The organism is Nocardia elegans NBRC 108235 (assembly GCF_001612845.1).
Taxonomy (GTDB): Bacteria; Actinomycetota; Actinomycetes; order Mycobacteriales; family Mycobacteriaceae; genus Nocardia; species Nocardia nova.
The window spans coordinates 1-57,671 of sequence record NZ_BDBF01000028.1 but is presented as its reverse complement, the minus strand read 5'-3'; the positions used below and the strand labels follow the sequence as shown (position 1 = coordinate 57,671).

Below are 57,671 nucleotides of genomic sequence, written 5' to 3'. Positions count from 1 at the left end.
GGTGGCGTGGTCGAAGGCCTCGATATCACTGCGGCGCACCACATCCAGCAATCCGGTGAACGTCTGGTCGAGGGTGACACGCGTGCGCAGGACCAAGGTATTGACGAACATGCCGACCAGCTCGTCGAGCACCCGATGACCGCGGCCCGCATGCGGTACGCCGACGGTGACGTCGTCACTGCCGGACAGGCGCGACAGCAGTATCGCGAGCGCCGTGTGCACCACCATGAAGGTCGTGGCGCGAGCGCGCTGGGCCAGCGATTCGACCCGGCTCTGCAATTCCGCCGGTATGTCGGTGTGGATCAGCGCGCCGCGATGGCTCTGCTCGACCGGGCGCGGGTGGTCGGCGGGCAGTTCGAGGAGTTCCGGTATGCCGGCGAGTCGCGTTCGCCAGTAGGCGATATCCCGGGCCACCGGTGATTCGGGATCGCCGGGCGAGCCGAGGACCGCACGCTGCCACAGGGCGTAATCGGCGAACTGCACCGGCAGCGGCGGCCGCTCCCACGGATGGCCGCCGGTCCGCGCCCGATACGCCGCAACCAGATCGGCGGCCAGCGGCGCCACCGAATAGCCGTCGCAACTGATGTGGTGCACCGCGATCGCGACCACTCGGACGGTGTCCGACAACTGGTAGAGCGCCACCCGCACCGGCACCGCGTCGGACACGTCGAATCCGGTGGTCGACAGCGCGGCCAACCGGTCGGCCAGCTCCCGCTCGTCGATCCACCGCGGTGTCAGGTCCCACTCCGCGACGACGCCGGCGGCGTCCAGCACCACCTGCGTGGGCACGCCGTCGACCGCCGGGTACACGGTGCGCAGACTCTCGTGCCGTTCCACCACATCGCCGACGGCCGCTGCCAGCGCGTCCGCGTCGAGCGCGCCCTCGAGCCGAACCGCCAGCGGCACAATGTATCCCGGCGCCTGCGGGTCGTACTGGTTGAGGAACCACATCCGGGTCTGCGCCGTCGACAACGGCAGGCGCTCCGGTCTCGGCCCGGGCGCCGGGGCGGGCAGCGCGGGCACGCCGCGCAGCCGGGTGATGCGCTCGGCGAGCTCGGCGACCGTGGGCGCTTCGAAGATCATCCGCACCGGCACGGACGCATCGAGCGTGGCGCCGATCCGGCTCAGGGCCCGGGTGGCGACGAGCGAATTGCCGCCCAGGTCGAAGAAGTCGTCGTCCGCGCCCACGGCCGCCACGCCGAGCAGTTCGGCGAAGACCTCGGCGACCGTCTGCTCCACGATCCCCTGGGGCGCACGGTATTCCGCCTGCCCGATCGCGTCCGGAACCGGCAGCGCCCGGTAGTCGATCTTCCCGTTGGCGGTGAGCGGAACCGCGTCGATCCGGATGATCGCGGCGGGCACCATGTAGGCCGGCAGCCGGTCCAGCAGCAGGCGGCGAAGCTGCCTGGCATCCACGGTCTCCGGTGCGACCACGTAGGCGATCAGGCGTTGCTCGCCGCGGTCGGCGCAGACGCGCGCCACGGCCGCGCTCACCTGTTCGTGCCCGAGCAGCGCCGCCTCGATATCGCCCGGTTCGATGCGCAGCCCGCGAATCTTGACTTGGTCGTCGGCGCGCCCGACGTAGCACAGCACGCCGCCCTTCCCCCACCGCACCAGGTCACCGGTCCGGTACATGCGGGCACCGGGCACACCGGCGAGGGGGTCGGCGACGAAGGTCGCGGCGGTCAGATCGCGGCGGCGGTGATAGCCGCGAGCGAGCTGGACGCCGCCCAGATACAGCTCCCCCGTCACACCGGCGGGTACCGGATGCAGGCGCGAATCCAGGACGTGCACCACGACATTCGGCTCCGGTGTACCGATCGGCACCGTACCGCCGTCGATGCCGTCGACGTGGTAGGCGGTGACGCTGACCGCCGCCTCCGTCGGCCCGTACAGGTTGTCGAGGCGCGCATCGCTGAGTTCCCGGAAGCGACGCACGGTGTCGGCCGGCAGCGTTTCGCCGATGCACAGGACGCGCCGCAGATCCGGGAAGCGACGACGGGCCGCCGTCTCCTCGAACGCGGCGAGCAGCGAGGGCACGAAATCGGCTGTGGTGACGTGATGTTCGGCGATCAACCGCGCCACCGCCTCCGGGTCGGCGCCCGCGCCCGGGCCGGCGATCACCAACTCGGCGCCACAAGTCAAGGCGCAGAACAGTTCCCACACCGACAGGTCGAAGGTGACCGGCGTCCGCAACAGCATGACATCGTCGCCCAGCCGATAGTGCTCGCGCAGCCAGCGCAGCTGATTGACCACCGCGGCATGCGATACCGCCACGCCCTTCGGCACTCCGGTCGAGCCGGAGGTGTAGATGACGTAGGCCAGATTCTCCGGGCGCAGCGGCCCGAGCCGGTCGCGGTCGGTCACCGGCGAGGTGTCGAGTGGCCGGGCGCCGAGTTCGGCGACATCCCAGACCGGGATGTCGCCCGGCAGGTTCGCCTCGTCGGATCGGCGGGTGAGGACCGCCCGGGGCCGTGCCGCGCCGAGCACGGCGCGCACCCGATCGAGTGGGTGTTCCGGATTCACCGGTAGATACGCCCCACCGGCCGCATGGATCGCATAGAGGGCGGTCAGCAGGTCGGCCGACCGGTGCATCGCCACGGCCACAACCGTTTCCGGGCCGACTCCGCGGTCGATCAGCGCCCGCGCGAGCGCGTTCACCCGGGCCGCGAACTCTCCGTAGCCGAGTCGCGTGCCGTCGCCGGTATCCAGGACGGCGGTAGCCCGCGGTGTCGCCGCGGCCTGGGCGGCGAACAGCTCGGCGATCGTCGCCGAGGACGGCGCCATGGATCCGCCGGTCTCCCGCACGGCCAGCTCGCGCGCCTCCTCCTCGGTCAGCAGATCGATATCGCCGATCGCGCGGTCGGGCCGGTCGACGACCGCGCGCAGCAACAGAACGAATCGGTCGATCATCGAGCGGATCGTGGACTCGTCGAACAGATCTGTCGCATAGGAGAATTCGAGAACCATCGCACCGGGCTCACCGTCGCGGCGCGCGGTGTCGACGAGATTGAGGTGCAGATCGTATTTGGCCACGCTCGGGTCCGCGGTCCGGGCATCGACTGTCAGCCCTTCGAACCGCACCGTCGGAATGTCGATGTTGTGGAACGCGAAACCCACCTGGGTCAGCGGCGCGTGCGCCGTGGAGCGAGGCGGATTCAGCACCTCGACGAGACGCTCGAACGGGATGTCGGCATGGCCGAAGGCGGCGAGATCTGTTGCCCGAACCTGCTCCAGAATCCGGCGGAAGGACGCGCCGGGATCGATGCGCGTCCGCAACACCAGCGTGTTGACGAACATGCCGATCAGGCGTTCGAGGCCCGGTTCTCCGCGCCCGGCCACCGGTGTGCCGACCGCGATGTCGTCACCGCCCGAGAGCCGTGCCAGCAGTGCGGCATACGCCGCGTGCAGCACCATGAACACCGTGGTTTCGCACGAGCGGCCCAGCGCGGTCAGCTCACGCCCGAGATCGGCGGGCAGGGTGTACGACACCGTCGCGCCCCGGAAGCTCTGCCGCGCCGGGCGGGGGCGGTCGGTGGGCAGATCGAGCACTTCGGGCAGATCGGCCAGCGCCGCGCGCCAGTAGTCGAGTTGAACGGCGGCCGGAGCGCTCGGGTCGTCCTCGGTGCCGAGCCGCTTGCCCTGCCACAGCGCGTAATCCGCGTACTGCACGGGCAGCGGCTCCCACCGTGGCGCCCGCTGCCCGCGGCGCGCCTCGTAGGCGGTCATCAGGTCGGCGGCCAGCGGTGCCAGCGAGGATCCGTCGAAGCTGATGTGATGAACGACGAGGACCAGTGTGTGTTCCTCGGCGGCGGTGCGCAGCAGGGCGATCCGGAACGGGACGTCGCGGGTGACGTCGAATCCGGCGGCGGCGGTGGCGGCGATCCGCGCCTCGAGCTCCGCCGCGGGAACCGCCTCCGGCTCCAGCGGCGGCAGCGCCTGCCGCGCCGGCACGATCAGCTGGTAGGGCCCGGTATCGCTGTCCGGATGCACGGTACGCAACGCCTCGTGCCGTTCCAGTACATCGGCGACGGTCGCGCGCATGGCCGCCACGTCGAGCGGTCCCGTCATGCCCACCACCAGGGCGATGTTGTACAGCGCGGAGCCGGTGTCGAACTGGTTGAGAAACCACATCCGGGCCTGGGCCGGCGAGAGCGGAATGCGCGCCGGGCGCGGCTGCGGGAGCAGCGGTTCCCGCCCGGGTGCGTCGATGGTGCGCAGCGCCGCGGCCAGCGCCGCGACGGTCGGGGCGTCGAAGACGGTGTGCAGCGACACCTCGGCACCGAACGCCGCACCCAGCCGCGCGGCCAGCCGCGTCGCCGACAGCGAGTTGCCGCCGAGGGCGAAGAAGTTGTCGGCGACGCCGACCCGGTCGATACCCAGCACGGCGCCGCACACATCGGCGACGAGCTGTTCGGCCGCATCGCGCGGCGCGACGAAATCGGCTCGCGCACTGTCGAATACCGGTGCGGGCAAGGCGGCGCGGTCGACCTTGCCCACCGAGGTCAGCGGGAGGGCGTCGAGTACCGTGACCGCCTCGGGAACCATGGGGGCCGGCAGGTGGCGCGCGGCGTGCGCCGTCACGGCGGCCACGTCGATGCCGTCGCCGACGGGCGCGAGGTAGGCGGCGAGCCGCCCTCCGCCGTCGGTCTCGACGGTCACCACGACCGCGGCGGCGACGTCCGGATGGCCGGCGAGGACGGCCTCGATTTCGCCGAGTTCGATGCGCCGACCGCGGATCTTCACCTGGAAGTCGGTGCGCCCGGCGTATTCGAGGGTACGTTCGGGGGTCCAGCGCGCCAGATCGCCGGTGCGATACATCCGTTCCCCCGCGGCGCCGAACGGATCGGACACGAACGCCGCTGCCGTGTCCGCCGGCCGATCGAGATATCCGCGGGCGAGATGGATACCGGAGATGTACAGCTGCCCGGTCACTCCGATCGGCACCGGCCGCAGCCGCTCGTCCAGAATCAGCGCCCGCACACCGCGGATCGGACCGCCGATCGTCACCCGGTCACCGGGGCGGAGGGGATCGCTGATCGCCACCATGATCGTGGTCTCGGTCGGCCCGTAGCCGTTGTGCAACCGGCGGCCGGGACCCCACACCGCGACGGTGTCGGCCGAGACCGCCTCTCCGCCGGCCACCAGCACGCGCAACGACCCGACGTCGGCGGGCGACATCGTCGCCAGCACGCTGGGTGTGATGAACGCGTGCGAGATCCGTTGCGTGCGAATCAGTTCCGCCAGCCGCTCGCCGGCGAAGACATCCGGTGGCGAGATCACCAGCGCCGCACCGTGCGGATGTGCCATCAGCAGTTCCAGCACCAGCGCGTCGAAGCCCGGAGCCGCCACCTGCAGCACCCGCGCCGAACTGCCGATGCGATACCGTTCCCGTTGTTCGGCAGCGAAATTCGCCACCCCGGCATGCGCCACGGCGACACCCTTCGGCTCGCCGGTCGACCCCGAGGTGTACACCACGTACGCCGTATTCGACGCCCGGCACGGGCGAATGCGGTCACCGTCGGTCACCGCGGCCGCGGAACGGCAGGTGATGCGGGCCTCGGTCCGCGGAGCGTCGAGCACCACCGGCTCGGTGGTGTGCGGCACCAGATCCTGCGTGGTCGTCACGGCGATCGCGACCCGGACGTTCGCGAGCATGACCGCGACTCGCTCGGCCGGATTGCGCGGATCCACCGGCACGAACGCCGCGCCCGCCTTCGCCACCGCCCACATCCCGACCACGAGTTCCACCGACCGCGACAGCACCAGCGCCACCTGGTCGTCCGGGCCGATTCCGTACTCGATCAGCACTCGGGCGAGCTGGTTCGACCGGGCGTCCAGCTCCCCGTACGACAGGGTGTGCGCGCCGAACACGATGGCCACGGCGTCCGGATCCCGGATCGTCAGCAGTTCGGCGAGCACGCGCGGCGTCTCGGCCCGGCCGCCGGATGCGGGCACCAGTGCGGCGCGCTCCCCGGCCGACAGCACATCGACGGCACCGACCCGCTGCCCCGGATCACGCACGACCGAATCGAGAATCCGGTGCAGGCGCGCGGCGAATTCCTCGACCGTGCCCCGGTCGAACACGTCGGCGGCGTAATTGATCCGCACCGGGAGATCGCCTTCCGCCCGGGCGTTCTCGGCGACGGTGACGATCAGGTCGACCTTCGCCGGCTGCGGTCCCGGATCCAGGACCTCGGCGGTGACGCCGGCCAGTTCGAGGGTCGGGCGGTCCATGTTGTCGAACGCGAGATACACCCGGCACAGCGGGTCCTGCGCGACCGCCGACATCGGCTCGATCGCGTCGGCGACCCGTTCGTAGGGCAGGTCGCTGTGGGCGAACGCGTCGACATCGATGTCCTGGACTCGCGCCAGGAAGCCGGCGAAGGTTTCGTCGTCACGCACTCGCGTCCGCAGCGGCACGGTGTTGACGAACATGCCGATCAACGGTTCCAGCGCGCGTTCGCCGCGGCCCGCGACCGGAGTGCCGACGGTGATATCGGTCGAATCCGACAGCCGGGCCAGCAGCACGGCCAGCGCGGCGTGCACGACCATGAAGGTGGTGGCCCTCGCCGAGCGAGCCAGCCGCTCGATCCCGGCGTAGGTCTCGGCGGTGATCGCGGTGTCGACGACCTCGGCGAGCAGGGACCGGCCCTCCGGCCGCCGGTGGTCGACCGGCAGTTCCAGCGGTCGCGCCATCCCCGCCAATTGCTCTGTCCAGTAGCGCAATCGACGCGCGGCGAGCGAGTCGGGATCACTGTCGTCACCCAGCAGCATGCGCTGCCGGATGCTGTAGTCGGCGTACTGCACCGGTAGCGGTTCCCAGTCGGGAGCGTGCCCCTGCGCCCGCGCTCGGTAGGCGGCGGCGAAATCGGCCGCCAGGGGCGGCAGCGACGACCCGTCGCAGCAGATGTGGTGCAGCACGACCACCAGGACGTGCCGGTGATCGGTGGTGGCGAGCAGTGCGACGCGGATCGGCGGCCGGTGGCGCACATCGGTTCCGGTCGACACCAGCTCGCCGATCCGGTGGTCGAGTTCGTCGGCGGAGATGCGGCGCGGCGTCACATCCCATTCCGCGGCGACTTCCTCGGACGGCAGAATCACTTGTGTCCCTTGGCCGTTCACGGCCGGATACACGGTGCGCAGGGATTCGTGCCGTTCGATCACGTCGGCCAACGCGGCGTGCAGGGCGGCGGTGTCGAGTTGTCCGGACAGCCGCAGCACCAGCGGAATGTTGTATGCCGCCGATTCGGGCTCGATCTGATTGATCAGCCAGATCCGGGTCTGCGCGGGCGCGAGCGGAAGCGGGTCGACGCGCGGCTGTGGCCGCAGCGCGGGCCGTGCGGACCGCCGGGCGCCGTCGATATGGGCGGCGAGCTCGGCCGCGGTCGGCTTCTCGAACAGCTCGCGCACCGACACCTCGCACCGGGTCAGTTCGGCGATCCGCGCCGCGGCGCCGGTGGCCGTCAGCGAGTTGCCACCGAGCTCGAAGAAGTTGGCCAGCACACCCACCCGGGCGACGCCCAGGACCTCGGCGAAGACATCGGTGATGGTCTCCTCGACGGCCGTGCGCGGCGCCACGTAGGCCGCCGCCGAATCCGGTGCCGGTTCGGGCAGCGCGCGATAGTCCACCTTGCCGTTGACGGTCAGCGGCAGTGCGTCGAGGACGACGACGTGGGCCGGGACCATGTAGTCCGGCAGTATCGAGCGGACGTGGGTGCGCAACTCCTCGGCCGTGCAGTCCGCGCCGGTGGCCGGCACCGCGTAGGCCATCAGCCGGGCCGCGTCGGTGCCGGGCAGATGGACGACGACGACCGCCGCCGACACCGAACCGTGGCTCAGTAGCGCGGCGCGGATCTCGTCGAGTTCGATCCGGAAGCCACGCAGCTGCACCTGCCGATCGGCTCGGCCTCGATATTCCAACTCGCCGTGGATGTTTCGGCGCGCGACATCACCACTGCGATAGAGCCGCGAACCCGGCGCGCCGAACGGGTCGGCGACGAAGCGTCCCGCGGTCAGCCCCGGGCGGCCGATATAGCCGCGGGCGAGTCGCGTTCCGGCGACATAGATTTCACCCCAGGCGCCCAGTGGCGCCGGCCGCAGGCGTTCGTCCAGGACGTACACGCGCAAACCCGGCAGCGGGGGGCCGATGATGCTGGGCGCGCCCGGCACGGCGCGGTCGGGCGCCAGCGGAGTGTAGGTGACGAAGACCGTGGTTTCGGTGATGCCGTAGCTGTTGGCCAGCACTGGCAGGCCGGGATTGCCGGCGTACCAGCCGGACAGGCTCGCGGGGTCCAGCGCTTCCCCCGAGAGGACGACGAGGCGCAGCGCGAGCTCACCGTCCGGTTGCCCGGCGTCGGCGTAGCGCTGTCGCGCGGCCGCGAACTGATGGAACGCCGACGGTGTCTGACTGAAAACACTCACCTTGTTCCGCGCGACGAGACGGACCATCTCGTCCGGTGAGCGCGTGACGGGACCGTCGACCACCACGATCCGGCCGCCGGTGACCAGCGCACCGAAGATCTCCCAGACCGAGTAGTCGAATGCGAACGAATGGAACAGCGTCCACACGTCATCGGCGCCTACACCGATCTCGGCCGTCGCGTCGGTCAGGTAGCCGGCGACCGCGCGATGAGTGACCGACACGCCCTTGGGCCGCCCCGTCGATCCCGAGGTGTAGATGACGTAGGCGACGTTGTCGGGACGCAGCGGACGGGTACGTTCCGCATCCGTGATCGGCTCGCCGCTCTCGGTGATGTCGTCGTCGAACAACACCACGCGGCTCGTGTCAGGCAGGCGGTCGCCCATGCTCCGGTTCGTCACCAGTGCGACCGGTTCGGCGTCGCCGAGCACGTAGTCGAGCCGCTCGAGCGGATGCGCGCGGTCCAGCGGCAGATAGCCGGCGCCGGACTTCACGACCGCCAGTGCGGCGACGATCAGATCGGCATCCCGTGGCAGGGCGATGGCCACCAGCGTTTCCGGCCCGGCTCCGAGTGCGATGAGCCTGCGCGCGAACCGGTTGGAGCGCTCGTCGAGTTGGCGATAGGTCAGCGTGGTCGTCCCGTCGTCGACGGCGACGGCGGAGGCCGACGACGCGGCCTGCCGCGTGAGGAGGTCGACGAGCGTCGCCGACGTGGGCGCCCCGTCGTGGCCCGCGAGTTCGCCCAGCACTCGCCGCTGCTCGGCCGGATCGACCAGCGGAATGTCGATCAGCCGGGCATCGGCGGGCGAGTTCGTGATGCGGTCGAGGAAGTCGGCGAATCGGCCGGCGTGAGCGTCGAGTTCGTCCTGGCCGTACAGGTTGGCATTGCCGTGCAGTTCGACCGACAGCGGTGCGTCGGCGCCGGAGCGGTACATGTTGAGCTGCAGATCGTCCAGCGCGCCGGAGGTCAGTGCGCGGTAGCGCCCGATCGCCTCGCCGAGGCGGATCTCGGAATCGAAGAACAGGATGTTCACGATCGGGCCGAACGAGGTGGCCGCCGCGTCGACGGCATCGGACTCGCGGCGTAGATCCTCGAACCGGTAGAGCTGATGCCGCATGGCCAGGACGAGTTCGGACACCGATTCGCGGATCAGTTCCGCCACCGTCGTCGCCGGGTCCGCGGTGAACCGGATCGGCACCATATTGGCCAGCATCGCGGCGGCATTGCGCAATCGCCTGGTCACCCGCCCGGATACCGGAAGCGACAGGACGACCTCGTCGGTACCGGTCATGCGCGCGAGGAAGGCGGCGAACGCGGCCACCACCACCTGCGCCGCGGAGGCGTTCAGCTCGCCGGCGAACCGGTCGATCCGCTCGGTCAGCGGCGACGGCAATGTGCGTCCGGCGTAGCGGTCGTCCTCACTCCACTTGGCGGAGCGCCCCGCCAGACTCGTGGCCGGCGGCAGGCCGGCCGCCTTGTCCAGCCAGTACGCCCGGTCGGTTTCGAACCGCCGACTCGTCCGATAGTCGTGCTCCGCGGCGATGATCTCGGTCAGCCGGGGTGCGGCCAGCGGCGTCGGCGAGCGGCCCTCGATCAGCGCGTTGTAGTGTTCGGCCGCGCGGTTGAGCAGGTTGAACGCGCCGTAGCCGTCGATCACGAGGTGATGGGCGCGCGCGTACCACAGATACCGGTCCTCGCCGACCCGGATGAGTTTCGTCGCGACGAGGCGGTCCCGGGCCAAGTCGACCGCCTTGGTGCCGTAGTCGCGGCGCATCCAGTCCATCGCCGCCGCGTAGGGGTCGGCGGCCGCGGTCAGATCCAGCAGCGGCTCGTCGTAGACGATGCCGCGGTCCACGTACTGATACGGACGACCGCCGACTTCGACCACCCGGACGACCATTGATTCGGTCTCGTGGCCGGCGTCGTTCATCGCCTTACTGAAGGCGGCGTAGTCGATGTGCCCCTCGATCTCGACGTAGTGGGCGATGTTGACGTTCGGTCCGCCGGGTAGGTTGTCCGCCAGCCACATTCCGTATTGCGCCCTGGAAAGCGGAATCAGATCAGGATTTCGGTCTGAAGGCATGGCTGAATCCGGACTCATCGTCTAACCTCTCCTCGAATTCCGAGACACGGAGCAGCGCACACCCACCTCTGTTTCCCTGCGCGGAATTCCCGGTCGCTGTAGCATTTGATTGCGAATGCAATTACATTTGCGATTCCCCGAGTTGCGGATTCCCGAATCAACATTCGCCGAGTCGGCGCGAGCGCCCGTAACCCGTTTTTACACGCGGTTCAGCGCACGGGACGTCACCCCGATCGGAAACGAAGAAAGGCCACCGTGCGATGGGAGACGTTATCGAGACCGCGTGCCTGCCCTGCGTAGCTGAGTACCCCCTCTCGCCGAGCTTGGCGAGCACTGTGCGACAACTCTTCGCCGTACCGTGACGACGTGCCACCCGACCTCAGGGGCGGCCCGAAAGCCCCACTCGCACAAGGCATACGAAGGCGCCGTCGAATGGGTAGGAACTACGAGCGATTTGTCCGTATTAAAGTGGAAGGCGTTTTGTCGAGCGGGTCGATCCCCCCGCCACGCCACGGTTTCGGAAGCTTGTGTCGGCATTACGTCCGACCCGGGGACGCTGCCCCGGCGAGCATTCTTTCACTCCTGCGCACGACGATGCCACGCGGAGTGACCTGTTACGGCTCACGCTGTGCGGAAAACCGTTGTACCACACCTTGCCGATACTACTGAACAGCGGCTTTGCTGTCCGGCACTCGCCGTGAATTCCGGCAGGCTCCGAGCATAACCTTCCGATGCGACCGATTCCGCGAAGGACACCACGAGCCGCGAAACCGGAGATGTCACGCGCGTAATTCCGATTTACGGTCCGAGGAATAGCCGCTCGTTCGGCAAGCGGGTCTTCGGGAGACGTCCGTCGATCGTGCCGAGCACGAATTCGAGCGTGCACCAGCGCTTGCGCCGCCAGTCCCGGACGATGTTGTCCACCGCCGCGGCGGCGGTCCGGTAATCGAAGGCCGTGCCACCCAGCCAGATACGCACGTGCACATCGTTGTGCGCGGCATCGCCTCCACTGCCGGGCCTCAGCACGGCGCCGGGAGGGCCGAGGTCGCGCTGCCATCGCAGCGCCGCTGCCGATTCTCTGCGTTCATCTTCGTCCCCGAGCGGTAGTGCCGGCCTGACTTCGGTCCAGCCTTCCGTCCACTCGGGCGATCGACGACCGTAGAACTACGTACTTTTCCTACGCAGGCGTTCCTACGTAGTCCCTACCCCTGCGCGGTCACCGCCTCGGCGCCGAAGCCGGAACCCCAACTCCGCAGCGCGCGGTCGAGGATATCGGTGAGTTCCTGATCGGGATGGTCGAGCCAATGCTCGTATCCGGCGATCGCGACGCCGAGGGCACAGTGTCCCGCGACCTGAGCGAGCAGGTCACGAGTGCCGACACCCAGTCGGGCCGCCACGAACTCGGCGACCACGTTTCGCCACTCCTGATAGCGCAGCGTCGAATGCGCCTGCAGCGCGGGCACTTTCAGGATCAGCTCCATGCGCTTGCGGTGCCAGGGCACCTGAGCCGGGTCGAAGCGGTTGAACTCCACCACCACACTGCGGACCGCGTCGGCGACCGGCTGTTCGGGCGGACACCGGTCGAACAGATCGCGCATCGCCTGCAGCTGGTCGCTGAAATTGCCCCACACGACGTCGTTCTTCGATTCGAAGTAGCGGAAGAAGGTCCGCTTACTGACACCGACGGCGGCCGCGATGTCCTCGACGGTGGTGTCGTCGAATCCGCGCTGTTCGAACAACTCGAATGCGACCCGTTCCAACTCGTCCGCGCTGGTAGAGGGCTTGCGCCCCGCCCTGACGCGAGGCGTGACGGGTTTTTCCGGCGTCACCCCTTCCATTTTGTCACTCGGTGACATTATGCTGTGCCTCACACCCGTTACCCCGATCCCATCCCCTAGGAGCGGTCATGAACGAACCCATCACCAGCCAGACAGTAGTCCCCGCCGAGGACGCGCTCGTCGAAGACGACCTGCTCGTCGAGGATGTCTCGATCGATGGCATGTGCGGTGTCTACTGACGGCTTCGATCCGGCCGGCTCCTATCGGCTCGCGCCCTCGATCTCGCTGCGGCCCGAGCCGTTCGGAGCGCTGGTCTACGACTTCACCACGCGGCGGCTGTCGTTTCTGAAAACGAAGCAGCTGGTGGCGGTCGTGCAGGGACTGGCCGAGCAGCCCGACGCGGCCGCCGCGCTGGCGGCCGCGGGGGTGGCCGAGACCGAACGTCCCAGCTATGTGAAGGCGCTCGCCGGTCTGCTGCAGGCGGGCACCATAGTCCCGCGCCCCGCCGGTGCCGACGAACAGGATCACCGATGAAACTGGTCGAACACTTCAAACACGGTCTCGACGCCCCGATCTGCCTGACGTGGGAACTCACCTACGCCTGCAACCTGGCCTGCGAGCACTGCCTGTCGTCGTCGGGCCGCCGCGACCCGCGCGAGCTGTCGACCGAAGAATGCAAGGCGTTCATCGACGACCTCGAACGCATGCAGGTCTTCTACGTCAACATCGGCGGCGGCGAACCCACCGTCCGCAGCGACTTCTGGGAACTACTCGACTACGCGGTCGCCCATCACGTGGGAGTCAAGTTCTCCACCAACGGGATTCGGCTCACCCCCGAACGGGCCCGGCAGCTGGCGGCCACCGACTACGTGGATGTGCAGATCTCCATCGACGGCGCCACCGCCGAGGTCAACGACGCGGTCCGCGGTCCCGGATCCTTCGACACCGCGATGCGGGCCATGCAGAACCTGGCCGACGCCGGGTTCGAGAACTTCAAGATCTCGGTCGTGATGACGCGCCACAACGTGGACCAGCTCGACGAGTTCAAGGCCATCGCCGACCGGTTCGGCGCCCAGCTGCGCATCACCCGGCTGCGCCCGTCCGGACGCGGCGCCGACGTGTGGAACGAGCTGCACCCGACCACCGCCCAGCAGTTGCAGATCTACGACTGGCTCGTCGCCCACGGCGAAGGCGTGCTCACCGGCGACTCGTTCTTCCACCTCAACGCCCTGGGCTCCACTCCGATCGCCGGACTGAACCTGTGCGGCGCGGGCCGCGTGGTGTGCCTGGTCGACCCGGTCGGCGACGTCTACGCCTGCCCGTTCGCCATCCACGACGAATTCCTCGCCGGCAACGTCCGCGACACCGGTGGATTCGAAAGAGTCTGGCGCACATCGGATCTGTTCGAGCGGCTGCGGCAACCACAGACCGGTGGCGCGTGCACGTCGTGTTCGGCCTACGACGCCTGCCAGGGCGGATGCATGGCCGCCAAATTCTTCACCGGACTGCCTTTGGACGGGCCGGATCCCGAATGCGTCAAGGGCAACGCCGAACTCGCTCTGGCCGGCGTCGGCGCGAAACCGCAGCCGGACAAGAACCACTCCCGTAGTGCGCCTCGGCGCACGGTCGCCCTCGGCATCCCCACGCGTAGCCGGACCACCGCGTCCGACCGGGCTTGCGACACCAGCCCGCTCGCCGGGCTCACCTGACCAACCGATCGTCGACCTCCGGGCACACACACCGTCCGGGCGGCGAGATCACTTTCAGCACAAGGATTCTCATGGCAAGCACCCGTGACTGGTTCGAATCGGTCGCCGAGGCCCAGCGCCGCGCGAAGAAGCGCGTCCCCAAGGCCGTCTACCTGGCGCTGCTCGCCGGTTCCGAAGCCGGCGCCACCCTCGACGACAACGCCGCCGCCTTCACCGAACTCGGCCTGCGCCCGCACATCGCCGACCTGCCCGCCACCCGTGACCTGAGCACCACCGTTCTCGGACAAGACATTTCGATGCCGGTGATCTGCTCCCCCACCGGCGTCCAGGCGGTCGACCCCGCGGGAGAGGTCGGCGTCGCACGTGGGGCCGCGATGTCGGGCACCGCGCTCGGCCTGTCGTCGTTCGGCTCCAAACCGATCGAGGAGGTCATCGCCGCCAACGACAAGACCTTCTTCCAAATCTATTGGCTCGGAAGCAAAGACGACATGGTCGCCCGCCTCGACCGCGCCCGCGAAGCCGGCGCGAAGGGCATCATCGTCACCCTGGACTGGGTGTTCGCCACCGCCCGCGACTGGGGCAGCCCCGCGCTGCCCGAACGCGTCGACCTGAAAACGGCCGTACGTTTCGCACCCCAAGTAGTGACCAAGCCCGGCTGGCTGCTGCGCTTCGCCCGCTCCGGCAAGCTTCCCGACCTCACCACCCCGAACCTGGTCCCGCGCGGGCAGCAGGGCCCGACCTTCTTCGGCGCCTACGGCGAATGGATGGGCACCCCACCGGTCACCTGGGACGACCTGGCCTGGTTGCGGCAGCAATGGGACGGCCCGTTCCTCATCAAGGGCATCGGCCGCCCCGACGACGCCAAACGCGCCGTCGACATCGGCGCCACCGCCATCTCCGTCTCCAACCACGGCGGCAACAACCTCGACACCACCCCCGCCGCGATCCGCATGCTGCCCAGCGTGGTTCAGGCCGTCGGCGGACAGGTCGAAATCCTGCTCGACGGCGGAATCCGGCGCGGCAGCGACGTCGTCAAGGCACTCGCCCTCGGCGCCGACGCGGTCATGATCGGCCGCCCCTACCTGTGGGGCATGGCCGCCGCCGGGGACCGCGGCGTCCACAACGTCCTCGAGGTCATCCGCCAAGGCATCGACTCCGCCCTCTACGGACTCGGCCACGCCTCCATCCACGACCTCACCCCCGACGACGTCATAGTCCCCGACGGCTTCACCCGAGGCATGTAGTGGCCCCCGCCCCGGTCGCCATCATCACCGGTGCCGCCCGGGGCATCGGCGCCGCCACGGCGCACCGGCTCGCCACCGCGGGCTGGCGCATCGTGGCCGTCGACATCTGCCGCGACGATCCCGCTCTCGGCTACCGGCTCGGCACCCGCGACCAGCTCGCGGCGGTGGCCGCCGCGCACGCGGGGACGGTCGTCGATGTCGAAGCAGATGTGCGCGACGTCGAAAGCCTCGGCGGCGCAGTCGAAGTCGCGCTGGACAGGTTCGGCCGGCTCGACGCGGCCGTCGCCGCCGCGGCCGTCATGACCGGCGGCCGGCCGTTGTGGGAAACCACCCACTCCGACTGGGAGCCCATGTTCGACATCGGCGTCCACGGCATCGCCAACCTCGCGAGGGTCGCCATCCCCGCGATACTCGCTCGCCCCGACCCTCGCACCGGCCGCTTCATCGCCCTCGCCTCCGCCGCCGCCCATCACGGCATGTGGCACCTCTCCGGGTACAACGCGGCCAAACACGCCGTCGTCGGTCTGATCAAGGGACTCGCTCACGACCTGCGCGGCACCGGCATCACCGCCACCGCCGTCTCCCCCGGCTCCACCCGCACCGCCCTGCTCACCGAAACCGCCCGCCTCTACCACCTCGACACCGTCGAGGAATTCGCCTCCCACCAACTCCTCGACCGCATCCTCGAACCGGACGAGGTCGCCGCCACCATCGCATGGCTGTGCACCCCCGAATCCGCCGCCGTCACCGGAACTGTGGTGCACGCCGACGGCGGATTCCTGGGATGACTGCCGAGTCCCCGGCGGCTCGCCAGCGGTCGTGTCGCTCACATCCATTCCGGCGCAGCGATTTCCAGCAAACCGAGGCCGTGGGCGCGTGTAGTTTCCTGGCATCGGCGATCCGGATACAGGGTGGCATGATCGAACCATGGTCGCCCCTGCCCGTGCTCGGTATGCTGTTCTCGTCGCCGCTGCCACAGCTGCGGTCCTCACCTCATGTTCCGGCACCGACAGCACACCCACCGAGTCTTTATCGGCCACGAGCGCACCGCCGACTTTCACCCCAGCCTCGTCCGAGGTCCCGTCCTACAACGTCGGAATCATCGGCGACGAGATTGATGTGATGACTTCGACCGCGAAACCGGTCGACCTGCTACAGATATATAACAGGGTTACCCAGACCATGCGCCACAGAGTCGACCTGCCCGAGGGCGGATACCGGGTACGGATCAACTGCTACAGCCTGAACCCGGACAAGTTCGGTAAGCGTTTAGCGAACGGGCACATCGCTGTCGGCAAGGATGGCACCGCACCGAACGCCGATCTGGGAGGAACTTACGAAGTCGTTCCTGGCGCGGACTGCCCGTAGCATGACGTGATGGGCGCGTTGCGCCCGACTACCGCCCCGTCGGCCGGTTCGGCGCAAGCGGATTCACCGCGCCATAGTCCGGCGCGTAACCACCGCCCCGCTCGTAGGTGGACCGACTGGAAAGATCGTGAATATCGGTGATCTCCGCCAGTTCCCGCGGGACCCGGCCACGGAGATGTCCGAGGTCGGGCACGATCAGTAGCTCGATCCGATGGGCCGACAGGTGATCGAGCAATGTCTCCGGAACGATCAGGCTGCTGCTTGTGGTCAGCCCGATGTAGACATAGCCGAGCCGTCGGGCGACTGCCCGCATCGGCAGATCGAACCGGTGCGCGGTCTTCACGAGGTCCACACAGACGTAACCCGCTGCGCGTGGCGGCATTTCATCGTCCATTACATCTCCTCGCGATGTCACCGGTCCTCGTTCTCGATCCGGCGGCGAATGACATCCACTTTGCGGTCCTTCGGAATTCGCTGGGGGACAATCAACGTCGCAATCAGAACGCTCAGCGGTAGACCGATGCAGACGACAAGGCCGAGCAAGGCCCATCCGTTCATCACTGCCTTCCCGCGAGCGCGGACCGACCGCGTTCGCTGATCTGCCACCGGGCCCACGAATTGCAGAACACGATGAATCCGCACGCCGATAAGTGCGTGAGCGCGAAGCGTACGCGCCACCAGGGCAATTCAGCATCGCGGCGAATTTGCGCGGTGGTCAGCAGACCACCCGGTGCCAGCACAGCCAGCACCGCAACATCCGAGCTGTTCATTGGCAAGCTTCCCCTTGCATTGTAATGCCGCTAGGGCAGCACTGAAGCGGACCATATCGAGGACTGCAGGAGGGCCGAAGCGCCTGCCGCGGAACTCTTTCGCTGATCGCGAGATCCTCATATACAAGAGTGGTACGAAGACGAGCCGAGCAGTGTGACAATTCGTCACTTTGGGAGAAGGTGGCCGGCTGTCACACCACAGGAGCTGCGGCTCCCGCAGCCCAGGCATCCCGGACGATCGTGCCGATATCGGAATTGCGCGGACACCAATGCATTTCGGCGATGGCTTTGGCGGGATCGCACACCAGCGTCGCCGGTTCCGGCGCCGCCGGGCGATACTCCAGCGGAACCGGGCGGCCGGTAGTCCGCTCGACGGCAGTGACTACGTCCATAACGCTGGTGCCGTGTCCGCTCCCGATGTTGTAGCGGACGACGTTTCCGGCGTCGGGGAGATGCTCAACACAGGCCACGAACGCGGCTGCCGCATCCTGTAGATGCAGGTAGTCGCGAACGGCGGAACCATCACCATTGATCGCCAGGGGGCTTTGCCTCGCGGCAGCCGTCAGAGCTCGGGGAACCAGCCTGGTCGGATCCGGGTCGATTCCGCCTGCAACATTGGATATCCGCGCAATCACCGCCGCGACTTCCCCACCGCTTGCGCGGGCCTCGACCGCGAGCTCGGCCGCACGTTTGCTCATCGCATACGGATGCGGCGGAGCGTCCGGAACTTCCTCGTTCATCGGTTGGCGTTCCGGCGCCCCGTAAATGGCACCGGTCGACGCGAAGACGATGCGGCTCACACCGCTGGCGTCCATTGCTTCGAGCAGCGCGATCGTTCCCCCGGTATTCACACGAACATACTGAAGAGATTCGGTGAACGAATCCCGCGCCCGTGTCAGTCCCGCGAGATGGCAGACCACATCGACGTCGCGGACTGCCCTGCGTAGCGAGTCGATGTCGACGAGATCGGCCCGACGCATCTCCGTCGCCCCTGCGATTTCCGCCCCCTCGACGCGCACCATAGCCACCGGCTCGTGCCCGGCGGCGCTCAATGCCGAGACAACGGCCCGACCGACATAGCCATTCGCCCCGGTGACCATTACGCGCACCAGGCCATCATGGCACTGGCACTACGCCAGTAGTGTCGCTCTGTGCCGCCAGGTCAGGGCCACACACGCCGCTGCGGCTGCTGCCAGCGGTTCCCGGTTCAGCACGCGCCGAACATTCTCCGATGTCCAGCGGATCCCCAGAGTGCCATCCTCCGTGGGATACATCTCGCCCTCGGAATTCCGCGAAACCAACCCCTCGAACGCCGTGTCGAAAACGTCCGAGTCGATGATGACAGCGGTGAGGATTTCACCGGCCGGCGCCAACGGGTCGAGGCCCACACCGAAACACCATGCCCGGACCTTTCCGGCCGCACGCGCTTCGGTCAGCGTACGAAGTGGCTCGATGTCGTAGTCGACCGGCGTGCCACTGCTCCCATCATGTTCCGGCGTGTCCAGAAACTCCTCCGAAAATTCGCGAATCATGTTCCGCCACAGACTGAAATCACGTGCCACGTTCACCTGACCGATCGCAGCCGGCTGGAGCACACCCGCAGGAATGATGTGTGTCAGTCCGGCGGCCAGCGTTACCAGGTTCGAACCGCGACGATGGAGGAAGAAGGTGTCTCCCGCCGGCGCCCGCCGGATGGTCAGGGTGTTGATACTCGGCAGGATCGGCCGACGCCTGGGATCGAACAGGTCGCCGACCCGGTTCCGGAAGGGCAGGTCATCCAGTGTGATGCGAGAAGCTCCGCGATGCGCTGTCCATAAACGGCTGCGGTCTCGTGGGCGATGACCTCGCACACGTCGACCATGTCGAAGTATGTCGTCGATCCGAACGCCATCCGGCCCCCGCACTCGTCGAACGAGACGTCGAGCAAACGATACGACATCCGGTTCTCGAACAGAGTAGGACGTGCGATCGCTCTGACCGCCTGGCTGTACCTCGTGTACCGCGACAGCCCATTCGGACGCATCGGCCTATAAGGCTCCGACTCCACCTCGGTGCCATCGCATATCGGGGGCGGAGCGTCGGCGTCGAATTCGAGCCGGATCAAGTCGAGGTCGAGCGGCATCGGCGCCATCCAATTCGGCCGAGTGATACAGGTGGTGCCCTCGATCGGCACCGAATCCCAGTACAGACGAGCGGCAGTCGCCGTCAGCTCGTGCCGATTCCGGTTCAACGTTCGACGCACGAGCCGCCAATCCGCCACCGTGTCGGCGGGGTCGACAGGCATGGACTGCGCGAGCTCCATCAGCCCGAAAGTCTCCGGAGGAAGATCTCTCGGCAGTCCCGAGCGCCGCTGAGGTACTTCTACACCAACGTCCGGTCCACGCCCAATACACGTGCCATTTCCTCATGCTTGGTCAACCCGTGAGCCCGCATGTAGGCACGGATCACGTCGGGCAACAGTGAAACGTGGACGGAATTCGACGTACGGATGATTCCTCTCCGATCGACCCGCGGCGGCTGGCCCGATGGTACTCGGCGCTCGAACCGGGCCTGGCGCATCACCTCGGGTCATACTCCCCGACCACACGGGAGACTGCGTCGGCGACATGATCGATCAACGGCGAACCTTCTGCCCGACTCACGCCGCCGGAAGGCGCGGCTCATTCGCCCCGCGGACGGGCGAACGATCACCACTCCCGATTGCGCTGACGTAGCCTGTCGATACTTCTGACCAATTGATCGGATTGGAGTGCTGTGACACATCCTCCAGTACTGGTACTCGGAGCTACGGGGGGACAAGGCGGGGCTGTTGCCGACGCATTGCTGTCGCGCGGGGTGGCGGTGCGCGCGATGGTGCGCGATCCGCGCAGCCGTGGGGCGCAGCGGCTCGGTGAGCGCGGCGCGGAACTCGTGAGCGGATCGCTGGACGACCGGGCCGCGCTCGCGGCGGCGATGGCGAATGTCGCGGGCGTGTTCGCCCTGACCACACCGTTCGAGACGGGTGTGGATGCGGAGGTCCGGCAGGGGCGGGCGATCATCGGGGCGGCCGGCGATGCGGGGGTGCCGCATCTGGTGTTCAGTTCTGTGGCGTCGGCGGATCAGAACACGATGATTCCGCATTTCGAGAGCAAAGCGGTGATCGAGCATGAACTCACGGCCAGTGGTCTGCCGGCGACCGTCGTCGCACCGACATATTTCTTCGACAACGCGCTCGGTGGCCGCCGGGAGCTTCTCGACGGCGTGCTGGAGCTACCCATACCTTCCGATCGCCCGCTACAGCAGCTTGCGCGAGAAGATCTCGGGCAGTTCGTCGCTCATGTTCTGCGCGAGCCGGACCGCTATCTCGGCGAGCGCGTCGAACTGGCCGGCGACGCCCCCACACCCGCCGACATGGCCGCCGCCATCGGTGACGCGCTGGGCCGGCCCGTCGTCCATCGGCAGACGTCGCTCGACGCCATCGGCAATCCGGATATGCACGCCATGTGGGCATTCCTCGACGCCGGCGGCTACCGCGTCGACATCGAGGCTCTGCATCGCGCGACGCCCGAGGTCGAGTGGACGTCGTTTCGTAACTGGGCGCTACGGACCCTTCCCGCGGTAGCGGCGGAATCTCCTCGCACTCCGTGACTCGAATCGACATCGGCAACGAAGGGACCATCGATATGTCGGAGACGAATTCCACCGCGTGGCCGCGGTTGCGGGTTGCGGAGTGGGCGGAGACGCGGGAGACCCTGCATATGTGGATGCAGATCGTGGGGAAGGTTCGGCTCGCGCACGCTCCGTTGTTGAATCACTGGTGGCAGGTCACGCTTTTCGTGAGTCCGCGGGGGCTGATGACGCCGGCGATTCCTTACGGTGATCGGCTGTTCGATATCGAATTCGACTTTCTCGCGGATCGGTTGGTGATCCGCGCCGACACCGGCGATATGCGCAGTGTGGCGCTCGCACCGAAAACCGTGGCGCAGTTCTACGCCGAAACCATGCAGGCGCTCGACGAACTCGGGTTGCGGACGCGGATTCAGGGGCGGCCGAACGAGGTCGATCCGTCCATTCCGTTCGCGGAGGATACCCGGCACGCCTCCTACGATCCGGAGTCCGCGCGGGCGTTCTGGCGCCAGCTCGTGCATGCGAATCGCGCGCTCGGCGAATTCCGGTCGGGATATGTCGGCAAGTCCAGTCCGGTGCATTTCTTCTGGGGCGCAATGGATCTCGCCTATACCCGATTTTCGGGGCGAACCGCGCCGGAACACGGCGGCGGTGCGCCGCACTGTGCCGATTGGGTCATGGTGGAGGGTTATTCCCACGAACTCAGCAGTTGTGGATTCTGGCCCGGCGGCGGCGAGGAAGGCGCGTTCTACGCCTACGCATATCCCGAACCCGAGGGCTACCGCGAGCGGCAGCTGCAGGTGCCGGGGGCGGGCTACGACGCCACGCTGGGGGAATTCGTGCTTCCGTATGAAACCGTGCGGACGGCGGATGATCCGAACACCGTGGTGGCGGCATTTCTGCGCGAAACATATGCGGCCGCAGCCGAATTGGGCCGGTGGGATCGCGCCGAGCTCGAATGCGATCCGCATCGGTGGGCCGAGAAGAAGGCGGCCGCGCCCTGGTCGCTGCGCTGACGGACGCGACACAGCGCCGCGGCCGGCTCGCACCGATACGAGCCGGCCGCGGGGTCCGACGCGCTACACCCGCACGGCGAAGCGGAGCTTGCGTCCCATGGTGTGCGGTTGCGCCTGGGAGATGATCATCTCCTGGACCCGTTCCCGGCTGGTGCGGACGAACTCGACCGCCTCCTTCACCGCCACATCGATATCCATGACGGTCGGAATGTCGAGCACCTTCACGATCTGCTCGAGCCGCTGTTCGGGTGTGCCGCGCACGGTCACCACGGGCGCCCCCAGCTCGCTGATGGTGTGCAGCAGTTTGCTGTCGGAGATGGCACGGTAGCGCTCGTCCACCGGACGATGTCCGTCGGGATCCATCGGCACCTCCACCGGAAGGTGGAAGAAGATGTCGTAGCCCTTACGGGCGCGCTGGCGCGCCATCTCGCCGTAGGCGTCCAGGTAGCGCCGGAAGAACGGGCGGCCCGGCAGGGTCACGGTGTTCTTGACGATCTTGTGGAAGCGGGTGGACCCCGGATTCGGGCCGGTGATCAGGCGGGTCGCCCCGTAGACCCATTCGTTGAGCACCGATCCGTCGGCGATGAAACCGTTGCCCTGCGCCTCGAGCAACGTCTCGGCCTCGATGCGCAACTCCAGGCGGCGAAAGCCCAGCGCCATCAGTTCGGTGGTGCTCAGATCCTGGAAGCGCATTCCGGGGAAGAATTCGGTCACCACCTCGCGCGCCGAGGAGGCGTCGACCCGGGGAATGCCGGTGAGCAGTGCCAGCGCGGTGGACGTGGTCGTCTTGCCGGTGGAGTACGTGCCGGAGACGACGATGCGCCGATAATTTGTTCCGGACATGGAAAGCCTTTCGAGAGAGGTTTTTTCGAGGTCAGGCCGGTAGCTGGTGGGCGAGGTCGTAGCGGATCGAGCAGTCGGCGAATTCCGACTCCCAATTCGAGATCCGCCATTTACCCCCGCCGAATCCCAGTACCATCGAGCGCGCCATCCGCGTGGTGGCCGAACCCGGCGTGTACGGCGGCGGGGGCGCCTCCGCGCGCGCGGTCATCCGGCGCATCCACAACGTCTCGCTGTCCTTGCGGGCGATATTGTCCAGCTCGTACAGCACGACCTGCGACAGTTGCGCCAGGATCACCGTGGCGTCGACCAAGGTGATCGAGGGCTGGTAGAAATCGGCGACTCCGGTGCCGGACGCGTCCGAATCACCCAGCGAGAGGGTGAATTCCGCACTCGCGCTCGTCCCCTCGCCGTCGAGGCGGATATCGCGCAGGTACTGGCTGCGCCCGTAGACCGGACCGTGCGAGTAGCCGCCCACCGGCTCGGCCACCGTCCGCGCCGGACCCGGCGCCGGGAACCGGGGTGGGGTGGGCAGCGCGACGACGGCCTCCAATTCCATTGTGCTGCCGAATGATCCGGAAATGGTCATGGTATTCGCCGTGCTGCTCGTGACGGCCGCTTCGATCGGGAACCGGTCCAGGTTCTCGGTGGCGACCGTGCCGCTGCTGAATTGCACGAACGGCATCCAGCACCGGCTGATGTCGGCATCGCTCATACCGCACTCGCGCAGGATCACCGCCAGCAGCCGGTAGCCGAAGATCGAACAGTCGATGCTGCTCAGGTGCGGGGTGAGCACCCGGGTGCTCTTCTGCGACCAGTCCAGCGGGTAGCGCACCCCGGCGACGGCGGTCAGTGTCGGCCCCGCCGGCCGCGGCTCGACGGTGATGTCGAAGATCTCGTGGCCGATGCGCTTGTAGCCTTCACCGAAGAATCGGCCGGTCCGGTCCCCGAGCACCGTATCGATATCGGGATAGGCGATCTGTCCGGTACTCATGCCGCATCCGCCTCGTCCTCGGGATCGTCGGCCGGACCGGCGGCGACGATGGCCACCGGTTCGCTCGCGGAGCTTTCGCCGAACCGCTCGACCACCCGGGCAGCGATGCCGCGCAACGACAGTCCGCGACTGAGCTCCAGCGCGGAGATCTTCACTTCCAGCGACTTCTCGGCACGAGCGCCGAATTCCATGGCCATGAGCGAATCCATTCCCACATTGGTGACCGGTTCGTCGATATCGACCGTCTCGACGGCGACGCCGAGCACCACCGCCAACTGCTCGGCGAGCTGGCGGGCCGCGAAATCGGCGCGCTGCTCGGGCGGCAATGCCATCACCTCGCCGCGCAGACTGCCCTGCCCTTCACCGCCGACGCCGGCATCGGCCAGCAGCTGCCGGAAGCGCCGGGTCTCGACCGAGGGCCGGGCGCCGCTCGCCCACACACCCCAGTCGATATCGGCGACCGCGACCTGCGCGGTGTCCAGCGCGAGGCATTCCGCGAGCAACGCCGTCGCGCGATCCATATCGATCGGGCGAAAGCCCAGCATCTTGACGTACCCGACGAGCGCCTCACTGCCGTCGGCCATACCGCCACCGGCCATGAAGCCCCAGTTCACCGACAGCGCCGCGGCACCACGTCCACGCCGGCTCGCGGCCAGACCGTCGAGTGCGGCGTTGGCCGCCGCATAGCCGACCTGCGGTGTGATGCAGCCCAGCGCGCTGATCGAGGAGTAGAGCACGAACATGTCCGGCTCGATCCCGGTCGCGGTGAGTGCGCGGTCGAGGTTGTAGGCGCCGCGCACCTTGGTGAACAATCCGCTCAGCGAGTCGCGAGTGATCTGCGGAATCGGCAGATTGTCCACGACACCGGCGGCGTGGAAGATGCCCCGCAGCGGCGCCGTGCTCCGAATCCGTTGCAGCAGTGCGACGGTCGCGGCGTAGTCGGCGATGTCCAGGCGTTCCTCGACGACCTCGATGCCCGCCTCGGTGAACGCCGCCACCTGGGCGACGGCCTGCGGCGTGACGGCGCCGTGCCGGCCCACCAGCACCAGCCGGCGCGCTCCCGAACGGGCCAGCCAGCGAGCGGTGGCCAGACCGAATCCACCGAATCCACCGGTGACCAGATACACCCCGTCCGGGTCGATCACCGGATGCCCGAGTGGTGGCCGCACCGCGGGCTCCCGCTCCCGCATATCGATCACCACGCGACCCACATGCTGTGAGCGCGCGACACTTTCGAACGCGGCCGGCAACTCCGACGCCGGATACGCCGTATAAGGCAGGTAGCGGTAGGTGCCGTCGTGCAGCCGCTGCTGCGCGATCCGCAGCGGCGCCCGCAGAATTTCCGGATCGTGGGCCAGCGCCCGGTCCATATCCACCGCGAAGAAGGTCAGGTTGCGGTCGAACGGGGCCAGGTCGATCACACCGCCGCCGTAGATGTCGGCCTTGCCGATATCGACGATCCGGCCGAATTCCGCTGCGACCCGGAAGTTCTGGCGCAGAATCTCACCCGGCGCGGAGCTGTAGACCACATCGACGCCACGGCCACCGGTCAAGGCCGCGATCTCGTCGGCGAACCCCGCGGACCGCGAGTTCAGGACGTCGTCGACGCCCAGCTGCCGCACCTGATCGCGCCGCGATTCGGTACTGGCGGTGCCGATGACGCGGGCGCCGATGTGCTGGGCGACCTGCACCGCGGCCATTCCCATGCCCCCGGCCGCGCCGTGCACCAGCACGGTCTCACCGGGTTGCAGCCGCGCCAGCGTCCGCAGACCGAATTCCGCTGTCAGATACGGCAATCCGGAACCACAGGTGAGCGGATCGTAGCTCTCGCCGGGATCGAGCCGATGCGGGAGCGAGGCGCCCGCGTCGACCGGCATCGTCACATAGCGGCGCAGGATGTCGCCCGCGCACACCATCATCCGGTCACCCACGGCGACCTCGTCGACATCCGCGCCGACCCGGGTCACCACACCCGAGCCCTCCATACCGACGGTCATGCCGAAGTACGTGTCACCGAGTTCCTTCTCGGTCAGCACGCCCAGGACCTTCATCGCGTCCTTGTAGTTGAGACCGACTGCGTCCATCCGCAGTTCGACCTCGCGCGGTCCGGGCGCGCGCCGAGCGGATTCGCGCAACGAGAGATCCGACAGCAGCCGCGAACGCGGAATCTCGGCCTCGAATCCGGCTTCCGGATCGGTGAGCGGCCGGGCGGTATCACGCTGCCGCAGATAATCGTCCAGATTCTGCGCGATCCGCACGGCCCAGGCGGTGCCCGCGCGCACCGCGATCTCGTCACCGATGTCGTCGGCGACAACCAGTGCGCGGCAGTCGTCCCAGCCCGCCTCGTCCAGGTCCAGCAGACGCCATCCGGCCGCCGGCTGCTCGTTGAGCAGCGCCCGTCGCGCCCCGACCAGCGCCCCGTGTTCGGGATGAGTTGCCGTGTCGGACGGCGTGCACAGGGCGTGCTCGGTGATCACCACGCACCGAAGATCGGTCGAATCATCCTCGGCGAGCAGCGCTTCCACTACCGCCGCGATCCGTGCGAGGGCGTAGACGGTGCCGTCGGCGGGCGCATCACCGCAGGCCACCACGGCGACGTGCCGGGGACCGGACGCCGAGGTGAGCGCCGCACGCAGCCGCTCCTCGTCGATCTCGTCCACATCGGCGAGCACCACACTCGTCACCGAGTCCGCGCCGGCCAGGGCGGCCACCCGTTCGGCGGTATCGGCGCCGATGCCGATGACGACCAATCCGGCTGGTGCCGAAGGCAATTCGACGTAGTCGACCTCTTCCCACACCTGCTGGTAGAACACCCCACCCAGTTGGTGGACCACATCGGGCCGCACCGACACCGGGCGGAACTCCACCCCGGTCATCCGCATCGACACCGCGCCGTCCTCGTCGAGGATGGCGATATCGGCGCGCAACGGATCGGTGCCGCGCCGGGTGACGACCACCCGGGGCCGCTGCGGCAGCGGCGCCAGCAGGCGGACGCCGCCGATGGCTGCGGGGACGATCGCGCCCGCGTCGGGACCGCTGTCGGCGGCCAGCGCGGCGACGCACTGCAACGCCGCGTCCACCACCGCGGGATGGGCCAGATGCGGGTGGTCCGGATTCGCGGGCGCATCGCCGGTGACGCTCGCCAGCACGGTATCGCCGCCGATGACCGCGGAGACGATGCGCTGGAACGCCGGGCCGTAGTCGAGACCGCGCGCGGCCAGGCCCGTGTACAGGTCGGCGCCGGCCACCACGGCCGCTCCCTCGGGCGCGCCGAACGGTTCGACCGCCGTGTCGAAATCGGTTTCGACGAGCCGTCCGATCGCGTTGCGGGTCCAGACCTCGGCCGAGGCGGGGCGGGAGTGGACGGTGAAACGCCGCGTGCTCTCCTCCACCGTGACGCGCAGCACGGGGACGTCGTGTTCGTCGATCACCAGCGGCGCGACGAATTCGATGTCCTCGAGCCCGATCCGGCTGCGGCCCGTCCGCTCGGTCGCCGCGCTGAGGGCCGCGTCGAGGTAGGCCGCGCCGGGCAGCACCACATGCCCGTCGACGACATGATCCGGAAGCCACGGCAGTCGCGATACCGACAGCTGCACTTCCCATTCCGATCCGGCGCCGGCCGTGGTCTCGCCCAGCAGCGCGGGGCTGTTCGCGGCGCCGAGTTTGTCGCGCGTCGTGATCGGCTCGTCGTGCCACAGCCGCTTGCGCTGCCACGGGTAGCTCGGCAGCGCGACATACGGCGACCGCGCCGCCTCCGGGTGGCCGGGAATCCGGGTGCCGTCGAGGGAACCGGCGACATACAGGTCCGTCACCGCCTGCAGGATGTGGCGGCGGTCGTCGCGGTCGCGCGAGAGCGTGCTCACCGCCGCGCCGACCACACCGCGGTGGATCAGCAGCTCGCGGATATTGCCGCTGAGCACCGGATGCGGCCCGACCTCGACGAAGACCCGATGTCCGGCGTCGAGCAGGCTCGATATCGCGTCGGCGAAGCGCACGGGTTCGCGTACGTTGCGGCACCAGTAGGCCCCGGTCCAGGCGGTGCCCTCGAGCGCGTCGGCGGTGACCGTCGAATAGCTGGGCACGGTGGCCGCGCCCGGGGTCAGCTCCGCCAGCGCGTCGGACAGATCCGCCAGGATCGGATCCATCAGATGGCTGTGATAAGGCACCTCCACTCGCAGCATGCGCGCGAAAGTTCCTGTCGCCGAGAGCATATCGCGCAGCATCTCCAGGTCGGCGCTGTCGCCGGCGAGAGTGACGGCGCTGGGACTGTTCACCGCCGCGATCGAGATGCCGGGGCTGTCGGCCAGCAAGGTCCGGACATCCGCCTCGGGCATGCCGACCGCGAGCATGCCCCCGGTTCCCGCCGTGGTGGCCTGCAATCGGGACCGGTGATAGCTGACCAGGACCGCGTCGCGCAGCGACAGCGCGCCCGACACGTACGCCGCGGCGACTTCGCCGACACTGTGACCGACGACCACGGCCGGACGCACGCCGTACTCGGCGAGCTCGGCGGTCAACGCCACCTGCAGCAGGAAGTTCGCCGGTTGCGCGACGGCGGTCTGCGCGACCTTCGAATCCTGCTCCTCGGCAAGCATCTCCGCCAGAATCGACCAGCCCGCCACCGCGGTGAATTCCGCGTCGACCTCGCGGGCCACGCGGGCGAAGGTGGTGTCGGCGGTGAGCAGTTCGCGGCCCATCCCCCACCACTGCGGGCCCATACCGCTGTAGACGAACACCGGCTCGACCGAACCGTCGCCGACCGCGCGGGCGGGCGCCTTACCCGCACCGGATGCGAAGTCGTGCAGCTGAGTACGCAAATCCTCGGCATCGCGGTAGACGAATCCGGTGCGCAGCGAATGGTGCGCGCGCCGGGTCCACAGCGCCGCCGTCACCGAGTCGACGGTGTCGTCGCGCAGGGTTCGGACCAGTTCCGCCGCGGTCTCGCGCACCGCGGCCTCGGAGCGGCCCGACAGCGGCGCGATCCGCGGTAGGTCGAGCCGTTCGGGGCTTGCGGCCGGGGCCGGCGCCTCGGTCAGAATCACGTGGGCGTTGGTGCCGCCGTAGCCGAATCCGTTGACCGCGACCGCCCGCTGCCCGGGGATGCCCGGCAGCGGCTCGCTGTCGAGCGGCACCCGCAGGCGCCATTCGTCGAACGCGATCTCCGGGTTGGGATTCGACAGCGAGAAGTGCGGCGCGACCGTGCCGTGGTGGAGGGTCAGCGCGGCCTTGATCAGGCTCGCCACCCCCGCCGCCGCCTCGGTGTGGCCGAAGTTGCTCTTCACCGATCCGACCGGCACCGCCGCGGTCCGGCCGTCGACTGCGCCGTAGACCTGACCGAGCGCCTTCATCTCGATCGGGTCGCCGACCGCGGTGCCGGTGCCGTGTGCCTCCAGATAGCCGATGTCGCGGGCCGCGATGCCGGACTCCTCGCGGACCTGCGCGGCGAGTTGTTGCTGGGCAACCGGATTCGGCACCGGAATCGCCATCGTCCGGCCGTCCTGATTGACGCCGGTCGCGCGGATCACCGCGTAGATCCGGTCCTTGTCGCGTACGGCGACATCGACCGTCTTGAGCACCACCGCGCCGGCCCCTTCGGCCCGGCCGTAGCCGTCGGCGCCGGCCTCGAACGTCTTGCAGCGGCCGTCGACGGACAGGAACCGGCCCTTGCACATGGAGATGAAGGTTTCCGGCTGCAGCATCGCGTTGGCGCCGCCGACGATCGCGGTCTCGCACTCTCCGGCGACGATCGCCCGCACCGCCAGATGAGTGGCCACCAGCGACGACGAGCACGCGGTGTCGACGGTCAGGCTCGGCCCGTGCAGATCCAGCAGATAGGAGATCCGGTTGGACAGCAGCGTGTGCGAGGCGCTCATCGCGGTGTGGTTGTTGATCGCCGCCCGCACCAGCGGCCCGCTGCGCCCGAGGGCGTTGTCGAGGATGAAGCCGCCGACATAGACCCCCACCCGGCCGCCGGACACCCGCCCTGCCATGCCGGCGTCGTCGAGCGCCTCCCAGGTGACCTCCAGCAGCAGCCGCTGCTGCGGATCGAGAATCGCGGCTTCGCGCTGGGCGATGCCGAAGAAGTCGGCGTCGAAGTCCCACAGCGGCTGGGTGAGGAAGCCGCCTCGGCGGGTGTACATCCGGCCGGGTGCGTCCGGATCCGGGTCGTAGTACTTGTCGATGCTCCATCGGTCCGGCGGAATATCCACTATTCCGTCGCCGCGCCCGAGCAGGAAATCCCAATAACCTTTCGGATCGGAAATGCCACCGGGAAAACGGCAGCCGATACCTACTATCGCAATGTCGACCATTGTCACTCCTGGCTGTGAACAGTGCCCGAATTCGTCGGGACGAACCGCGGCGTTGTCCAAATTCCGGACACCTGTACCGGATACGTGCAGCCTATGGTGTGCGATTCGGACCGGTCAACGAATTCCGAACGCACACAAATGCGCGAGGCGCCGGTGCGTACCGGCGCCTCGCGCATTTTTCGGTCGGTCAATTCTGTACGGGAACGGGATCCGGCCCCGGCCGGGCCCGGGAATCCGGATCCGGCCCGCCCTCGAGTCCGGCCGGCAACCGCCGCAGCCATGTCGGCCCCCACCAGTTGGCCGCGCCCAGCAGGCGCATCAGGGCCGGAACGAGGATGCCGCGGATCAGGGTGGCATCGCTGAGCACCGCGAGCGCCAGCCCCAGGCCGAACAGCTGAATGAAGGACACCCGCGAGGTCACCATTCCCGCGAAGGCGATCGTCATGAGCAGTGCGGCGGCGGTGAAAATGCGCGCCGTGCGAGCCACGCCGATCGCGACCGACCGGGTGTTGTCTCCGGTCACAATCCATTCCTCACGAATTCGGGAGAGCAGGAATACTTCGTAATCCATGGAAACGCCGAAGGCCAGACAGAACATGAGAATGGGCATGGTCGGAACCAGAAATCCGGTAGGCGTGAAACCGAATATTGCCGACAAATGACCTTCTTGAAAAATCCATACCATCGCGCCGAATGTCGCCGACAGCGACAGAGTATTCAGCAGCAACGCCTTGACCGGAAGCCACACGCTGCCGGTGAAAGCCAGGAGTACGAGCAGGGTCGACACGGCGATCAGGCCCAGCGCGAGCGGCAACCGAGAGGTCAACGCGTGCACCGAATCCGCGTTCTCGGCGGCGGCGCCGCCGTAGAGCGCCGGGCTCGGCGGAGGCACGTCACGAATCCGGTGCAACAGATCGTTGCCCGCCGGCGACGACGGGTCGGCCTCGGTGCCGACCCGCAGAAAGGTTCCGGCCGGCGTGCTCATCCCGTCCGGCGCCGCCGCGACCCGGGTTCCTTCGGCGAACACTCCCGAGGCGGACAACACCGAGGTCACGCCCTCGGCCCGGGAGAGATTGGCGGCATAGTGCTCCAGCTCGGGTGAGACGAGGCCGTAGCCGGGCAGCGCCACGGTCACCGCCGCCAGCGCATTCTCACGGAAGTCGCCGCGCAACGCGTCACCGACCTCGTGACTGGACGCACCGTGCAGGACACGGTCATCGGCGGAGCCGAATCGCATCGAGAGGGCCGGCGTACCCAGGACCAGCAACAGCGCCACCACCGCGACCGCGGACAGCACCGGCCGGCGCATCACCGCCCGCACCACCCGATACCAGCGGGTGTCGGCCGGCGCCGCGGGCACTCCGCTCGGTGCCGGCCGGCGAGCCCAGCGCCGCAACGGAACTCGCAGATCGAACCGGTGCAGGTGCGGCGCCGTCACCGCCAGCGCGGCCGGTACCAGCAGCAGGGTCGTGACGACGGCGGCGGCCAGTACCGAGAGCCCCGCGAAGGCCAGCGACCGCAGGAAATACAGCGGGAACACCAGCAGCGCGCACAGCGAAAGCCCCACGACCGCACCGGAGAACAGCACCGTGCGCCCCGCGGTCCGCGCGGTGCGCACGACCGCCGCACCGGTGTCGAGACCGGCCGCGCGTTCCTCGCGGAATCTGCTCACCAGGAACAGGCTCGAATCGATCGCCACGGCGAAACCGAGAGCGCTCATCATGTTCAGCGCGAAGATCGACACGTCGCCGAACTCGGCGAGGATGCGCAGCAGCGGCAGCGTGACCGCGATGGTGAACAGACCCACCGCCAGGGGTATCGCGGCGGCGATCACACTGCCGAAAACGATGATCAGCGCCAGCCCGGTCAACGGGACCGCGATCGCCTCGGTGACGATCAGATCCTTCACCACCTGCTCACTCATCTGATTCAACGCCACGGCCTGACCGCCCGCGAGTACGGTGACACCGTCGTAGTCACCGCCGATCCGGTCGACGAGCGCGCCCGCGCGCTGCGGTGCGGTGGTGTCGTCCCCCGCGACGTGCGCGAGCACCAGCGCCTCCCGGCCGTCGCCGCTGCGCAGCGCCGAGCGCAGATCAGGCGCCAGCTGCCAATAGGACTGCACGGCGTCGACCTCGTGGTCGGCGTGCAACTGCGCGACCACGCGTTCACCGGCCGTCCGTGCCGCTGCGGACTCGACTCCCCCGGGGGCGCGCACCAGCAGAACCACATTCGGCGCGGCCGAGGGGAATTCGTCGCCCAGGAAGGACGACACGCGTGCCGATTCGGTATCGGGCGGCGAGAACCCGCCCGTCTTCAGATGCGTCGGCGCGGTGGCGCCGAAGGCGATGCTGACGATGCCCACCAGCAGACATGCCGCGAGGACCGCGCGGGCGTGTCGGGTGGCGAAAGCGGCGACGGTGGACAGCATGTGCCGAACCTCTCGGGAGTGCGACGAATGTGGGGCGTTCAGATGGCGGTGTCGGAGGACTGGATTCGGTCCGCGAACGCACGCCACTCCCGCGCATTGCGGCTGGCCAGCTCCGCGACGGTCGCGGCCAGATGCGGCGGCACCGCTTCGGCCACCCGCGGCCACATCTTGCGGTTCATGGAATGGGAATGCAACCAGCGCAACAGATCTCGCCCCTGCTGACTCGCCCGCATGGCGGGGTCACGGGTAAGTTTCTGCAGCAGTAGGGCATTGGTATCGGGCCCTTCGGCGGTATCGCCGTCCGAGCACAGACGCTCGCGCATCTTCTTCCGGATCGCGTGCGCGGTGCTGACCGATACATCGGCGGCCGCCGCCAGTGCGCGCAGCGGCATATCCGGTGAGGCCGTGAGCAATTCGATCACCTGCTGGCGCCGCCGGGAGGAATCCAGCGGCCGGGAACGGCCGTCGGCGCCGATCCGGATGTTCGACTGCGGAGTTTCCCCGGTCGAACGCAATCTGATGCGCGCCACCGTCTTCGACGACAATCCGGTACTGGTGGCGATGGTACGATCGGACAATTCGGGCATCGATTCCAGGATGCGCTCCGCGGCCGCCTTCCGGTCGGGCAGCGTCAGCGGAAGCCCGTGCACCACATTGGATTCGACGCCGCGCAGGAATGCCTCGGCGGCGCTGCCGTCGAAGAACAACACCTCGATATGGGTCATGCCCTTCATCCGCGCCGCATGGACGCGGTGCATCCCGTCGATCACCCGCATGGTCGCGCGGTGGACCAGGATCGGCGGCCACTGCGACTCGCTTTCGGCCAGCCGCACGATGTGGCGGCGATCCTCCCCGGTGGAACGCGGCGAATCGGCCGGCAGCAGCCGCTGCAATTCGACTCGATAACACGCATCGGATGTCAGCGGCACCACTGCGCCGACGTTCGCTTTACGCTGAGCGGACATTCCAGCCCCCAAAAGAAGTTCGTCCGGAACGGGACCGGTCACCGATGACCGCAACCGGCCGTTCGAAACCCGGTGCCGGGCCGACCGATCGGTCACAGCGTAGGCGCGCCGGTTGATCACGACTAGACTTTCCGAACAGAACGCTCCAGGAGTGCCCTCGCCATGACAGTCGTCGCCGAATCCGGCCGCGCCACCCTGCTCACCGCCGGCATGGTCGTAGCCGAACGCGAAGGACTACAGCGCCTTTCGATCAATGCCGTGGTCGAAGAGGCGGGCATGGCCAAGGGCACCTTCTATCGGCACTTCCCCAACCGCCACACCTACCTGGTGGCGCTGTATCGCCAGTTCTTCACGCTCATCAGCGCGCGAGTGGCGGAGGCGATCCGGGGGATGGCGCCGGGTCCGGACCGGCTCGCGGTCAGCGTCGACGCCTTCCTCGACGCCTGCCTGCACAGCTGCGGCACCGAGGCCTTCATGCTCCAAGCCCAGTCGGATCCCGGCCTGCGCACCGAGATCGCCCAGCGGCGCGAGGGTTTCCTCGCCGCCAGCCGGCCCGATATGGTCGCGGTGGGCTGGTCCGATCCGGATGCCGCGTCGATGTTGAAGGTCGCGATGGTGCGCGAGATCTGCATCGCCGAACTCGACACCCGCGCCCCGCGCGCCGACCTGCGCGCCGCGGCGAAGGCGATGCTCGCCGGTCGCCCGCCGCGCTGACCCGGGCGGCTACGGTGTGATGCCGTCGAACTGCATCACCCAATACGGATTGTTCGTGGTGGTGTTCCATTGGGAGACATACAGAGTGATGTCCGTGAGTGAGCTCGACCGCGGGTGGATGTAGCCGCCGTAGAGTTGCGGGAAGGTACGAACCCAGAACTGCCACCACGGTGCGGAGGCGACGATCTGCCGTTTCGGCGATGTCCAGACGCGATCGATGGCCGGTGCGGTGCGGGTCGAGATGCAGGCGCCGGCGACGTCGAAATAGGACATCACCCACGTCCCGGCGATGTTCTTCACACTCACCTCGCCGATCGGGCCCATACCGCCGAACAGCGGCGTGGGAGTGGGATTGCCCCACTGCCAGGCCGAACCGTTGTAGCCCCAGTATTCGTAATCGGCGCGGACGGCGATCTGCTGCCACGGCACGCGCATCAGGACCGGGCCGTTGCGATTGTGGCTACGCCCCCACTCCTTCGAGACGATGTACAGATAACCGTCGCCGTTGTTGTTCCCGATCCCGGCGAAGGACTGCATCATGAACGGACTCCAGCCGCCGTAGCCGTCGCTGCCGTCGTTGGGCCACACGGCCGCGTAATCGGTCCAGGTCGCGCCGTCGTCGTCGGAGTAGGCCAGGCCACAGAACAGCGCGCCGTATCGATCGTCGGGGATGCTCCAGTCGTGAACGCTGGTGTAGGTCAGCCACGTCCGCCCGTTCGGATCGACGAACGCGTCGTTGGGAATGCGGCTGACCTCCACCCCGTAGCCGTTGTCGGCGTTGTGGGCGTAGGTGAGAGCCTGGCGCGCCTGCGCACCACCGGGGGTCGCGGAAAAGGTGGTGGTCGCGTCCGGGAGGTTAGAGCTGAACAGCATTACCGGAGATCCGAGCCAGGTGCCGGACCCCTGACTGTCACCGGTGAACGTGTCGCCGAAGACGAATCCCGACGCGCGCGGCGCGAAATGATCTCGGTCGTAAGGGATTCCGAGATCGGTGCCGCCTACGCCGAAATGCCTGGCCGTACTTCCGGCGTACCCGGTGAGCGGAGTCCCCCAATGCGTCGCCATCGCCGGCTCATGCCGGGGCGGCGAGCACGAACCGCGTCCATGCCGCGGCTCGGTTGGCGTTCTCGGTACACACCTGCCCGGTGGTCAGGTCGATGGCATAGACACAGCCGTCGGGGACCCCGCCGTTGAAGGTGGCGAACCAGGCTGTCGGCCCGGCCTGCGGTCCGGCACAGGATGCGACGTCGGCGAAAGCCCCTTCCGGGAACGCGATCTCGGCGGCCGTGGCGGTGGTGAGGGTGGCGAGGGTGCCGCCCGCGGCGGCCGCTGTCGCCGCCGCCCGGACCTGGGGCACGCAGTCGGTGATCACGAAGAAGCGGCCGTTCGTACTGGCGATTGTCGGCATGCGAATACTCCGTCGGGGGCTTTACGGATGGGGAGGCTGGAAGCCGGGGATGTCGAGTTTCTGCCCGATGGCCGCGATGGCGTCGACCAGGGACCAGCCGCCCAGTTGCGGCCAGCCGGTGCCCTGCAGTCCGCGCATCTGGATCCACTCGTCGCGGATGCGACCGTCGGAGTCACGCGGCAGCGGCACCTGGGTGGGACCCGGCGGCGCCGCGAAGCCCGGCAGGCCGAGGGTCTGCCCCACGCTGGCGACACCGTCGACGAGCGTATGGCCGGCCAGTTGCGGCCAGCCGTTGCCGCCGATCCCCATGAACTGAATCCACATGTCGGTCACCGGATCCGGTGCCACCGTGCCGACCCCGACCTGATTGGCGAAATCCTCCGGGGAGAAGCCGTCGGCGGAGTTCATATCGCAGTTGCCGAAGGGCGGGGCGCCCTCGGGCAGGCCGCCGCCGTAGCCCTGACCGTCGGTGTACTGGTGCGCGATCTGGCCGGGCAGGTTCGGATTGCTGCCGTAACCCGCGCCGATCATGTTGAGGCCGTCCGGGCGCACCGGCCACATGCTGTCGAAATCCGGGCGGTTGGCGTAGCCGATGACCCGGCGGGTCGAGCCCAGCCAATCGGCCAGCCGCCAATAGGCGCGGTTGATTCCGTCCGACTGATCCCCGCCGGGATTGCCGCCCGATTCCACATCGATCATCGCGATCATCTTCGGATGCGGGCCACCCGCCTGACCGACCATGCCCCGGTGGGTGTCGACGGTATCGAGCCAGTTCGGCCGCCAATAGAAGTAGACGATGAAGCAGGCGATGCGTCCGGAATCGGCGGCCCGGGCCGCCCAGGCATAGTTCTGATAGAAGTTGTGGTCCTGGTAGGTCCCGTCGTTGGAACGGAACGAGAAGAGCTGATACGGGTAAGAGTCGTCGACCGGCACTTGGAACTCGGACACGTCGGCGAAAAGGGAATCGACCATATTCCCCTCCAAGAGTCGACCGGTCCTCGGCAGGACCGGGTTTCGAGTGGGTGGCTATCTCATTGTCCGAGGCTACGCCTGTCCCGTCATCGATAGTGCGGTTCTCGTGACCGCGTCGTAATCGACGGTCTCCCAACGAAACCCGGCGAAGATCGAATTACCGCCCCTCGGCGCCCGGTACGAGGGCGCGCACCCGCAACTGGTGTGTAGTCATTTGTCCGTTACCGCACGCCGTCGCCGCATGGTCGAGATACAGCGATGCGGTGTTGTCGGGCGGGTAGATTCGCAGCCCCGGCACGTCGACGGGCCCGCACTGCTCGGCCGGAATGTTGTGCACGTCGACCGCGAACACCAGCGCCGACGCCTGGCCGCCGGGCGCCAGCGAGACCGGGCCGGACGCGGTTCCCTCGCGGGCGGCCGGAGTGCCGACGGGTGCGCTGTCGGGGCCGGTGGCGTAGGAGACGCCCGGGAAACCTTCGAGGACACACGGGCCGGACCCGTTGTTGGTGAACACGATCGGAAACGCGACAGTTCCGGCAGCGGCGTTCGCGGGCCCGAGCGCGGCCGCGAGATCGGATGTCCGACATTGTGCCGCAACGGCATTCGCGGCGCGGGTGGGCGGGGTACCATCGTCGGAAGGTACCGAACCCACGTGTAAGGCCGGGGCCGCGCTCGTATTCGGAGTGTCCGGCACCGACTGGTCCGACCCGCAGCCGGCAACGATCACAGCCACGGCCGCGGTGAGCGACCACCACGCCATCCGCCTTCTTTTCACAACACCCGACCGTACTCGGTTCGGGGCCTACCGTGGAAGATCCGTCGAAGTTCGTCGCGGGCAAGGAGAACCCGATGATCGACATCATCACGTTGCGAGGAACCGGAGAGCCCCGGAACGCGGACGGCAGCCCCGCGGGCATGCTGGCCGCGGTCACCGATCTGCTCTCGACCGACAGCTTCAGCTTCTTCGAACCCGACTGGCCCGCCTCGGTCGGGCCCGATCCGAATCTGTGGGGACCGTCGCTGGACACCTCGGTCCGGCTGGGTATCGCCGCGGGGGTCGAGGCAATTCAGCAGTCGCCGAATGTCTGTGCGCTGCTGAGCTATTCGCTCGGCGGCATCTGCGCGAGCCGGATACTCGAAGGGGTGGCCGCGGGTGAGTACACCAACACCGACGGCAGCCCGCTCGAGATCGCCTTCGCCGTCTTCATCGCCAACCCCCTGCGTAAGGCCGGCGATTCGGTGAACAACCTGTGCCCGCCCACGACGTACGGCCTGCACGGTCAGCACGGCACCTGGCCAGCGGCGGTCGCCACCCGGGAGTACGCGAACCCGGGCGACATCATCACCGCGTCTCCGGCCGACTCGCCGCTTCGCATCATCGACGTGGGCATCTCGCCGTTCTCGTTCGTCGAGGGCGCGCGTTTCGGCAACGCGAGCTATCTCATCTTCGCGCAGCTGCTGGAGTTCCTGATGTCGAATCCGGTGGCCAACCTGCAACGATTCGCCACCACCGTCAATGGTGTGATCGGTTATCTCACTCCGTATCCCGACGGCCAGCACGTGTTGTATCCGGCACACGACATGCCGGGCACCGATGTGACCTGGACGACCGCGGCGGCGAACTACATCACGGAGAACTTCGCGTAGGGCCGATCACCGCGCCGGCGTGCCGGACCGGCGGGCACACGGGCGTGGATGTCGGCCGGAGGCAGGGGAACCGACCAGACGAGGCGAGCACCCCGCTCGACAGCGCAGTGCCCGCCCAGCAGCCGCGCCCGTGCGGTCGAGCCGAGCAGCGGAGGCAGGAGAATTCCGACCGGGCCGGTGGCTTCGACGACCACCGTCACCGTCGTCGTGACCGACACCGTGACCACGACGGTGTCGGCGCCGGGTTGGGCGACGAGGTGCCGCACGGCCTCGTCGATCACCGCTTCGGCGTGCAGGATCAGATAATCCGGGACCGCGCGCACCGGGCCGGTGACCGCGGTGACGATGCGGAGCAGGGTGTGACCGACGTGGCGGCGCATCACCTCGTCGATGCGCATCAACAGTCCGGGAGCGCCGTCAACGCGCGGGGCGGTGGTGACCGCTGGAGTCTCAGCCATCGATCGGCCCGACCTCTCTCGCCGAGAAAACGAACCGATCCTGCGGTCTAGAATCGGCACGCCCTACCGATCATGGCCGCAGGTCCGGACATTCGGGTACGGAACCGGCAAATTCGATGCCGGCGCGCAGGTCACGCCACCGCGCGCAGATGCCGGGGGCGCGTGGGTTCGGCGAGCGCCTGGTCGCGCAGACCGCTGAGGACCCGGCTGAGGATTCGAGAGACCTGCATCTGCGAGATACCGTGCAGCGCAGCGATCTCGGACTGGGTCTTGTTCTCGTAGAAACGCTGGATCAAGATCTTGCGCTCCTGCTCGGGCAGGGCCTCGATCAGCGGTTTCACCGTGATGGCATCCTCGGTGAGCTCGTAGCGCGGTTCGTCGACCGCCAGCCGGGCGCCCAGCGGCGTGGGGCTGTCGCTCTCGGCGGACTGGGTTTCGTCGAGCGAGTCGCATAGATAGCTGTTGGCCGCGACGGTGGCCTGCACGACCTCCTCGACCGGGACGTCGAGGGCGTGGGCGAGTTCATGGCTGCTGGGCTCGCGGCCGAGTTGCTGTGACAGCACCAGGCTGTGCTGAGAGATGCGGGCCCGCAGTTCCTTCATCCGGCGCGGCACCTTCACTGCCCACCCGCTGTCGCGGAAGTAACGCCGCACCTCCCCCATGATCGTCGGCACGGCGAAGCCCAGGAACGGTGCGCCCCGGGAAACGTCGTACCGGTCCACCGACAGCACCAGTGCGAGATTGGCGACCTGTTGCAGGTCCTCCCGCGACTGGCCGCGGCCCTCGTACCGGCGGGCGATATGGGCGGCCAGCGGCATGCAGTCGGCGATGATCTGCTCCCGCAGCCGGGCCCGGCGCGGGTCGGCGGCATCGAGTTCGGCCAGCGCACGGAAGGAATCTTCGATTCCGTCATAGGAATTGCGGCCACCGTCGTCGCGAGCGGTCGCGGAACGGGGCGAGGCAGCAGTGGTATCGGTGCTCATGATCGTCTCCGCAGCTTCCGTATGAACCATGCCGCCCTGGGTATCCGCGGCTCGGACGCTCAAACAAGATTTTTCGGTCGAATCCGTCCGAACGACGGCGGCGCCATCCCCGCCGCGTGTGCTGTACTTGCCGGGTGAGCGAGTCTGGTGAGCCGGCCGACGTGGTCGACGCGGTGGTCGAAAAAACTCTTCTCGGTGGTCCCCGCCGCTACACCCGCGCTCAGGTCGCCGAGCTCTCCGGGGTCTCGGTCGACAGCGCTCGCAAGTTATGGATCGCCTTGGGCTTTCCGGCCGCGGCCAGTGACGACGAGGAGGCGTTCACCGACGCCGACGTCGCGGCGGTACGCACCTTCTGCGCGTTGGGCCCGGCCTCGAATGTCAACGAGCAGAACCAGATTGCCGCGGCCCGTACCCTCGGGCAGTCCATGGCGCGACTGGCCGAATGGCAGGCGGACCTGATCACCCGCGAACTCGGCGCCGGCACCGATGCCGAGGCCACCGCCCACGCCATCGAGGTGCTCACCGACCTGCAGCAGTACGCCTGGCGGCGCCATCTGGCCGCGGCGCTGAGCCGGTCGCTCGAATCCGACGGCGCCGCACGGCAATTGCTCGTCGGCTTCGCCGATATGGCCGGCTACACCCGGCTCTCACGCCACCTCGACCCCGACGAGCTGACCGATCTGCTGGAAGCGTTCGAAACCGCCACCACCGAGGCGATAACCGCCCATGGCGGCTGGGTGATCAAGAACGTCGGCGACGAGGTGATGTTCGCCGTCGACGATCCGCACCGGGGCGCGCGCATCGCGTTGGCCCTGCACGTGGCGATCGGCCGGGCGGCCCAGAAAATTTCGGAGATGCCCCAGATCCGGGTGGGCCTGGCCTACGGTCCCGTGCTGACCCGTTTCGGCGATCTGTACGGCACGGTGGTCAACACCGCCGCACGGCTGACCGGTGTCGCCCGTCCCGGCACGGTTCTCGTGGACGACGGCGCGGCCGCGGCCCTGGCCGGCGACAGCGAGTTCTCCCTTCGTCACCTACGCAGCGTGCGCGTCAAGGGATTCTCCCGCCTGCGTTCCCATGTGCTCCGGGAGCGTCAGCGCAAACAGCGCTGACGATCATGCCGCCGCGGCTATGTCGCCGCGGCCGCCGATGCGATCACATCGGCCACCACGGCCGGCTGGGAAACGAGCGCGACGTGTGACGCCTGCACCTCGCTGGTGTGCGCGCCGATCCGGCCCGCCATCCACCGTTGCGCGGCGGGCGGGATCACGGTGTCGTTCGCCGAGACCAGGTACCAGCTGGGCGTGTTCGACCACGCGGGCGATCCGGACGGCTCGACATTCGCCGCCACCGCGAGCGATTTCTGGTGGGCGAGCATGGTCGCGGCCGTGGCGTCGCTGACATCGGGGGCGAACACCTGATGGAACGAGGCGTCGGCGATGTAGGCGTCGAGGTTGCGACCGAGGGCGTTGCTGGAATCGTCGACGACCTTCATCTGCAGTGCGGGCGGCAGTAGTTGGCTACCGGGGAAACGGATCGGATCGAGCGCCAGGGCCACCGGCTCGCCCTGCGCCGGCGCGAATGCCGCCACGAACACCAGTGCCTTCACGTTCGGATTGTGGATGTTCGTGATCACCGCGCCGCCGTAGGAATGGCCGACCAGGACCACCGGACCGGAGATTCCGGCGACGGTCTTCTCGACCGCCGCGGCGTCGTAGGCCGGTCCGCGCAGCGGATTCTCGGGCACCACCACCTGGTACCCCCGCCCGCGCAAATCGCCGGCGACGGCGTCCCAACTGGTGGTGTCGGCGAACGCGCCGTGTACCAGCACGATCGTCGGCATGGTCTGAGCGTTCGCGGGTCCGAGTGCCGCCACCACGAAACCGGCGATCAGCGCGAACACGATCGACACGGCTTTCGCGAAACGGGTGATCCTCATGGCTGTCCCTTCATCGCTGCGCCGGCGGGCACGCGCGCACGGCCGGCAACCAATGGGCAAAGGCGACCTGGCAGCGACGATAGCGCTCTCGGGGCGGACCGGCAGCCGATCCGGAAGATCCGTTCACCCGGCCCGGAAGCGGGTGGCGATATCGGCCGCAGTCACCTTGGCCAGTTCGACGAGCAGGGGTAGGCGTTCCGGGATCATCAGCTCGCTCGGCCCGCGCAAACCGAGAGCGAAGCGGCAGTCGCCGTCGGCGGTGAGAATCGGCAGGCCGATGGTCCGGAAGCCGGGGTCGAGTTCCTCGTCGTTGTAGGCATAACCGCGAGCCAGGGTGCGATCCAGCTCGGCGCGGAGTTCGGCCGGTGTGGAGACGGAACGGGCAGTGCCCTCGTCGTAGGTGAGCGTGGCCAGGAAATCGTCGGAGACGGCCGACCAGGCGAGCAGCGCTTTGCCCAGGGCACTGGCGTGCAGCGGCAGCCGGACGCCCATGAGACGGTGCCCGTCGGTTTCCCGCCACCGGCTGGTGCCGAGCAGGACGGCGTGAATACTGTGCCGGATCGCGACCGAAGCACTGGCGCCGGTGGTCGCCGCCAGGTGTTCCAGACTGGGTTCGGCCAGGTAGATGCGGTGCTGCCGATAGGCGATCTGACCGTATTCGGCCAGGGCGCCGCCCATCCGATAGCGACTGGAGACCTCGTCCTTCTCCAGGAAGCCGGCCTGCACCAGTGCGGCGAGCAGGCGATGGGCGGTGCTGACCGCGAGCCCCTGCTGCCGGGCGACTTCCGATACGCCGTGCTCGTCTCCGTCGCGGAAACAGTCGAGGACCGACAGCGCGCGGGTGACGGTCTGCACTCCGGAGGCTTCCACGACGGGGACCGTAGCACAGGAATGCGGTCTCATCGCCCGATCTATTCCATTATCCGGAAAGCGATCCGGCGCGGAGTTCGGTTCACGGTGCGCGAAAAGATTCGCACCCCAAGCTGATTGGCCAGTACAGAGGGCTCTTCTATCGAAATACACCCGAAGCGGCCCTCGCGTCAAGCCTTCCGATCCTCGGAAAGCATTACCTCGTCCCGAGACCCGTCCGTCCCTACTGTCGCTGGATATCAATCGACTTCGGTTCACGATTCGGAAGAGGTGCTCCACGATGTTCCGCACGCGCAGGCCACACGGTTGGCGACTCGCGCTCGCGCTCGCCCCCGTCGTCGCTCTGGTCGCGGCGTGTGGCTCCGGATCCGCGACCGAATCGGGCTCCGGGGCGCCGCTGGTGTTGAAGGTGGCCGATCCGGGCAACGCGGGCCCGCTGGCGGTCGCCAAACGCGACGGCACGTTCGACAAGGCACTCGCTCCGCTGGGCGCCAAGGTCGAATGGGTCAACACCACACCGGGTTTCAGCTCCATGCTCAAGCTGTTCAACACCGAGCAACTCGACGTCTCCGGGGCCGCGTTCAGCCCGGTGGTGGGTGCGCTGTCGAAGGATGTGGCGGTTCGCATCGTGGCGGTGCAGGATCCGGCCGGGAAGGATCAGAGCGGCATCATCGCCACCAAGGAATCGGGGATCCATTCGGTGGCCGAACTGGCCGGCAAGCGCGTCGCGGTGAATCCGGCCGGTAAGGGCGAGTACATCCTGCTCAAGGCCCTGGCCCAGGCGGGCGTGCCGACCGACAAGGTGACGCGCGTTCCGTTGCAGCAGAAGGACGCCGCCTCCGCCTTCGCCACCGGCAAGGTCGACGCCTGGGCCTCGTTCCTGGTGCCCTATCAGGAGGCCAAGGCCAACGGCGGCGTGGAGATCGCGACCGAGCAGAGCATCGGCTCCAAGGACAACACGGTGGTGGTCTTCCGCACCGAGATCCTCGACCGACGCCCGGACATCGCCGCCAAGTATCTGGAGGTGCTGCAGGGTCTGACCGTGGCGCAGCACGACAATCCGTCGGCGTTCGAGAACGTCTTCGAGCAGACCGGCCCGCGCGCGCTGACCGGCGCCCGGCTCGCCGACGCGATCCGGGTGGACAGTGAGGCCACCGTTCCGCGGCTGCCGCTGCCGTCCGATGCCACCGACCTCGCCGACGTGGTCGACCTGTTCGCCGGTAACGGCGTGATCAGCCGGAAGATCACCGCCGCCGACATCTTCTACGACCTGAAGGCCAAGCTCACCCCCGACCAGCTGGCCGCGCTGAAGACGGGCCGCTGAGATGACCGCCGTCGTCGCTCCCCCGGTCTCGGTGGGCCGGCTCGCCCCGCCGCGCAGCCGGATCGAGAAACGCAGGCCCGCATGGCTTTCGCTGCCCCTGCGCTTCCTGCTGCCGGTACTGATCTTCGCCGGCTGGTGGATCGGGTCGGCGTCCGGCGTGCTGTCGCCGCAGGTGCTGGCCGGTCCGCCGAAGGTCTGGTCGGCGTTCACCGAACTCGTGGACAACGGCCAGCTGGTCGATTTCGCGCTCGCCTCCTTCGTCCGCGCCGGGCTCGGGGTGCTGCTCGGGGTCTCGGCCGGATTGCTGCTCGGCTTGGCGGCCGGATTGACGAGTCTCGGTGAGGAATTGGTCGATTCGACGATGCAGATCGTGCGTGCCGTCCCGTTCCTCGCGCTGGTGCCCTTGTTCATCGCCTGGTTCGGCATCGACGAGTTGTACAAGGTGCTGCTCATCGCCGTCGCCACCGTCGCGCCCATGTACGCCTACACCTATCTCGGCGTGCGCAACGTGGACCGCAAGGTGGTGGAGGCCGCCCGCGGCTTCGGGCTGACCGGCCCGCGCCTGGTGCTCGAGGTGATCCTGCCCTCGGCGCTGCCCGGCATCCTGATGGCGCTGCGGGTCTGCCTGTCCATCAGCATCACCGGCCTGATCGCGGCCGAACAGGTCGGCACCAGCAAGGGCGTCGGATATCTGGTCACCCTCGCGCAGGAGTACAACCGCACCGACTACATGGTGCTGTGCGTCGTGCTCTACGCGGTCCTGGGCCTGATCTTCGACGGCGCGGTGCGGCTGATCGAACGCTTCGCGATGCCGTGGCGCGGCCAGGTGGCGATCCGATGACCGCCGCGGACGAACCGCGCACCGCCGCACCGTTGGCCGTGCACCTCACCGGACTGCGAAAAGCCTTCGGCGACAAGATCGTTCTCGACGGGGTGGATCTGAGTATCCGCCGCGGTGAGTTCGTCGTGCTGCTCGGCCCCAGCGGCACCGGCAAGACGACGCTGCTGCGGCTGCTCACCGGCCTCGAGGCTCCGGACGCGGGCGACGTGCTCGTACCCGCCGTCCGCACCACCGTCTACCAGGAGCCCCGGCTCATCCCGTCCAAACGGGTCCTGGCGAATGTGGTTGTCGGACAACGCCGTGCCAAGCAGGTCCGGGAGGCGGGGCTGCGTGCCCTCGCCGAGGTCGGACTCGATGGGAAGGCGCGGCAGTGGCCGAGCACCCTGTCCGGCGGCGAAGCCCAGCGCGCCGCCCTCGCCCGCGCCCTGGTACGCGAGCCCGAACTACTACTGCTGGACGAACCGTTCGCCGCGCTCGATGCCCTGACCCGCTTGCAGATGCAGGACCTCGTCGGCGACCTGGTGGAGCGGCATCGCCCGGCGGTACTCATGGTCACCCACGACGTGGACGAGGCGGTCCGGCTGGCCGACCGGATCCTCGTCCTGAACCGGGGCCGCTTCGCCGTCGACATCGATATCGACCTGCCCCGCCCGCGTGACCGGACCGACCCCGCCGCCCTGCGCTACCAGGCGGCTCTGCTCGCCGAACTCGGCGTCGGCCACACCACCGGAAACCATCGAATTCCATGAACTCACGGAGCATTTCATGACCGACACCCTCTGGTACACCCGTTGCCCCGTCCCGACCGCCAGCGGTCTGGCGCACAGTCTGGGCTGGCTCGGGGAAACCGCACAGCGCAGCGGCCTCACCTTCGGCGTCCTGCAGGACGCCGGGCCCGAACTGGCCGGATTCCACTTCGACCACGGGCTGCCCGGCCTGGTGCGCGAAGGCGGCAATGTGCCCGCGCTGGCGGCCCGCGCCGCGGGCTCGCCCACCCGGCTGATCGGCCTCACCTGGATCGACGAATCGCAGGCCATCCTGGTCGGCCCGGATTCACCGGTCGCCACCCCTGCCGATCTTGCCGGTCTGCGGATCGGCATTCCGGCATGGGCACAGGATCAGGCCCGCAGCTTCCCGCGCGCCATGGCGCTGCACGGCTTCGCCGGCGCCCTGCGGCTGGGCGGACTGACCCTCGCCGATGTCACCGTGGTCGAACTCGCCGTCGAACGAGATCCGCAGGTGCGCACCGATGTTCAGCAGCGGGCCCGCCGCGTCACCTGGGGCGCGGAGGAGCTGCTGCGCGGCGAGGTGGACGCGATCTACGTCAAGGGCGCACGCGCCCAGGAAGTCGCCGCCGAGCACGGCCTGCGGGTCGCGGTGGACCTCGATGCCACCGACACCAAGCGGCTGCGCGTCAACAACGGCACCCCGCGCCCCATCACCGTGCATCAGCAACTGCTCGACACCCGGCCCGAGGTGGTGATCGACTTCCTCGCGCAGAGTCTGCGCGCCGCCGACTGGGCCGCCGACAATCTCGACGGCGTCCGCGCGGTGCTGCAACGCGAAACCCTGTCCGGCCCCGAAGGCGTCGTCGCCGCCTACGGTGACGGCTTCCACCGCGGCCTGCACCCCGGTCTGGACGACGAACGGCTCGAGCTGCTGGGCGTGCAGAAGCAGTTCCTCTACACCCACGGCTTCCTCGCCGCCGACTTCGACCTCGAATCCTGGGTCGCGCCGGAACCGCTGGCGCGGGCGCGGGAGCTGGTCGCGGCGGGACGGGCGGCGGCATGACCGAGTACCTGTGGCGCCTGCCCAGCCGCGGCGACGGCCGCCGCGCGCGCCCGGAGCTGCGGCATCGCGGTGGTTTCGGCGATCCGGCACCCACCCCCGCGGGCGGGGGCACCGGAGTTCGTGCGCCCGATCGCGAACCCACCGATGTGCGACCCGGCCGATTCGGTCCCTTCGACGACCTGCACCAGGTGGTCGACGCCGCCGAACTGGCCGGACTCGACGGGGTGCTCGCACCCTACGATCCGCTCGGCGAGGAATCGTGGATCGTCGCCGGCGGCGCCCTGCGCGCCACCCGGCACAGCCGGGTGATCGTCGAATTCCAGCCCGCCTTCGGCACTCCCGTCTACGCGGCGAAGGTGTCGGTCACCCTGCAGCGCCTATCGGCGGGGCGGCTGGGCTGGCGCCTGGCGGTCGACACCGACGACGCGGAGGCCCGCTCGCGCGGCGACCGGGTGTCCGGTGCCGATCGCTACCGTCGCGCCGCGGAATTCCTCACCGTCGCACGCGGTGTGTGGAACCGGGATCCGGTGCCGGCGGCCGGTTTCCGGGGCACCGGATTCGATTTCGCGGGAGACTACTACGACGTGATCGACGGCGGTTTCCGCGGCGTGCTGTCGGGCCTGCCCTTCCCCACGGTCTACCTGTCCGGCACCTCGCCCGAGGCCCTGGACCTGTCGGCTCGTCACGGTGATGTGCACCTGTTCGCCGAATCCCCCGACGGCCCGGGCGAACAGCTGGCCGTGTTGCGCGCCCGCGCCGGCGAGACCGGGCGCACGGTGCGCGCCGGACTCGAGCTCCCGGTCATCGCGCGCGAGACCGAGGACGAAGCTTGGGCGCGCGCGGAACGGCAATGGCGTGAGGTGCGCCCGGACGGGCCGGGCGCGCGATCGCTGGCCCTGGGCGACGGCCGCTGGGCCGGGTTCGACCTGCTCGGGTATGCGCAGGCCATCGGCCTCGTCGGCAGTTACGAGCAGGTGGCCCGGCAGCTGCAGGTCTATGCCGCAACGGGTTTCGACACCCTCGTGCTGTCGGGGCACCCGCACATCGAGGAGGTGCACCGCGCCGGCGAGCACCTGCTGTTCCTGGCCGATCCGGCCGGACGCACCCTGAAGGAGGTCGCGCTGTGACGATCGACATCTACTGGCGCATCGGTATGGAAGGCGACCACGCCTCGCTGCGCACACCACGCCGCCACAATCGCGGCAACGCCGGCGGCTACGGCCCGGGCAATATCGCCCCGGCCGTGCGCGGCGGTGAACTCGACGGATACAGCTATATCGATCACGTCGCCGCCGTCGCCCGAGCGAGTGAATCCGCCGGATTCCTGGGCGGACTGCTGCCCTCGTTTCCGGTCACCGAGGATCCGTGGGCCTTCGCCGCCGCACTGGCTCGCGAGACCACCACCTACCGCTTCATGGTCGCCTTCCAGCCGGGTTTCCTGCACCCCGTGCAGGCCGCGCGCATGTCGGCAAGTCTGCAGCGCGCCACCGGCGGGCGGCTCGTCTACAACATCATCAGCGGTGGCGGCGGCCCGGCCCAATTGTGGTGGGGCGACAAGGTTTCCCACGACGACCGCTACGCCCGCACCAGCGAATTCCTGGATGTGCTGCGCGGGGTGTGGGACGGAGGGCCGTACAGCCACGACGGCCGGTTCTTCCACACCGAAGCCGCCGCACTGCCGCCGGGCCTGGCCGGGCAACCGTTCCCGGAGGTGTACTTCTCGGGGTCCTCGGGCGCCGCGGTGCAAGCCGCGGGACGCCACGCCGACTACTACCTGTCCTGGCTGGAGCCCTTCGGCGACCTGCGCGCCAAATTCGACGGCGTTCGCGCCCACGCCGAGAAGATCGGCCGCACACCGAAGTTCGCGGTCCGCATCGACATCGTGGCCCGGCACACCGAAGAGGCGGCCTGGGACGAGATCCGCAAGGGCTGGGCCTTCGTCGACCGCGAGGCCGCCAACCGCGCCGCCCAGGGCGATTCGGTGGGAGCGGCGCGGATCAAGGGCTGGGTCCCCGAAACGATCACCGGCTACCGGGATCTGGAGGTGCAACCCAACGTCTGGTGCGGTTTCAGCCTGATCCGTGGCGGGCCCGCCTTCGGCCTGGTCGGCAGCTACGAACAGGTCGCCCAGCGCCTCGACGAGCTGATCGATCTCGGCGTCGACGCCTTCATCCTCGCCGGCAACCCCCATCTGGAAGAGGCCTACCGGGTCGGCGAGGAAGTGCTGCCGCTGCTCGGCCGATCCCGCCTGACCGCGCCCGGCATCGCTCCCGAACTGACTCACGCCCACTAGGAGAATCGTGACCACCACCGACATCCGGCTCGACGACACCGTCACCGAATTCGTCGCCACCGCCACCCGCGACGCCGAGAAGGCGTTCCGGGTCTTCCGCGAGACCGGCACCGTCGCCGGCAACGGCACCGTCAACTTCGTCGAACGCGTTCCCGGCACGGAGATCGCGGTCGCCCTCAACGAGCCCGGCCCCTGGGCCGACGACCGCACCGTGCGACCGGTGGTCGCGACCTTCGACGGAGAGGTACTGTCCGGCACCGGTTCCGCCGGATTCGTCACCGGCTACGCCGCCGTGTTCCGCGCACACCCGGAGATCACCTCCGTGGTGCACGTGCACAGCCCGTGGCTGGGCGGCTGGGCGCAGACGCACCGCACCTTTCCGATCCGCTACGCCGCCGTGCAGCGGCTGACCCTGTCGCGAGAGATCCCGCCGCATATCGATCGCAGCATCGGCGCGGGCGAATTCATCCTCGGCCGACTGACCCGCGATCCCGACCTCATCGCCATCTTCGAGGCCAACGGCGGTGCCAACGTCATCGGCCGTGCCGGACTCCTGGACCTGGCGAAACTGGTCGTGTTGCTCGAGGAGGGCGCGCAATACCAGGCGATCGCCGAAACCCTCGGCGGCTCCGTCGAATTCGACAAATCCAATCTCGCGGCGCAGTGGGGGCGCACCGGGCTCGCGGACGAGGCTCGCCGCCGCGGGCTGATCTGACCCTTCTTCCGTACTTCTTCGAGGAGCATCCCATGAGCGTTCGTGTCGGCTACTTCCCGCACAACAATTCCCTGTTCGTCCTGCGCCACCGCGGCATCCTGGAACGCGCGCTGCCCGACGTGGAGTGGGTGGACCTGCGCGCGCTGCCGCAGCCGCCCCGCGCCGACGTGAAAACCGCACTGCCGTCGCTGCATTCGGACTATCTGTTCGACGCGCACGGCTACGACTTCATCGGCACCGGCTTCACGCCGCCGATCACCGCGCTCGGCAACGACCGCGACATCGTCTATGCCGGCATCTCCGGCCCGCGTATCGAGAACGGCCGGCTGGTCACCAAGGCCGGCAACGGCATCGAATCGGTGGCCGATCTGAAAGGTAAGCGAGTCGGCATCGCCCACGGCTCCTGGCAGACCACGCTACTGCTGTTCGCCTTGGAGCGGTCGGGGCTGGGCTGGAGCGATATCGAACCGGTGGACACCGACGTGCACGACGGCGGTGCTCTGCTGCTCGACGGCAGCCTCGACGCGTGGGTCGGCGCCTATCCCGATCTCACCGCCGTGGAGGCCGCCACCCCGCTGCACACCCTCGTCGATACCGAATCCGTCTTCAGCCACCCCTCGCTGTGGTTCACCCGCCGCGACTTCGCCGAAGCCAACCGACCGGCCCTGGAAGCGATCATCACCGCTCTGCAGGAGTCCGACGCCTGGATCGCCGAGAACCCGCGCGCCGCGGCGCGATACTTCGTCGACGATATCGTCGCCCGCGGTGGTACCGCCGACCTCGACGCCTGGGAAGCCGCCCTGCGCGGCCGCCCGTTCGGCCTCGGCCCGGTCACCGAGCAGTTCCTCGACGAACAGCAGCACGCTGCCGACCTGCTCCACGCAAACGGTTTGCTGCCCAAGAAGATTCGGGTTCGCGACGCAGTCGATCCGGCGATCGCGGCGTTTCTCACCGCGCGCGAACCGGCACCGGCCGGCTGAGGGAACCGCTCGGAAGGGGCGCCGGTGCGGTGCGCGCGCCGGCGGCGGCGGTCGCACGCGTACGCCGTCACGGACCACCCGACGTGATTGTTTGGTCCCGGAAGAGGCGGGTATCGCGGGTGGCGGCACCGGGAAGCCGGTCGCCGCCCACTAGTTCCCACCCGCGACCGGAATGAGTTTGCGCATGACCGTGACCTGGACACCCGCCGTTGTTCCCGCCGAGCACCGGACGCACCCGGATCCGCACCTCATGCCGGTCGACGACAAGCTGCCTGGCTGGCAGCGGGGGCAGGTGACGTGGTTCAACGCCGAGAAGGGGTTCGGCTACCTCACCAGCGCCTCCGGTGACGCGGTCTTCGTCGACTACCGCACGATCGACATGCCCGGCTACAAAACTCTCAGCCCCGGGCAGACGGTGGTCTTCACCGTGACCCACACCAGCGGCGGGCCCGAGGCCGCACAGGTGCTCCCCTACCCGCACGCCGGCGACGAATCCTGACTGCGGAGGCGAATACCTCGGCCGTGACGGGGTACCGGCCAGATGTCGGCTGCCGCCGGCCTGACCCGACCGTCACGACGAAAGCAGAGATGTGAAAGCCGAACGCCTGGTCGAGGAATCGTTCGAGCTGGTCGCCCGCGTCCGGCGTGCCCGCGTCTTCCATCCGCGCGGCCTCTGGTTCAGCGGGCGCCTGCACTCCGCGCCGGCCTTCGAGAGGTATTTCGGGGACGGAGAACGCGACGTCGAGGTTCGCCTGTCCAAGGCCCTCGGCATGCCGGGACGGCTGCCCGACGCCGTGGGAATCGGACTGCGCGCGCAGACCCCCGGCGGGCGCTGGGACCTCGCGCTGGCATCGACACCCACCGGCACGCTGACCCGATTTTTCGCGATACCTGTCCCGTCGTGGCGCCACGCGACCTACGGGACTCTCATGGCCTATCGGTTCGACGGCGGCGCACCTCAGTGGATATTCGCCCGTCCGGACGCCGATCAACCTGCGGACGCCTCCCTGGCGACGCTGCGCGAATACACGACCACTCACGGCCTCGGTTTCACACTGACGGCCGGGCGACTGCACGGACCCGAAGAACCGTTCGCGAATCTGCGGCTCACCGGCGAAACCGTCGCCCCACCGACCGAGGACGCCGTCGACCCGACTCTGCACCACCCGCCCGGCGTCGCGCTGGCCCCGGGGTTCATCACTCGCATCCGGCGCAGCGCCTACCGGGGCAGCCGCGAAGGACGCGGCGCCGAAAAACCGTAGCAGCCGGTCGAAACCACTGCGGCGCTGAGGATTTGCGGCGCTGAGGATTTCGCCCTTCCGTCAGGCGGCGGGACGGGGCGGGTCGGCCGACAGGCCCATGATGTCGTTCCACCACGAATCGAGGGGGCTGGGGTCCGGCCAGCTCACCGCGGCCGGTTGTTCGGCCGGCATCGAGGCCACGGCTTCATCGTCGACGAATACGGAATCTCTGTTACTCGGCATGCCGCTCACTCCTCGTTCCCCCAAGATCACTGCTGACTACCGAAAACCCCGATCCCGGCCTGCCAAACCACTTTTTCGTCACACGAGGGAGACCGTAGGGTTGCCGTCACAGGCCAGTGAACTCTTTTCCGACCGGCGAGGAGCAGAATTGCCGAATTTCACCGTCCGCCGTGTAGTCACCGCCGCCGCGATCTCGGCCGCCGGACTCGCGGCGCCGGCGCCGAGCGCGGCCGCCCAGCCCAGCATCTACCACCCGGTGATCACACCGTGCAGCCAGCAGTTCCGTACCCCACTGGAACCGCCGCGACCGGGCGCCGAGGTGTATTGGAGTCCGTTCGGCACCGCCGGCATCGTCTGCTACGACGACGGCACCGGGATCGAGCGCTACTACCAGCGCGATCCCGGCGGCAGCTGGCACGATATCAACGAACTGCTGCCGGGCCAGCACTTCTACGTGATCTTCACCTCCACCGTGCCGGACCACGCCACCTGGGGATGAGCGGAGCCGCTGCCACGCCGGCGACCACTTACCGGCCCGGATACGCGAAAACCCGGGTGCGACCCGGGTTTTCGTGAGCGGAGCGGGGTTCAGCGGGTGGCGATGATCGCCGAACCATGGCCGAACAAGCCTTGGTTCACGGCGATACCGGCGCGGGCGTTCTCCACCTGACGACCGTCGGCCCGGCCGCGCAACTGCCAGGTGAGCTCGCAGATCTGAGCGATCGCCTGCGCCGGAATGGCCTCACCGAAGCAGGCCAGGCCACCGCTGGGGTTGACCGGCACGCGACCGCCCAAAGTGGTTGCGCCGCTGCGCAACAGCTCCTCGGCACCGCCGATCTCGCACAGCCCGATGTCTTCGTACCAGTCCAGTTCCAGCGCGGTGGACAGGTCGTAGACCTCCGCGAAGGACAGGTCGGCGGGGCCGAGCCCGGCCTCCTCGTAGGCGGCGTCCGCGATCGCGGACCGGAACGAACGCGAGGGCGTATCGAAGGCCACCGCCGAGTCGGTCGCGAAATCCGGCAGATCGAGCACGGTTTTCGGGAAGGTGGGCGTGACCGTCGACAGCGCCCGGATGCGGACCGGGTCTGCGATGCCGTGGCGGCGGGCGTAGTCCATCGACGTCAGCACCAGCGCGGCGCCGCCGTCGCTGGTCGCGCAGATGTCGAGCAGCCGCAACGGATCCGACACGATCGCCGACGCCGCGACCTCCTCGGCCGCGACCTCCTTGCGGTAGCGGGCATAGGGATTGTTCAGGCCGTGCTTGGCGTTCTTGACCTTGACGGCGGCGAAATCGTCGAGCGTGGCCCCGTGCAGCGCCATCCGCCGGCGCGCGTACAGCGCGAAGTAAATGGGGTTGGTGGCGCCGAGCAGGTGGAAGCGCAACCAGTCCGGATCGTCGCGGCGTTCACCGCCGACCGGCTGGAAGAAACCCTTCGGCGCGGCATCGGCACCGACCACGAGCGCCACATCGGTCAACCCGGCCAGAATCTGGGCCCGCGCGTTGCCTATGGCCTGGGCGCCCGAGGCACAGGCGGCGTAGCTGCTCGAGATGCGGGCGCCGGACCAGCCGAGCGCCTGGGCGAACGTCGCACCCGACACGAATCCCGGGTAGCCGTTGCGGATCGTGTCCGCGCCGGCGATGTAGCCGACGTCGCGGTGGTCCACGCCGGCATCGGCCAGCGCCGCCCGCGCGGCCACCAAGCCGTATTCGACGAAATTGCGTCCCCATTTGCCCCACTGGTGCATTCCCGCACCGAGGACGGCGATATCGCGATCGTTGTCAGGCATCGACCGGCCTCCACATCCACACCGTGTGTTCCGCTTCCTCGTCCTCGTACAGCACGCCCAGGGCCAATTCGACCGGCATGCCGACGGCCAGGTCGTCCACGGTGAGGCCGCGCACGACCTGCCCGAGAATCACCATCTGCTCTTCCTCGAGCTCCACCGCCGCGACGACGTAGGGCTCGAACGGATCCGGCGAGACATAGGGCGCGGGCGGTTTGTAGCGGGCGTCCGCGTACGACCAGATCCGGCCTCGCGTGGAGAACAGGTACTCGACCAGCTCGGATCCGTCCTTGGGACTCGCACACTGCGGGTTGCGGCAGGCCAGGGTGTTCCGCGGGAAATACGGTGTGCCGCACACATCGCAGCGACTTCCCTGGAGACGTACCGTGCCGTCGTCCGCAGTGAACCAACCTTCCACGGCGGGGCGTTGTTCTTTCTGCACAGCGCCGACGATATAGGAACACGTTCTACTTTGGCGAGGAAATCCGCTCCGCCGATGCCTCCCCGCGGGTACGGTGAGACCTCGTCGAGGACGGTCCCCACCCGCGAGCCGATCGGGAGTACGCAACGCGATGGGCGTGAAAATCATTGACCCGCAGTCGATTCGCAACGTCACGATCGTGGGCGAGCCCGAAGAGACGACGGCGCTCATCCGCCGGCTGCGCCGGCCCACCGCACCCGGGTCCCGCTCAGCGGTCACCGTCGAGTGGGTGACCGATCGCGCCGAGCACTCGGTTCGCATCACCGAACTGTCGAGCCACGCGCCCATCGCGGAACTCGAATGGGCCATCCGGACCGCCGACGGAGTGGTCGTGCCGATGAACGCGGCAGCGACGAGCGCTCCGCGACTCGAGGCGATACTGCGGGTGGCCGACGACCACCAGGTCGCACGCCTGTGCCTGGTGCGCGGACTCGACCAGCACGCCGCGGACTTCGGCCACTGCGTGCGCACGGTCGCCGCCACCCGCGGAGCGGTGCCGTTGACGCTGCAGATGCCGCTCGGCATCGGCGCCGAATTCGAGGGCGTCATCGATTTGGTACCGATGTGGGAACTCGAACCGATGGCCATCGAATTCTTCGGCAGTCACTGGCCGGTCGCCGTACAGCGGTATCACGAACTCGTGGACACGGTGCTGGCGCAGGACACCGCGCGGCCCCGCATGCGGAGCACTGGGAAGATGACGCCGCGACAGTTGCACGACCGGATCCGCCGCCTCACCCGGATCGGCGATGTCGTGCCCGTCCTGTGCGATGCGTCGCCGCACACCGACGACATCACCGCACTGCTGGACGCGATGGTCCGGTACCTGCCGTCGCCGATGCATGTCTGCCAGCCGGAGCATGCCCTCGACCAGTGAACGACTCGGCCCATGAACGACCGGCGCTACCGCTCACACGCGCGAGGATTCGGCTCACCGGTAGCGAGCCGAATCCGTCACGTTCACCAACCGGAGCCGGAGCCACCCGAACCGGTGTTGGCGAGAATGGTGCCGATCACCATCTGCAGGATGCCAGCGACTGAGCCAAGAAATTCCACGGTGTCCTCCGACTTACTCATCGCCGAGTGTCCGGCGTAGCCGTGAACCTAGCTCAGCAATCTTATGAAAGAAGGACGTTTCAGAAAATTCAGCGCACTCGACCGAGCCGGCGCACGCCTCGCTTCCCACGTGAGGACACCGAGGACCGACACTCTACCGGTCGGGAAAGTCTCATCCGAAACGATCACTGTCGGTCCGCGACCTTGCGGCAATCGGCGTTTACCACCGTCGGCCCCGGGTAGCTCGCCAGCGAAGCGACCGGCGAGGAGGACCGGATGAATGTCACCGATGCGGTCAAGGATCGACTGGGCACGGTGGTCACGAAAGTGGTGGGCGCGGCCTCCGGGTACGGCCATCCGCAGTCGGTGACGATCGCCCGTCCGCGCGAGGATGTGGAGCGGCTCTGGCGCGATCCCCGCCGGCTGTCCCGGGTGTTCGGGGACGTGGCTTCGGTGAGCAGCGAGGACGGTCACCGGTTCGAGTGGCGGCTGGGTTCGCACGGCAGCGAAACCGGCACGTGGACAACCACACTGACCGAAGGTCCGGGCACATTGCGGTTCACCGGCACCGAGGCCGCCGGTGCCGCCCTGCAACTGAACTTCCGCGACGCCCCCCGAGGGCTGGGCACCGAAGTGACCCTGTCGGTGTTGGCGCCGATTGCCGATGTCCTCACCGATACCGCCGCATTCGCGGTCCTCTACCGTGCGCGGGCGCTGCTGCAGACCGGCGAGATACCGACCCTCGCCGGTAATCCGAGCGCGCGTGCCTCCTCGGACGAATAGGAACGATTCATGCGCGCACTGTGCTGGAACGGGGTCAACGATCTCACCGTCGAAACCGTGCCCGACCCCTCGGTGGTCAACCCGCACGACGCGATCGTCGCGGTCCATCTGACCACCACGTGTGGTTCGGATCTGCACTTCATCGACGGCTACCTGCCCGGGATGCGGCACGGCGACGTCTTCGGACACGAATTCGTCGGCGAAGTCGTCGATGTCGGGCCGGAGGTGAACCACCGCACGGTGGGTGAGCGCGTCGTCGTCCCCTCGTTCATCGGCTGCGGTTCCTGCTGGTTCTGCGAACACGAGCTGTGGGCGGCATGCGACACCACCAACCCGAACGCGCACGTGCAGCGTCCCGCGCTCGGCTATCCGACCGCCGGCATCTACGGCTACACCCATCCCTTCGGCGGATATCAGGGTTCGCACGCCCAATACGTGCGGGTGCCCTTCGCCGACGTCAACTGCTTCCCCGTCCCCGGGGAGATCACCGACGAACAGGCTCTGTTCGTCTCCGATGCCGTGCCGACCGGTCTGATGGGCGCCGAATTCTGTGACATCTCCCCCGGCGATACGGTCGCGATCTGGGGCAGCGGAGGGGTCGGACTGATGGCCGGGCACTCGGCGCGGCTGCTCGGCGCGGATCGCGTGATCGTCATCGACCGCTATCGGGAACGATTGGCCCTGGCGCGCAAGCATTTCGACGCCGAAACCATCGACTACACCGCGTTGGACAGCGTGCAGAACACCATCGCCGAGATGACCGGCGGCCGCGGCCCGGACGCGTGCGTCGACGCGGTCGGCATGGAGGGACACGGCACCGGACTGCAGAACGCCTACGACCGCGTCAAACAACTTCTGCGTCTCGAAACCGACCGCGCGACACCTCTGCGTGAGGCGCTGCTGGCGTGCCGCAAGGGCGGTGTGGTGTCGGTGCTCGGCATCTACGGCCTGACCGACAAATTCCCGATGGGCATCGTCACCAACAAGAGCCTCACGATCCGCAGCGCGCAACAGCACGGCCAGCGCTACGTGCGGCGCATCTTCGACTACATCCAGCAGGGCGACCTCGACCCGTCCTACCTGATCACCCACGACCTGCCCCTCGAGGACTCCGTGCGCGGATACGACATGTTCAAGAACAAACGGGAAGGCTGCGTGCGCGCGATCTTCCGCCCGTGACCCGAGCCGTGGTCCTCACCCTGCTCAACGACGCTCTCGCGAACTCGATTAGCATTTTCGCCGCGTCACATACGAGCTGAGTGGAGGGTGGGTTTTCATGGCCAAGAAGGTCATCGTCGAGCTGGTGGACGACTACGACGGCAAGTCCGATGCCGACCAGACGGTGCACTTCGGCATCGACGGAGTCGAATACGAAATCGACCTGTCGACCAAGAACGCCGAGAAGCTGCGCAAGATCTTCGAGCAGTGGACCGAGTCCGCCCGCAAGGTCGGCCGAAACCGCAAGGGCGCCGTCAAATCCGGTACCGCCCGCACGACACCGGACCGGGAGCAGACGGCCGCCATCCGGGAGTGGGCCCGCAACAACGGTTACGAGATCTCCAGCCGCGGCCGCATCCACAAGGACATCGTCGAGGCGTACAACAAAGCC

50 protein-coding genes (1 of these 50 running past the window's edge) are annotated in these 57,671 nt (G+C 68.3%); 26 read left to right on the top strand and 24 right to left on the bottom strand.

Annotation, left to right across the window (positions count from 1 at the left end; all coding sequences use genetic code 11):
• The 3 genes from NE2_RS20350 to mftR all read right to left on the bottom strand — a co-directional run.
• A protein-coding gene (locus NE2_RS20350; protein ID WP_167356760.1) for a non-ribosomal peptide synthetase crosses the window boundary here: on the bottom strand, positions 1-10,506 show its beginning. The gene continues 13,872 nt to the left of window position 1, outside the view; the window shows 10,506 of its 24,378 coding nt (coding positions 1-10,506); it begins with the start codon at positions 10,504-10,506; the stop codon falls past the left edge of the window.
• 798 nt (positions 10,507-11,304) lie between these two features.
• Positions 11,305-11,484 (bottom strand): hypothetical protein, encoded by a 180-nt coding sequence (locus NE2_RS20345; RefSeq protein ID WP_146165215.1) that lies wholly within the window; start codon positions 11,482-11,484, stop codon positions 11,305-11,307.
• 224 nt (positions 11,485-11,708) lie between these two features.
• The gene (gene mftR / locus NE2_RS20340) at positions 11,709-12,335 is read right to left on the bottom strand and encodes a mycofactocin system transcriptional regulator MftR (protein WP_233429835.1); all 627 of its coding nucleotides are present in this window, start codon (positions 12,333-12,335) and stop codon (positions 11,709-11,711) included.
• A gap of 77 nt (positions 12,336-12,412) precedes the next feature.
• Between mftR and mftA the strand changes: the two genes are divergently transcribed.
• The 6 genes from mftA to NE2_RS20315 all read left to right on the top strand — a co-directional run bounded on the left by mftA (position 12,413) and on the right by NE2_RS20315 (position 16,605).
• Complete coding sequence (mftA, locus tag NE2_RS35095) at positions 12,413-12,523, top strand: mycofactocin precursor MftA (RefSeq protein ID WP_081879272.1); 111 nt, start codon at positions 12,413-12,415, stop codon at positions 12,521-12,523.
• A complete protein-coding gene (gene mftB / locus NE2_RS20335) occupies positions 12,513-12,818 on the top strand; it encodes a mycofactocin biosynthesis chaperone MftB (protein ID WP_233429834.1) in 306 nt (101 codons plus the stop codon). Before mftA ends, mftB begins: the two co-directional genes overlap by 11 nt.
• Positions 12,815-13,993 (top strand): mycofactocin radical SAM maturase, encoded by a 1,179-nt coding sequence (gene mftC, locus NE2_RS20330; RefSeq protein ID WP_063028451.1) that lies wholly within the window; start codon positions 12,815-12,817, stop codon positions 13,991-13,993. Before mftB ends, mftC begins: the two co-directional genes overlap by 4 nt.
• Positions 13,994-14,064: 71 nt before the next feature.
• Positions 14,065-15,237, top strand: a complete 1,173-nt coding sequence (mftD, locus tag NE2_RS20325) for a pre-mycofactocin synthase MftD (protein WP_063028449.1) — start codon at positions 14,065-14,067, stop codon at positions 15,235-15,237.
• Positions 15,237-16,025 carry a mycofactocin-coupled SDR family oxidoreductase gene (locus NE2_RS20320; protein ID WP_063028447.1) on the top strand — a complete coding sequence of 263 codons (789 nt, stop codon included), beginning with the start codon at positions 15,237-15,239 and terminating at the stop codon, positions 16,023-16,025. The genes mftD and NE2_RS20320 overlap by 1 nt, the downstream gene beginning before the upstream one ends.
• A gap of 139 nt (positions 16,026-16,164) precedes the next feature.
• Positions 16,165-16,605, top strand: a complete 441-nt coding sequence (locus NE2_RS20315) for a hypothetical protein (RefSeq protein ID WP_063028445.1) — start codon at positions 16,165-16,167, stop codon at positions 16,603-16,605.
• Positions 16,606-16,633: 28 nt separating this feature from the next.
• On the opposite strand, the gene NE2_RS20310 is transcribed toward NE2_RS20315, so the two are convergent.
• The 5 genes from NE2_RS20310 to NE2_RS35810 all read right to left on the bottom strand — a co-directional run bounded on the left by NE2_RS20310 (position 16,634) and on the right by NE2_RS35810 (position 19,225).
• Positions 16,634-16,999 (bottom strand): hypothetical protein, encoded by a 366-nt coding sequence (locus NE2_RS20310; protein ID WP_063028443.1) that lies wholly within the window; start codon positions 16,997-16,999, stop codon positions 16,634-16,636.
• 17 nt (positions 17,000-17,016) lie between these two features.
• On the bottom strand, positions 17,017-17,163 hold the full coding sequence (locus NE2_RS35815; protein WP_157110951.1) for a hypothetical protein: 147 nt from the start codon (positions 17,161-17,163) through the stop codon (positions 17,017-17,019).
• Positions 17,163-17,354 (bottom strand): hypothetical protein, encoded by a 192-nt coding sequence (locus tag NE2_RS20305; RefSeq protein WP_157110950.1) that lies wholly within the window; start codon positions 17,352-17,354, stop codon positions 17,163-17,165. The genes NE2_RS35815 and NE2_RS20305 overlap by 1 nt, the downstream gene beginning before the upstream one ends.
• 212 nt (positions 17,355-17,566) lie before the next feature.
• Complete coding sequence (locus NE2_RS20300) at positions 17,567-18,475, bottom strand: NAD-dependent epimerase/dehydratase family protein (RefSeq protein ID WP_084494185.1); 909 nt, start codon at positions 18,473-18,475, stop codon at positions 17,567-17,569.
• Positions 18,476-18,505: 30 nt separating this feature from the next.
• Positions 18,506-19,225 (bottom strand): hypothetical protein, encoded by a 720-nt coding sequence (locus NE2_RS35810; RefSeq protein ID WP_146165214.1) that lies wholly within the window; start codon positions 19,223-19,225, stop codon positions 18,506-18,508.
• Positions 19,226-20,129: 904 nt separating this feature from the next.
• On the opposite strand from NE2_RS35810, the gene NE2_RS20285 reads away from it, so the two are divergent.
• Together NE2_RS20285 and NE2_RS20280 are read left to right on the top strand one after the other, a co-directional pair.
• The gene (locus NE2_RS20285; RefSeq protein WP_063028433.1) at positions 20,130-21,002 is read left to right on the top strand and encodes an NmrA/HSCARG family protein; all 873 of its coding nucleotides are present in this window, start codon (positions 20,130-20,132) and stop codon (positions 21,000-21,002) included.
• Between the two features lie 35 nt (positions 21,003-21,037).
• A complete protein-coding gene (locus NE2_RS20280; protein ID WP_063028547.1) occupies positions 21,038-21,997 on the top strand; it encodes a DUF5996 family protein in 960 nt (319 codons plus the stop codon).
• Positions 21,998-22,060: 63 nt separating this feature from the next.
• Here the strand turns inward: NE2_RS20280 and NE2_RS20275 are convergent, their stop codons facing one another.
• From NE2_RS20275 to NE2_RS20255, 5 genes are all read right to left on the bottom strand, one after another.
• Entirely contained in the window at positions 22,061-22,840 is a 780-nt protein-coding gene (locus NE2_RS20275) for an ATP/GTP-binding protein (RefSeq protein WP_063028431.1), read from the bottom strand.
• A 31-nt stretch (positions 22,841-22,871) separates the two neighbouring features.
• Positions 22,872-23,831 carry an AvrD family protein gene (locus NE2_RS20270; RefSeq protein ID WP_063028429.1) on the bottom strand — a complete coding sequence of 320 codons (960 nt, stop codon included), beginning with the start codon at positions 23,829-23,831 and terminating at the stop codon, positions 22,872-22,874.
• A complete protein-coding gene (locus tag NE2_RS20265) occupies positions 23,828-30,142 on the bottom strand; it encodes a type I polyketide synthase (protein ID WP_063909439.1) in 6,315 nt (2,104 codons plus the stop codon). The genes NE2_RS20270 and NE2_RS20265 overlap by 4 nt, the downstream gene beginning before the upstream one ends.
• Positions 30,143-30,329: 187 nt before the next feature.
• Positions 30,330-32,573, bottom strand: a complete 2,244-nt coding sequence (locus NE2_RS20260) for an MMPL family transporter (RefSeq protein WP_063028427.1) — start codon at positions 32,571-32,573, stop codon at positions 30,330-30,332.
• A gap of 38 nt (positions 32,574-32,611) precedes the next feature.
• Positions 32,612-33,538, bottom strand: a complete 927-nt coding sequence (locus NE2_RS20255) for a ParB/RepB/Spo0J family partition protein (protein ID WP_063028545.1) — start codon at positions 33,536-33,538, stop codon at positions 32,612-32,614.
• Between the two features lie 162 nt (positions 33,539-33,700).
• Here NE2_RS20255 and NE2_RS20250 point away from each other — a divergent pair, with 162 nt between their 5' ends.
• A complete protein-coding gene (locus tag NE2_RS20250; protein WP_030518493.1) occupies positions 33,701-34,252 on the top strand; it encodes a TetR/AcrR family transcriptional regulator in 552 nt (183 codons plus the stop codon).
• A gap of 9 nt (positions 34,253-34,261) precedes the next feature.
• Here the strand turns inward: NE2_RS20250 and NE2_RS20245 are convergent, their stop codons facing one another.
• The 4 genes from NE2_RS20245 to NE2_RS20230 form a co-directional block, all read right to left on the bottom strand.
• Positions 34,262-35,317, bottom strand: a complete 1,056-nt coding sequence (locus NE2_RS20245) for a glycoside hydrolase family 183 protein (protein WP_063028425.1) — start codon at positions 35,315-35,317, stop codon at positions 34,262-34,264.
• Between the two features lie 7 nt (positions 35,318-35,324).
• Positions 35,325-35,660 carry a PQQ-binding-like beta-propeller repeat protein gene (locus NE2_RS20240; RefSeq protein ID WP_063028423.1) on the bottom strand — a complete coding sequence of 112 codons (336 nt, stop codon included), beginning with the start codon at positions 35,658-35,660 and terminating at the stop codon, positions 35,325-35,327.
• A 21-nt stretch (positions 35,661-35,681) separates the two neighbouring features.
• On the bottom strand, positions 35,682-36,632 hold the full coding sequence (locus NE2_RS37200; protein WP_227463010.1) for a glycoside hydrolase family 25 domain-containing protein: 951 nt from the start codon (positions 36,630-36,632) through the stop codon (positions 35,682-35,684).
• 157 nt (positions 36,633-36,789) lie between these two features.
• A complete protein-coding gene (locus NE2_RS20230) occupies positions 36,790-37,392 on the bottom strand; it encodes a DUF4232 domain-containing protein (protein WP_063028421.1) in 603 nt (200 codons plus the stop codon).
• A gap of 89 nt (positions 37,393-37,481) precedes the next feature.
• On the opposite strand from NE2_RS20230, the gene NE2_RS20225 reads away from it, so the two are divergent.
• A complete protein-coding gene (locus tag NE2_RS20225; protein ID WP_063028543.1) occupies positions 37,482-38,279 on the top strand; it encodes a hypothetical protein in 798 nt (265 codons plus the stop codon).
• Here NE2_RS20225 and NE2_RS20220 read toward each other — a convergent pair.
• A complete protein-coding gene (locus NE2_RS20220; protein WP_063028419.1) occupies positions 38,255-38,737 on the bottom strand; it encodes a hypothetical protein in 483 nt (160 codons plus the stop codon). The genes NE2_RS20225 and NE2_RS20220 overlap by 25 nt on opposite strands.
• A 131-nt stretch (positions 38,738-38,868) precedes the next feature.
• Positions 38,869-39,720 carry a SigB/SigF/SigG family RNA polymerase sigma factor gene (locus NE2_RS20215; RefSeq protein WP_063028541.1) on the bottom strand — a complete coding sequence of 284 codons (852 nt, stop codon included), beginning with the start codon at positions 39,718-39,720 and terminating at the stop codon, positions 38,869-38,871.
• A 134-nt stretch (positions 39,721-39,854) separates the two neighbouring features.
• On the opposite strand from NE2_RS20215, the gene NE2_RS20210 reads away from it, so the two are divergent.
• A complete protein-coding gene (locus NE2_RS20210; RefSeq protein ID WP_063028417.1) occupies positions 39,855-40,832 on the top strand; it encodes an adenylate/guanylate cyclase domain-containing protein in 978 nt (325 codons plus the stop codon).
• 17 nt (positions 40,833-40,849) lie between these two features.
• On the opposite strand, the gene NE2_RS20205 is transcribed toward NE2_RS20210, so the two are convergent.
• Both NE2_RS20205 and NE2_RS20200 read right to left on the bottom strand, forming a co-directional pair.
• Positions 40,850-41,659, bottom strand: coding sequence for an alpha/beta hydrolase (locus tag NE2_RS20205; protein ID WP_063028415.1), 810 nt, complete (start codon positions 41,657-41,659; stop codon positions 40,850-40,852).
• 123 nt (positions 41,660-41,782) lie between these two features.
• Entirely contained in the window at positions 41,783-42,529 is a 747-nt protein-coding gene (locus NE2_RS20200; protein WP_233429833.1) for an IclR family transcriptional regulator, read from the bottom strand.
• A gap of 280 nt (positions 42,530-42,809) precedes the next feature.
• Between NE2_RS20200 and NE2_RS20195 the strand changes: the two genes are divergently transcribed.
• The 10 genes from NE2_RS20195 (at position 42,810) to NE2_RS20150 (ending at position 51,735) form a co-directional block, all read left to right on the top strand.
• Positions 42,810-43,853, top strand: a complete 1,044-nt coding sequence (locus tag NE2_RS20195; RefSeq protein ID WP_063028412.1) for an NrtA/SsuA/CpmA family ABC transporter substrate-binding protein — start codon at positions 42,810-42,812, stop codon at positions 43,851-43,853.
• Between the two features lies 1 nt (position 43,854).
• Positions 43,855-44,694 (top strand): ABC transporter permease, encoded by an 840-nt coding sequence (locus NE2_RS20190; RefSeq protein ID WP_063028410.1) that lies wholly within the window; start codon positions 43,855-43,857, stop codon positions 44,692-44,694.
• Positions 44,691-45,443 (top strand): ABC transporter ATP-binding protein, encoded by a 753-nt coding sequence (locus NE2_RS20185; RefSeq protein ID WP_063028539.1) that lies wholly within the window; start codon positions 44,691-44,693, stop codon positions 45,441-45,443. The genes NE2_RS20190 and NE2_RS20185 overlap by 4 nt, the downstream gene beginning before the upstream one ends.
• A 16-nt stretch (positions 45,444-45,459) precedes the next feature.
• On the top strand, positions 45,460-46,485 hold the full coding sequence (locus NE2_RS20180) for an ABC transporter substrate-binding protein (protein WP_063028408.1): 1,026 nt from the start codon (positions 45,460-45,462) through the stop codon (positions 46,483-46,485).
• Positions 46,482-47,612: an LLM class flavin-dependent oxidoreductase gene (locus tag NE2_RS20175; RefSeq protein ID WP_063028406.1), complete on the top strand. Its 1,131-nt coding sequence runs from the start codon at positions 46,482-46,484 to the stop codon at positions 47,610-47,612. The genes NE2_RS20180 and NE2_RS20175 overlap by 4 nt, the downstream gene beginning before the upstream one ends.
• Entirely contained in the window at positions 47,609-48,778 is a 1,170-nt protein-coding gene (locus NE2_RS20170; RefSeq protein WP_063028404.1) for an LLM class flavin-dependent oxidoreductase, read from the top strand. The genes NE2_RS20175 and NE2_RS20170 overlap by 4 nt, the downstream gene beginning before the upstream one ends.
• Before the next feature lie 7 nt (positions 48,779-48,785).
• Entirely contained in the window at positions 48,786-49,493 is a 708-nt protein-coding gene (locus NE2_RS20165) for a class II aldolase/adducin family protein (protein WP_063028402.1), read from the top strand.
• A gap of 32 nt (positions 49,494-49,525) precedes the next feature.
• Positions 49,526-50,473 carry an ABC transporter substrate-binding protein gene (locus NE2_RS20160; protein WP_063028537.1) on the top strand — a complete coding sequence of 316 codons (948 nt, stop codon included), beginning with the start codon at positions 49,526-49,528 and terminating at the stop codon, positions 50,471-50,473.
• Between the two features lie 184 nt (positions 50,474-50,657).
• Positions 50,658-50,972 carry a cold shock domain-containing protein gene (locus NE2_RS20155; RefSeq protein ID WP_228816930.1) on the top strand — a complete coding sequence of 105 codons (315 nt, stop codon included), beginning with the start codon at positions 50,658-50,660 and terminating at the stop codon, positions 50,970-50,972.
• A 91-nt stretch (positions 50,973-51,063) separates the two neighbouring features.
• Complete coding sequence (locus NE2_RS20150) at positions 51,064-51,735, top strand: hypothetical protein (protein ID WP_063028400.1); 672 nt, start codon at positions 51,064-51,066, stop codon at positions 51,733-51,735.
• 60 nt (positions 51,736-51,795) lie between these two features.
• Here the strand turns inward: NE2_RS20150 and NE2_RS35805 are convergent, their stop codons facing one another.
• Complete coding sequence (locus NE2_RS35805) at positions 51,796-51,957, bottom strand: hypothetical protein (RefSeq protein WP_156747632.1); 162 nt, start codon at positions 51,955-51,957, stop codon at positions 51,796-51,798.
• A gap of 148 nt (positions 51,958-52,105) precedes the next feature.
• On the opposite strand from NE2_RS35805, the gene NE2_RS20145 reads away from it, so the two are divergent.
• Positions 52,106-52,456, top strand: coding sequence for a hypothetical protein (locus NE2_RS20145; RefSeq protein ID WP_063028398.1), 351 nt, complete (start codon positions 52,106-52,108; stop codon positions 52,454-52,456).
• A gap of 89 nt (positions 52,457-52,545) precedes the next feature.
• Here the strand turns inward: NE2_RS20145 and NE2_RS20140 are convergent, their stop codons facing one another.
• Together NE2_RS20140 and NE2_RS20135 are read right to left on the bottom strand one after the other, a co-directional pair.
• Positions 52,546-53,745: a lipid-transfer protein gene (locus tag NE2_RS20140; protein WP_063028396.1), complete on the bottom strand. Its 1,200-nt coding sequence runs from the start codon at positions 53,743-53,745 to the stop codon at positions 52,546-52,548.
• Complete coding sequence (locus NE2_RS20135; protein ID WP_425437945.1) at positions 53,738-54,184, bottom strand: Zn-ribbon domain-containing OB-fold protein; 447 nt, start codon at positions 54,182-54,184, stop codon at positions 53,738-53,740. Before NE2_RS20135 ends, NE2_RS20140 begins: the two co-directional genes overlap by 8 nt.
• A 130-nt stretch (positions 54,185-54,314) precedes the next feature.
• Here NE2_RS20135 and NE2_RS20130 point away from each other — a divergent pair, with 130 nt between their 5' ends.
• The 4 genes from NE2_RS20130 to NE2_RS20115 form a co-directional block, all read left to right on the top strand.
• Positions 54,315-55,100: a hypothetical protein gene (locus tag NE2_RS20130; protein ID WP_063028394.1), complete on the top strand. Its 786-nt coding sequence runs from the start codon at positions 54,315-54,317 to the stop codon at positions 55,098-55,100.
• Between the two features lie 455 nt (positions 55,101-55,555).
• Positions 55,556-56,062, top strand: coding sequence for an SRPBCC family protein (locus NE2_RS20125; protein ID WP_063028392.1), 507 nt, complete (start codon positions 55,556-55,558; stop codon positions 56,060-56,062).
• Between the two features lie 9 nt (positions 56,063-56,071).
• The gene (locus NE2_RS20120; RefSeq protein ID WP_063028390.1) at positions 56,072-57,241 is read left to right on the top strand and encodes a zinc-dependent alcohol dehydrogenase; all 1,170 of its coding nucleotides are present in this window, start codon (positions 56,072-56,074) and stop codon (positions 57,239-57,241) included.
• A 97-nt stretch (positions 57,242-57,338) separates the two neighbouring features.
• On the top strand, positions 57,339-57,671 hold a 333-nt coding region (locus NE2_RS20115; protein ID WP_063028533.1), incomplete at its 3' end, for a histone-like nucleoid-structuring protein Lsr2.

What these genes read in the sequence shown, in the direction of transcription:
- mftA (WP_081879272.1), top strand. Translation starts at nt 12,413, where the DNA reads ATGAACGAACCCATCACCAGCCAGACAGTAGTCCCCGCCGAGGACGCG.
- mftC (WP_063028451.1), top strand. Translation starts at nt 12,815, where the DNA reads ATGAAACTGGTCGAACACTTCAAACACGGTCTCGACGCCCCGATCTGC.
- mftD (WP_063028449.1), top strand. Translation starts at nt 14,065, where the DNA reads ATGGCAAGCACCCGTGACTGGTTCGAATCGGTCGCCGAGGCCCAGCGC.
- NE2_RS20315 (WP_063028445.1), top strand. Translation starts at nt 16,165, where the DNA reads ATGGTCGCCCCTGCCCGTGCTCGGTATGCTGTTCTCGTCGCCGCTGCC.
- NE2_RS20310 (WP_063028443.1), bottom strand. Translation starts at nt 16,999, where the DNA reads ATGGACGATGAAATGCCGCCACGCGCAGCGGGTTACGTCTGTGTGGAC.
- NE2_RS35815 (WP_157110951.1), bottom strand. Translation starts at nt 17,163, where the DNA reads ATGAACGGATGGGCCTTGCTCGGCCTTGTCGTCTGCATCGGTCTACCG.
- NE2_RS20300 (WP_084494185.1), bottom strand. Translation starts at nt 18,475, where the DNA reads ATGGTCACCGGGGCGAATGGCTATGTCGGTCGGGCCGTTGTCTCGGCA.
- NE2_RS20280 (WP_063028547.1), top strand. Translation starts at nt 21,038, where the DNA reads ATGTCGGAGACGAATTCCACCGCGTGGCCGCGGTTGCGGGTTGCGGAG.
- NE2_RS20275 (WP_063028431.1), bottom strand. Translation starts at nt 22,840, where the DNA reads ATGTCCGGAACAAATTATCGGCGCATCGTCGTCTCCGGCACGTACTCC.
- NE2_RS20270 (WP_063028429.1), bottom strand. Translation starts at nt 23,831, where the DNA reads ATGAGTACCGGACAGATCGCCTATCCCGATATCGATACGGTGCTCGGG.
- NE2_RS20265 (WP_063909439.1), bottom strand. Translation starts at nt 30,142, where the DNA reads ATGGTCGACATTGCGATAGTAGGTATCGGCTGCCGTTTTCCCGGTGGC.
- NE2_RS20260 (WP_063028427.1), bottom strand. Translation starts at nt 32,573, where the DNA reads ATGCTGTCCACCGTCGCCGCTTTCGCCACCCGACACGCCCGCGCGGTC.
- NE2_RS20255 (WP_063028545.1), bottom strand. Translation starts at nt 33,538, where the DNA reads ATGTCCGCTCAGCGTAAAGCGAACGTCGGCGCAGTGGTGCCGCTGACA.
- NE2_RS20250 (WP_030518493.1), top strand. Translation starts at nt 33,701, where the DNA reads ATGACAGTCGTCGCCGAATCCGGCCGCGCCACCCTGCTCACCGCCGGC.
- NE2_RS20245 (WP_063028425.1), bottom strand. Translation starts at nt 35,317, where the DNA reads ATGGCGACGCATTGGGGGACTCCGCTCACCGGGTACGCCGGAAGTACG.
- NE2_RS20240 (WP_063028423.1), bottom strand. Translation starts at nt 35,660, where the DNA reads ATGCCGACAATCGCCAGTACGAACGGCCGCTTCTTCGTGATCACCGAC.
- NE2_RS37200 (WP_227463010.1), bottom strand. Translation starts at nt 36,632, where the DNA reads ATGGTCGATTCCCTTTTCGCCGACGTGTCCGAGTTCCAAGTGCCGGTC.
- NE2_RS20230 (WP_063028421.1), bottom strand. Translation starts at nt 37,392, where the DNA reads ATGGCGTGGTGGTCGCTCACCGCGGCCGTGGCTGTGATCGTTGCCGGC.
- NE2_RS20225 (WP_063028543.1), top strand. Translation starts at nt 37,482, where the DNA reads ATGATCGACATCATCACGTTGCGAGGAACCGGAGAGCCCCGGAACGCG.
- NE2_RS20220 (WP_063028419.1), bottom strand. Translation starts at nt 38,737, where the DNA reads ATGGCTGAGACTCCAGCGGTCACCACCGCCCCGCGCGTTGACGGCGCT.
- NE2_RS20215 (WP_063028541.1), bottom strand. Translation starts at nt 39,720, where the DNA reads ATGAGCACCGATACCACTGCTGCCTCGCCCCGTTCCGCGACCGCTCGC.
- NE2_RS20205 (WP_063028415.1), bottom strand. Translation starts at nt 41,659, where the DNA reads ATGAGGATCACCCGTTTCGCGAAAGCCGTGTCGATCGTGTTCGCGCTG.
- NE2_RS20195 (WP_063028412.1), top strand. Translation starts at nt 42,810, where the DNA reads ATGTTCCGCACGCGCAGGCCACACGGTTGGCGACTCGCGCTCGCGCTC.
- NE2_RS20190 (WP_063028410.1), top strand. Translation starts at nt 43,855, where the DNA reads ATGACCGCCGTCGTCGCTCCCCCGGTCTCGGTGGGCCGGCTCGCCCCG.
- NE2_RS20185 (WP_063028539.1), top strand. Translation starts at nt 44,691, where the DNA reads ATGACCGCCGCGGACGAACCGCGCACCGCCGCACCGTTGGCCGTGCAC.
- NE2_RS20180 (WP_063028408.1), top strand. Translation starts at nt 45,460, where the DNA reads ATGACCGACACCCTCTGGTACACCCGTTGCCCCGTCCCGACCGCCAGC.
- NE2_RS20175 (WP_063028406.1), top strand. Translation starts at nt 46,482, where the DNA reads ATGACCGAGTACCTGTGGCGCCTGCCCAGCCGCGGCGACGGCCGCCGC.
- NE2_RS20160 (WP_063028537.1), top strand. Translation starts at nt 49,526, where the DNA reads ATGAGCGTTCGTGTCGGCTACTTCCCGCACAACAATTCCCTGTTCGTC.
- NE2_RS20155 (WP_228816930.1), top strand. Translation starts at nt 50,658, where the DNA reads ATGACCGTGACCTGGACACCCGCCGTTGTTCCCGCCGAGCACCGGACG.
- NE2_RS35805 (WP_156747632.1), bottom strand. Translation starts at nt 51,957, where the DNA reads ATGCCGAGTAACAGAGATTCCGTATTCGTCGACGATGAAGCCGTGGCC.
- NE2_RS20140 (WP_063028396.1), bottom strand. Translation starts at nt 53,745, where the DNA reads ATGCCTGACAACGATCGCGATATCGCCGTCCTCGGTGCGGGAATGCAC.
- NE2_RS20130 (WP_063028394.1), top strand. Translation starts at nt 54,315, where the DNA reads ATGGGCGTGAAAATCATTGACCCGCAGTCGATTCGCAACGTCACGATC.
- NE2_RS20125 (WP_063028392.1), top strand. Translation starts at nt 55,556, where the DNA reads ATGAATGTCACCGATGCGGTCAAGGATCGACTGGGCACGGTGGTCACG.
- NE2_RS20120 (WP_063028390.1), top strand. Translation starts at nt 56,072, where the DNA reads ATGCGCGCACTGTGCTGGAACGGGGTCAACGATCTCACCGTCGAAACC.